At 45.3% G+C, this 57,014-nt stretch carries 61 protein-coding genes, 1 tRNA gene, 3 pseudogenes and 3 riboswitches (1 of these 68 only partly in view); of the genes and pseudogenes, 16 read left to right on the top strand and 49 right to left on the bottom strand.

Features of this window, described 5'->3' with window-relative positions; translation table 11 throughout:
* The 16 genes from G519_RS0106430 to G519_RS0106355 form a co-directional block, all read right to left on the bottom strand.
* A protein-coding gene (locus tag G519_RS0106430; RefSeq protein WP_029193978.1) for a copper amine oxidase N-terminal domain-containing protein crosses the window boundary here: on the bottom strand, positions 1-973 show its 5' portion. It extends 140 nt beyond the left edge of the window; only the first 973 of its 1,113 coding nucleotides appear in the window; the start codon lies at positions 971-973; its stop codon lies beyond the left edge, outside the window.
* A gap of 126 nt (positions 974-1,099) precedes the next feature.
* The gene (locus tag G519_RS0106425) at positions 1,100-2,071 is read right to left on the bottom strand and encodes a COG1470 family protein (RefSeq protein ID WP_029193977.1); all 972 of its coding nucleotides are present in this window, start codon (positions 2,069-2,071) and stop codon (positions 1,100-1,102) included.
* 69 nt (positions 2,072-2,140) lie between these two features.
* On the bottom strand, positions 2,141-3,124 hold the full coding sequence (locus G519_RS0106420) for a hypothetical protein (RefSeq protein WP_029193976.1): 984 nt from the start codon (positions 3,122-3,124) through the stop codon (positions 2,141-2,143).
* Positions 3,111-3,659: a hypothetical protein gene (locus G519_RS0106415; protein ID WP_029193975.1), complete on the bottom strand. Its 549-nt coding sequence runs from the start codon at positions 3,657-3,659 to the stop codon at positions 3,111-3,113. Before G519_RS0106415 ends, G519_RS0106420 begins: the two co-directional genes overlap by 14 nt.
* Positions 3,656-4,048, bottom strand: coding sequence for a hypothetical protein (locus G519_RS0106410; protein WP_029193974.1), 393 nt, complete (start codon positions 4,046-4,048; stop codon positions 3,656-3,658). The genes G519_RS0106415 and G519_RS0106410 overlap by 4 nt, the downstream gene beginning before the upstream one ends.
* 67 nt (positions 4,049-4,115) lie before the next feature.
* The gene (locus G519_RS0106405) at positions 4,116-4,595 is read right to left on the bottom strand and encodes a hypothetical protein (RefSeq protein ID WP_029193973.1); all 480 of its coding nucleotides are present in this window, start codon (positions 4,593-4,595) and stop codon (positions 4,116-4,118) included.
* Positions 4,596-4,668: 73 nt separating this feature from the next.
* Positions 4,669-6,738, bottom strand: coding sequence for a hypothetical protein (locus G519_RS0106400; protein ID WP_029193972.1), 2,070 nt, complete (start codon positions 6,736-6,738; stop codon positions 4,669-4,671).
* Positions 6,735-8,597: a Flp pilus assembly complex ATPase component TadA gene (locus tag G519_RS0106395; RefSeq protein WP_029193971.1), complete on the bottom strand. Its 1,863-nt coding sequence runs from the start codon at positions 8,595-8,597 to the stop codon at positions 6,735-6,737. Before G519_RS0106395 ends, G519_RS0106400 begins: the two co-directional genes overlap by 4 nt.
* Positions 8,594-9,427 (bottom strand): hypothetical protein, encoded by an 834-nt coding sequence (locus G519_RS0106390; protein ID WP_036632208.1) that lies wholly within the window; start codon positions 9,425-9,427, stop codon positions 8,594-8,596. Before G519_RS0106390 ends, G519_RS0106395 begins: the two co-directional genes overlap by 4 nt.
* 14 nt (positions 9,428-9,441) lie before the next feature.
* Positions 9,442-10,149, bottom strand: a complete 708-nt coding sequence (locus tag G519_RS0106385; protein ID WP_029193969.1) for a hypothetical protein — start codon at positions 10,147-10,149, stop codon at positions 9,442-9,444.
* 11 nt (positions 10,150-10,160) lie between these two features.
* On the bottom strand, positions 10,161-11,282 hold the full coding sequence (locus tag G519_RS0106380; protein ID WP_244280034.1) for an SAF domain-containing protein: 1,122 nt from the start codon (positions 11,280-11,282) through the stop codon (positions 10,161-10,163).
* A 44-nt stretch (positions 11,283-11,326) separates the two neighbouring features.
* Complete coding sequence (locus G519_RS0106375; RefSeq protein ID WP_051253157.1) at positions 11,327-11,938, bottom strand: hypothetical protein; 612 nt, start codon at positions 11,936-11,938, stop codon at positions 11,327-11,329.
* A gap of 2 nt (positions 11,939-11,940) precedes the next feature.
* Entirely contained in the window at positions 11,941-12,111 is a 171-nt protein-coding gene (locus tag G519_RS49980) for a hypothetical protein (RefSeq protein WP_154669546.1), read from the bottom strand.
* A gap of 83 nt (positions 12,112-12,194) precedes the next feature.
* On the bottom strand, positions 12,195-13,139 hold the full coding sequence (locus G519_RS0106365; protein WP_029193966.1) for a ParB/RepB/Spo0J family partition protein: 945 nt from the start codon (positions 13,137-13,139) through the stop codon (positions 12,195-12,197).
* Positions 13,087-13,914: a ParA family protein gene (locus tag G519_RS0106360; protein WP_029193965.1), complete on the bottom strand. Its 828-nt coding sequence runs from the start codon at positions 13,912-13,914 to the stop codon at positions 13,087-13,089. Before G519_RS0106360 ends, G519_RS0106365 begins: the two co-directional genes overlap by 53 nt.
* Before the next feature lie 332 nt (positions 13,915-14,246).
* On the bottom strand, positions 14,247-14,813 hold the full coding sequence (locus tag G519_RS0106355; protein ID WP_036632206.1) for a beta-class carbonic anhydrase: 567 nt from the start codon (positions 14,811-14,813) through the stop codon (positions 14,247-14,249).
* Positions 14,814-15,866: 1,053 nt separating this feature from the next.
* On the opposite strand from G519_RS0106355, the gene G519_RS52015 reads away from it, so the two are divergent.
* On the top strand, positions 15,867-16,184 hold the full coding sequence (locus tag G519_RS52015) for a hypothetical protein (RefSeq protein WP_084160047.1): 318 nt from the start codon (positions 15,867-15,869) through the stop codon (positions 16,182-16,184).
* Between the two features lie 118 nt (positions 16,185-16,302).
* The gene (locus G519_RS0106340) at positions 16,303-16,575 is read left to right on the top strand and encodes a hypothetical protein (protein ID WP_029193961.1); all 273 of its coding nucleotides are present in this window, start codon (positions 16,303-16,305) and stop codon (positions 16,573-16,575) included.
* 227 nt (positions 16,576-16,802) lie between these two features.
* Here the strand turns inward: G519_RS0106340 and G519_RS0106335 are convergent, their stop codons facing one another.
* Complete coding sequence (locus G519_RS0106335) at positions 16,803-17,045, bottom strand: helix-turn-helix domain-containing protein (RefSeq protein ID WP_029193960.1); 243 nt, start codon at positions 17,043-17,045, stop codon at positions 16,803-16,805.
* A 218-nt stretch (positions 17,046-17,263) separates the two neighbouring features.
* A riboswitch (cyclic di-GMP riboswitch) is annotated at positions 17,264-17,349 on the top strand.
* 69 nt (positions 17,350-17,418) lie between these two features.
* Here G519_RS0106335 and G519_RS0106330 point away from each other — a divergent pair.
* The 3 genes from G519_RS0106330 to G519_RS42005 all read left to right on the top strand — a co-directional run bounded on the left by G519_RS0106330 (position 17,419) and on the right by G519_RS42005 (position 20,757).
* Positions 17,419-17,784: a response regulator gene (locus tag G519_RS0106330; RefSeq protein WP_029193959.1), complete on the top strand. Its 366-nt coding sequence runs from the start codon at positions 17,419-17,421 to the stop codon at positions 17,782-17,784.
* A 91-nt stretch (positions 17,785-17,875) separates the two neighbouring features.
* Complete coding sequence (locus G519_RS0106325) at positions 17,876-19,741, top strand: DUF342 domain-containing protein (RefSeq protein WP_029193958.1); 1,866 nt, start codon at positions 17,876-17,878, stop codon at positions 19,739-19,741.
* Positions 19,742-19,749: 8 nt separating this feature from the next.
* Entirely contained in the window at positions 19,750-20,757 is a 1,008-nt protein-coding gene (locus tag G519_RS42005) for an HD-GYP domain-containing protein (RefSeq protein ID WP_244280033.1), read from the top strand.
* A gap of 161 nt (positions 20,758-20,918) precedes the next feature.
* Here G519_RS42005 and G519_RS0106315 read toward each other — a convergent pair whose 3' ends face one another.
* The 18 genes from G519_RS0106315 to G519_RS47265 form a co-directional block, all read right to left on the bottom strand.
* Positions 20,919-21,302 (bottom strand): DUF302 domain-containing protein, encoded by a 384-nt coding sequence (locus G519_RS0106315; protein WP_029193957.1) that lies wholly within the window; start codon positions 21,300-21,302, stop codon positions 20,919-20,921.
* Positions 21,303-21,335: 33 nt separating this feature from the next.
* Positions 21,336-21,905: a class I SAM-dependent methyltransferase gene (locus tag G519_RS0106310; RefSeq protein ID WP_029193956.1), complete on the bottom strand. Its 570-nt coding sequence runs from the start codon at positions 21,903-21,905 to the stop codon at positions 21,336-21,338.
* Between the two features lie 139 nt (positions 21,906-22,044).
* A complete protein-coding gene (locus G519_RS0106305; RefSeq protein WP_029193955.1) occupies positions 22,045-22,431 on the bottom strand; it encodes a rhodanese-like domain-containing protein in 387 nt (128 codons plus the stop codon).
* 49 nt (positions 22,432-22,480) lie between these two features.
* Entirely contained in the window at positions 22,481-22,744 is a 264-nt protein-coding gene (locus G519_RS0106300) for a metal-sensitive transcriptional regulator (protein ID WP_029193954.1), read from the bottom strand.
* 35 nt (positions 22,745-22,779) lie between these two features.
* Positions 22,780-23,154: a rhodanese-like domain-containing protein gene (locus G519_RS0106295; protein ID WP_029193953.1), complete on the bottom strand. Its 375-nt coding sequence runs from the start codon at positions 23,152-23,154 to the stop codon at positions 22,780-22,782.
* 76 nt (positions 23,155-23,230) lie between these two features.
* Complete coding sequence (locus G519_RS0106290; protein ID WP_029193952.1) at positions 23,231-23,710, bottom strand: DsrE/DsrF/DrsH-like family protein; 480 nt, start codon at positions 23,708-23,710, stop codon at positions 23,231-23,233.
* A 389-nt stretch (positions 23,711-24,099) separates the two neighbouring features.
* A complete protein-coding gene (locus G519_RS0106285; protein ID WP_029193951.1) occupies positions 24,100-24,327 on the bottom strand; it encodes a sulfurtransferase TusA family protein in 228 nt (75 codons plus the stop codon).
* Between the two features lie 14 nt (positions 24,328-24,341).
* Positions 24,342-25,490 carry an MBL fold metallo-hydrolase gene (locus tag G519_RS0106280; RefSeq protein ID WP_029193950.1) on the bottom strand — a complete coding sequence of 383 codons (1,149 nt, stop codon included), beginning with the start codon at positions 25,488-25,490 and terminating at the stop codon, positions 24,342-24,344.
* 19 nt (positions 25,491-25,509) lie between these two features.
* Positions 25,510-25,905 carry a DsrE/DsrF/DrsH-like family protein gene (locus tag G519_RS0106275; protein ID WP_029193949.1) on the bottom strand — a complete coding sequence of 132 codons (396 nt, stop codon included), beginning with the start codon at positions 25,903-25,905 and terminating at the stop codon, positions 25,510-25,512.
* 30 nt (positions 25,906-25,935) lie between these two features.
* Positions 25,936-26,520 carry a sulfurtransferase TusA family protein gene (locus G519_RS0106270; RefSeq protein WP_029193948.1) on the bottom strand — a complete coding sequence of 195 codons (585 nt, stop codon included), beginning with the start codon at positions 26,518-26,520 and terminating at the stop codon, positions 25,936-25,938.
* Between the two features lie 210 nt (positions 26,521-26,730).
* The gene (locus tag G519_RS0106265) at positions 26,731-27,051 is read right to left on the bottom strand and encodes a rhodanese-like domain-containing protein (RefSeq protein WP_029193947.1); all 321 of its coding nucleotides are present in this window, start codon (positions 27,049-27,051) and stop codon (positions 26,731-26,733) included.
* A 16-nt stretch (positions 27,052-27,067) separates the two neighbouring features.
* Complete coding sequence (locus G519_RS0106260; protein ID WP_029193946.1) at positions 27,068-27,853, bottom strand: sulfite exporter TauE/SafE family protein; 786 nt, start codon at positions 27,851-27,853, stop codon at positions 27,068-27,070.
* 150 nt (positions 27,854-28,003) lie between these two features.
* Positions 28,004-28,132 (bottom strand): thioredoxin family protein, encoded by a 129-nt coding sequence (locus tag G519_RS52010; protein ID WP_244280044.1) that lies wholly within the window; start codon positions 28,130-28,132, stop codon positions 28,004-28,006.
* A 588-nt stretch (positions 28,133-28,720) separates the two neighbouring features.
* Positions 28,721-29,365 carry a hypothetical protein gene (locus G519_RS0106250; RefSeq protein ID WP_029193945.1) on the bottom strand — a complete coding sequence of 215 codons (645 nt, stop codon included), beginning with the start codon at positions 29,363-29,365 and terminating at the stop codon, positions 28,721-28,723.
* A gap of 18 nt (positions 29,366-29,383) precedes the next feature.
* On the bottom strand, positions 29,384-29,938 hold the full coding sequence (locus tag G519_RS0106245) for a TlpA disulfide reductase family protein (RefSeq protein ID WP_029193944.1): 555 nt from the start codon (positions 29,936-29,938) through the stop codon (positions 29,384-29,386).
* Positions 29,939-29,955: 17 nt separating this feature from the next.
* Positions 29,956-30,678 (bottom strand): cytochrome c biogenesis CcdA family protein, encoded by a 723-nt coding sequence (locus G519_RS0106240; RefSeq protein ID WP_029193943.1) that lies wholly within the window; start codon positions 30,676-30,678, stop codon positions 29,956-29,958.
* A gap of 1 nt (position 30,679) precedes the next feature.
* Positions 30,680-31,351: a hypothetical protein gene (locus tag G519_RS0106235; RefSeq protein ID WP_127527758.1), complete on the bottom strand. Its 672-nt coding sequence runs from the start codon at positions 31,349-31,351 to the stop codon at positions 30,680-30,682.
* 129 nt (positions 31,352-31,480) lie between these two features.
* Entirely contained in the window at positions 31,481-31,684 is a 204-nt protein-coding gene (locus G519_RS47265; protein WP_127527756.1) for a hypothetical protein, read from the bottom strand.
* Positions 31,685-31,725: 41 nt separating this feature from the next.
* On the opposite strand from G519_RS47265, the gene G519_RS47260 reads away from it, so the two are divergent.
* Together G519_RS47260 and G519_RS41995 are read left to right on the top strand one after the other, a co-directional pair.
* Positions 31,726-32,040 carry an SH3 domain-containing protein gene (locus G519_RS47260; RefSeq protein ID WP_029193940.1) on the top strand — a complete coding sequence of 105 codons (315 nt, stop codon included), beginning with the start codon at positions 31,726-31,728 and terminating at the stop codon, positions 32,038-32,040.
* A gap of 168 nt (positions 32,041-32,208) precedes the next feature.
* Positions 32,209-33,306 (top strand): bifunctional metallophosphatase/5'-nucleotidase, encoded by a 1,098-nt coding sequence (locus G519_RS41995; RefSeq protein WP_051253155.1) that lies wholly within the window; start codon positions 32,209-32,211, stop codon positions 33,304-33,306.
* Here G519_RS41995 and G519_RS41990 read toward each other — a convergent pair.
* The 8 genes and pseudogenes from G519_RS41990 to G519_RS41980 form a co-directional block, all read right to left on the bottom strand.
* A complete protein-coding gene (locus G519_RS41990; protein WP_051253153.1) occupies positions 33,283-34,419 on the bottom strand; it encodes a sensor histidine kinase in 1,137 nt (378 codons plus the stop codon). The genes G519_RS41995 and G519_RS41990 overlap by 24 nt on opposite strands.
* A complete protein-coding gene (locus tag G519_RS0106205; RefSeq protein ID WP_036632198.1) occupies positions 34,406-35,095 on the bottom strand; it encodes a response regulator transcription factor in 690 nt (229 codons plus the stop codon). The genes G519_RS41990 and G519_RS0106205 overlap by 14 nt, the downstream gene beginning before the upstream one ends.
* 85 nt (positions 35,096-35,180) lie before the next feature.
* Positions 35,181-35,423 (bottom strand): hypothetical protein, encoded by a 243-nt coding sequence (locus G519_RS0106200; protein WP_029193938.1) that lies wholly within the window; start codon positions 35,421-35,423, stop codon positions 35,181-35,183.
* Positions 35,420-35,575 carry a 5'-nucleotidase C-terminal domain-containing protein gene (locus G519_RS53480; protein WP_127527754.1) on the bottom strand — a complete coding sequence of 52 codons (156 nt, stop codon included), beginning with the start codon at positions 35,573-35,575 and terminating at the stop codon, positions 35,420-35,422. Before G519_RS53480 ends, G519_RS0106200 begins: the two co-directional genes overlap by 4 nt.
* Positions 35,576-35,686: 111 nt before the next feature.
* Positions 35,687-36,028 carry a metallophosphoesterase family protein gene (locus G519_RS0106190; RefSeq protein ID WP_127527752.1) on the bottom strand — a complete coding sequence of 114 codons (342 nt, stop codon included), beginning with the start codon at positions 36,026-36,028 and terminating at the stop codon, positions 35,687-35,689.
* A gap of 631 nt (positions 36,029-36,659) precedes the next feature.
* On the bottom strand, positions 36,660-38,609 hold the full coding sequence (locus tag G519_RS41985) for a putative bifunctional diguanylate cyclase/phosphodiesterase (protein WP_051253151.1): 1,950 nt from the start codon (positions 38,607-38,609) through the stop codon (positions 36,660-36,662).
* A gap of 77 nt (positions 38,610-38,686) precedes the next feature.
* Positions 38,687-38,782, bottom strand: a riboswitch (cyclic di-GMP riboswitch).
* 324 nt (positions 38,783-39,106) lie between these two features.
* A pseudogene (locus G519_RS48745) lies at positions 39,107-39,208 on the bottom strand (undecaprenyl-diphosphate phosphatase); the annotation flags it as partial.
* A 130-nt stretch (positions 39,209-39,338) separates the two neighbouring features.
* Positions 39,339-40,598, bottom strand: a complete 1,260-nt coding sequence (locus G519_RS41980) for a voltage-gated chloride channel family protein (protein ID WP_051253184.1) — start codon at positions 40,596-40,598, stop codon at positions 39,339-39,341.
* 155 nt (positions 40,599-40,753) lie between these two features.
* Positions 40,754-40,814, bottom strand: a riboswitch (Fluoride riboswitch).
* Positions 40,815-41,889: 1,075 nt separating this feature from the next.
* Here G519_RS41980 and G519_RS0106165 point away from each other — a divergent pair.
* Together G519_RS0106165 and G519_RS0106160 are read left to right on the top strand one after the other, a co-directional pair.
* Entirely contained in the window at positions 41,890-43,170 is a 1,281-nt protein-coding gene (locus tag G519_RS0106165; RefSeq protein ID WP_029193936.1) for an ArsB/NhaD family transporter, read from the top strand.
* 22 nt (positions 43,171-43,192) lie between these two features.
* Positions 43,193-43,474 (top strand): hypothetical protein, encoded by a 282-nt coding sequence (locus tag G519_RS0106160; RefSeq protein ID WP_029193935.1) that lies wholly within the window; start codon positions 43,193-43,195, stop codon positions 43,472-43,474.
* 249 nt (positions 43,475-43,723) lie between these two features.
* Here the strand turns inward: G519_RS0106160 and G519_RS0106155 are convergent, their stop codons facing one another.
* Both G519_RS0106155 and G519_RS49965 read right to left on the bottom strand, forming a co-directional pair.
* Positions 43,724-43,927 carry a hypothetical protein gene (locus G519_RS0106155; protein WP_161632906.1) on the bottom strand — a complete coding sequence of 68 codons (204 nt, stop codon included), beginning with the start codon at positions 43,925-43,927 and terminating at the stop codon, positions 43,724-43,726.
* Positions 43,928-44,282: 355 nt separating this feature from the next.
* Positions 44,283-44,438, bottom strand: coding sequence for a hypothetical protein (locus G519_RS49965; RefSeq protein ID WP_154669544.1), 156 nt, complete (start codon positions 44,436-44,438; stop codon positions 44,283-44,285).
* Positions 44,439-45,021: 583 nt separating this feature from the next.
* Between G519_RS49965 and G519_RS52005 the strand changes: the two are divergent.
* The 3 genes and pseudogenes from G519_RS52005 to G519_RS41965 all read left to right on the top strand — a co-directional run.
* Positions 45,022-45,099: pseudogene (locus tag G519_RS52005) on the top strand (TetR-like C-terminal domain-containing protein); the annotation flags it as partial.
* A 704-nt stretch (positions 45,100-45,803) separates the two neighbouring features.
* Positions 45,804-46,064: a helix-turn-helix domain-containing protein gene (locus tag G519_RS41970; protein WP_051253145.1), complete on the top strand. Its 261-nt coding sequence runs from the start codon at positions 45,804-45,806 to the stop codon at positions 46,062-46,064.
* 85 nt (positions 46,065-46,149) lie between these two features.
* Positions 46,150-47,415, top strand: coding sequence for a tyrosine-type recombinase/integrase (locus tag G519_RS41965; RefSeq protein WP_051253143.1), 1,266 nt, complete (start codon positions 46,150-46,152; stop codon positions 47,413-47,415).
* 2 nt (positions 47,416-47,417) lie between these two features.
* Here G519_RS41965 and G519_RS0106130 read toward each other — a convergent pair.
* Positions 47,418-47,504 (bottom strand) — tRNA-Leu (locus G519_RS0106130).
* A 995-nt stretch (positions 47,505-48,499) separates the two neighbouring features.
* On the opposite strand from G519_RS0106130, the gene G519_RS41960 reads away from it, so the two are divergent.
* The 3 genes from G519_RS41960 (at position 48,500) to G519_RS0106110 (ending at position 50,793) form a co-directional block, all read left to right on the top strand.
* Complete coding sequence (locus G519_RS41960; protein ID WP_051253141.1) at positions 48,500-48,820, top strand: AAA family ATPase; 321 nt, start codon at positions 48,500-48,502, stop codon at positions 48,818-48,820.
* A 218-nt stretch (positions 48,821-49,038) separates the two neighbouring features.
* Positions 49,039-50,085: a Kiwa anti-phage protein KwaB-like domain-containing protein gene (locus tag G519_RS0106115; RefSeq protein ID WP_029193932.1), complete on the top strand. Its 1,047-nt coding sequence runs from the start codon at positions 49,039-49,041 to the stop codon at positions 50,083-50,085.
* A gap of 42 nt (positions 50,086-50,127) precedes the next feature.
* Positions 50,128-50,793, top strand: a complete 666-nt coding sequence (locus G519_RS0106110; RefSeq protein ID WP_029193931.1) for a hypothetical protein — start codon at positions 50,128-50,130, stop codon at positions 50,791-50,793.
* A gap of 134 nt (positions 50,794-50,927) precedes the next feature.
* Here G519_RS0106110 and G519_RS0106105 read toward each other — a convergent pair whose 3' ends face one another.
* Genes G519_RS0106105 through G519_RS41955 form a run of 3 tightly spaced genes read right to left on the bottom strand, consistent with a single transcriptional unit; the run spans position 50,928 to position 56,626 of the window.
* Positions 50,928-54,089: a type I restriction endonuclease subunit R, EcoR124 family gene (locus G519_RS0106105; RefSeq protein ID WP_029193930.1), complete on the bottom strand. Its 3,162-nt coding sequence runs from the start codon at positions 54,087-54,089 to the stop codon at positions 50,928-50,930.
* 16 nt (positions 54,090-54,105) lie between these two features.
* Positions 54,106-55,335 (bottom strand): restriction endonuclease subunit S, encoded by a 1,230-nt coding sequence (locus G519_RS0106100; RefSeq protein WP_029193929.1) that lies wholly within the window; start codon positions 55,333-55,335, stop codon positions 54,106-54,108.
* A gap of 4 nt (positions 55,336-55,339) precedes the next feature.
* Complete coding sequence (locus tag G519_RS41955; RefSeq protein WP_208860879.1) at positions 55,340-56,626, bottom strand: hypothetical protein; 1,287 nt, start codon at positions 56,624-56,626, stop codon at positions 55,340-55,342.
* Between the two features lie 177 nt (positions 56,627-56,803).
* Between G519_RS41955 and G519_RS53885 the strand changes: the two are divergent.
* Positions 56,804-57,014, top strand: a pseudogene (locus tag G519_RS53885) (IS1380 family transposase); the annotation flags it as partial.

The following is a 57,014-nucleotide window of genomic DNA, read 5'->3' as shown; positions in this document are numbered from 1 at the left end:
CAAACGTTTGTTTTTTCGGGAACCATTCATCGTAGAGCAAGTCATTGCTTGCTTTGTACGAGACGAATTTAATCCTGAACTTGGATCGCACAAAGTTGTTGCCGAACCCGTCTTTATAAATCATAGACGGCTCGGGATCAAGATAGCCCTCAATCTGGATATGGTTCTCTTTGACCCATTCTACGTAGCGGCGAATATATTTCATTTCGGCATAGGAATTTTGCATTTTGGTTGCAAAAACCGCCTGCGCCCACGCATCATCAATCGTGTTGTAATCCACGTTCAGCCAGAGCGCACCGAATGCTTTCAGTCTTTCCATCCAAATATCCACGTTCTTCTTGTTAAATTCCGGCTTGGTCGAGTAGAGGACGGATGAAACCTTACTATCCGTTGGATGTGAAAACGGATAATCCATCTCGTACATCTCATTCGGAACGTCCGCCAGAATGTATGGATAATCACTCGCGTTCTTCGGTAAGTCGGTCGTGCGAATCGAGCGCCCCCATTGGTCGGTCTGCGCCGCGCTATCTTCGCTGGTCTTGATAACCACGGTGTCTGTTGGATCGTCCCAATCTACCATAGCGCCCAACACTTCGCTGACGAAACGGAGCGGCACAAATGTCCGACCGCCGCTCAGGATGGCTTTCGTATCCAAAGTGACCGCTTCGCCATCTACCTGTACAACGTTCTGGTTAATCGTCAGAATGATAGATTGATCGTCTCTCGAAATCGGAACGGTCTGCGTTTTCGACTCCCAACCGACTTTGGCTCCGAGCGATTCGGCGACAAAGCGCACCGGGACGAGCGTTCGCCCGTTCTCATCAATAAATGCCTGCTCGTCGGGAAACCAGATTTTTTTGCCGTCCATGACGACGCTGACAAAGGTTGGCGGTTTACTGGCCGCGCTTGCCGTCAAACTGAATATACTTCCGAAAAGAGCCATAATGAGTAGGGATACTAACCTTCTTTTCAAATGCCTCACTCCCTAAAGAAAATGTTCGGAACTGGAAAAACTTGCTGTTGCCTACATCATAGTGCCGATTCTGTTGCCTGTCCACTGTCCGGCAGTCTGTCCTCTGCAGGAACCAGGAGCCGCTCGTCACTCCGTGCGCGAAGCCCTTCTTCTTATAACTACAACGACGATGACAAGAATCAGCAGCAAGCCCCCGTAGACGAAGGATGGGCGCAATCCAAATGAACCTTCATGATGCGGAGAAATGTCCCCAGTAGCCTGAATCACGGTTCCTGATGGCATAGTCCGGCTGTCCGTTACTTCAAAAGGGAATTCCTTCTGTTCTGTGCGGTCACCCAGCGTTGTCTTCACTTCCGCCATGTAAGAACCTGGAGAAAGCGGCCTGTTTAGCTCCGCCATGTACTGTGCGATCGTGCCTGCATAAATGGAATCAACTGTTGATTTCCTTTCAAACAAAAGCTCGCTGGCATCGTCCTGCCGCTTGATCCGCACCTCGATCTCCGGTTCGGACAAGCTATCGCCTTCATTGACCAGCAAAATCGTCAGGCTCGCTTTTCCGTTCTCCAGCGTATATGCGGCCGCGTGCGGGACAGCCTCAGGAGGCTTCGCTTCGTCCAACTTGTAGTTGAGGACGACCTGCAACCCGATTTTACGCGCCGCCGATTCCCTCATACTTTGATCGTAGACGCCGATGACGGACACGTACTGGCCCGGCTCCACACTTTCAGGTATCTGCATTTCCATTGTAAAGCTTTGCGTCTCGCCAGCCTTGAGGGTTATACTGCGATCCGGCGCCCTGTACCATGCAGCCGAACCGGTATCGGGATCGCTCGGTAAAGTAAAATCCTTACCGCCGCCCAATGCAGGCATGGCATCGGCCGCATAGAGCAGCGCTGTTATTTCCTCATCAGTGGGATTCGTGACGTGAACCTTGTACTCTCGCTTATCGCCGGGTACTATATCCTCGACATAAGCGCCCAACTCCGGATTGATCCGGTCGGAATCCCCACTGATGACCAATTGCTGCCCGTCCATAGGGTTTGTAAATCCGGCGGCTATCCAAAAAACGATTGCCGCCAGCAACAGTCGAATCCACATGATTGATGAACTCCTTTGCTTCTATTCCGCTTGCCATCGCTCACATGAGCGAATAGGCATACGTTCCTGCTAGAAGGCCGAGCCGAGGCAAGGCAGGGGCATATATCCCTTGCGCGCGGCTGCTTGCTCGCTGGCAAACGTTTCTTCGGCCGGGTAGGTGTAACCGCAGGAACTGCGGTAGTACACCTTCATACTGCCTTTCCTGGCCCCGATGATCGTTGGACGTTTCACGATGCGGCTCCCGCCAAGCGCATAGTTGTTGTACACCTTTGCTCCCATCGGGATACCTTGTACAAAAGCCAAAACGCCCACATCATCCACCGTATTGTGCCAGTCCTGATCGGAGATCAGAGGCAGGGTGAACGTGTAGGACAGGCCATTTCGAGAGACCGTTTCGTTATATCGATTGATCCGGTAGGCCAACTCGTCCTGGATCGATCGGACAATCGTGCTTCGTCGTACCTGCTCGAAGAGCGCAGCATCCTGCAAAAGCGGAATCGTCGTTTGCTGCCGGATGTCCTGCCGCAAGCCCTCATGCCAGCTTCGGCTGGCCGCATCGTAAGCGAGTACCTGCTGGTCGAGCGTAAAGGAAAGGCTGTTACCCGCCGAATCGGAATACGCATAAGGCTTCTTCGTTCCCCAAGCTGGTTTCATGACAGTTTTTCCGTCTGTCCCCGTCCATTCTTGCTCGGAATAGACGTAAAAGCCGTCGTACCCGACGATCACGATAGCTGGAATGTAGCGATGCAGGACACCTTGCGACAACGGATCATCCCCAGCGCCGAAGCCTGCGTCCAGCGTCCGGTAGAACGCCGCTAGTGCTTCTTCCTTGTTCAGCGCGACATGCTTGGCCGAGGCATATTGCGCTTCCTCCTGCTGGCTTGCGTTAATGACGAGCAACCTCGCGGCGTCGTCCACCGCGGCATCCAGCGCAGCGTCGTATCTCATCTCCGTCAGCACCGCCCGTCGCAGGGTTTCTGTCTCATTCCGGTTGACTATCGCGAGGGGGAGAAACAACAGCGCGCCGACGATTGCCCATTCAATCCATTTCATTGCGCACCACCCCGCCATACGGAATCACGATTTTTTCATTCGGGCTGATGGTATTATTCAGAAAATCGAAGAGCAGCGTGCCTGCCGTTCGGTTCGTATTGCGCACGATCACCGAGAAGCTGTCACCCGCGCGCATCCGATAACGACGGCTTGGGTCATCCTTTGCTGCCCGATTGTCGGGGAACAGCACCGGCAGGATCTGCGCATTGAAAAACGCATCGTACTGTACCTCGTAGTTGCCCTTAAAGGTTTCGGGCCGTGTCGGATCGTCGTAAACCGGCACATACTTCTTGCTGTCATGTTCCATCTGAACGTCAAAGCTATTGCCGGTCGCCGCAAGCGCGGTTATGAAATCGTTGTACATCGTTGGCGTGATGCCGCCTTTGTCCCGAACCGCATCGACGAAGGCTGTCGTCGCGCGCAAGGCAACCAGTTCCGAAATATCGTCCTGCTGGTCAAAGGCGGCAGAGAGCGGGTAGAGATAGAGCAGCAGAACAGCGATCAATACGGCGAAAATTTTGATCAAACTGTTCATGGCAGGCTCCTTAGTGTCAGGCGCTGCAAGTGACCGGAAACGTCCCGTTCATAGGCGGGCTGATAACGCCCCTTCAGACGTATGCCTGCGGACGAAAGCTGCTCCCGTTCCAGCGGCGGCGCGAATCGAACGCCGTCTACCACCATTTCCGCATCTCCTTCATCTAGGCGAGCGATAGCTTGCAGCACTTCCGCACCGGATACCGAACCGTCGCCCGAGAGCGGTACAACGATTTGCTGCAAGTTGCGATCCTGCGATTGGCCGGTTACATAGGCAAGCGAATTGAGTGAGGCACCGGTCTGAAACAAAATCAGACCGCTGCCTGCGGCCATGAGGAAAACGAGCAATGCTGCGCTCATCTCCAGCATCGTTCTTGGCGCGTAGTTCATGCGTTACACCTCCTTCATGACGAAAGCGTCCAACCTGGGCCGGACGCTTTCGTAAACTCATCCGATCTTATTGCTGCCGGAAGACGATGCCGCGAATGACATTGCTGCTGTCCAGCACCAGCGTGCTGCGGAACTTGCCGCTTGGATTAACGTAGTTGATGTCCGCTTCGTCTACGGTCTGGCTAATCTGGCCGGGTGCGGCTCCGACGATTGCGCCGTAGGTGACGCTATCCAGAGGCACACCGGTATTGACAACCTTGCCGTACCACTGACCGGTCGGGTTTTTGCCGGTAACGATCTGGATGCCAAATTGGTCCTGATCGCGGAACTTGCGAAGCGCGTTGACAACCTGACTGCCCGAAAGCGTCGTATTGTCATACACCGTAAACGCCGTTTGTGAAAGTTCCGTCTGGATATTGCTGAAATTGCTTTGAGCCGCCTTGGTCGAATCCTGGGCGGAAATAAACAGCACGACAGCCAGTGTAATGAGTGCGATGGCAAGGAAGATTCCTGCTGCCATGACAAGTGCCTTCTGCGCATTGGACATGTACAATTCTCTCCTTTGATTAGGGGGATAAAAAAAACGCCTTCCCGCTGATGAAGGAAAGCGTCTGTATGGGTTACTGGATGCGTTGAAGCTGATCGTAGTACACGGTCATCTGATGCAGGCTGACGACGACAAGCGGAATCACCAAATACCCGAATATCAGCGCCATCAAGGGGGCAAACCCGATCCAGCGGCCCCAGCCTGCCTTTTGTTCAATTAACTGTTCATACTCCTGCTTGCGCTGCTCCCGCGCAAACCCCTGCTCTGCTTCGAGATCGTCGAATGCCTGCCGGATCGTCAAATGCTGCGAAGCCATTTCCAGCTTTTCCACGATCCGAACAAAAGGCAGAAACGGTGCATCTTCTTTGAGCTGCGCAAGCGCCTGCTCCTCACCCTGTTCAAAATGAAGAAGGCAGGCTTGCAGTGGCTCCTTGAAGACCTGCGCGAACTGCTCCATCCATAGCAGAAGCTGTTCAACCGACATCCGTTCCATCCCGGCGAGCATGGCAATCACGGCCTGCAACTGATCCACCTCGTGTTTCATTTCCATCTGCCGCATACGCCGCTGGAACAGTCGAATACCAACTGGCAGCGTGTACCCACCCCATGCTGCGGCGAAAGCCAAAAACGCTTCCCACCACGCCAGAAAAGGCTTATTCAGCTTATCCAGCTTGCCCAGGATGCGCCGCGCCGCCTCTCGAAGCTGATCCTCCTTGACCTGTGCAGCCGGGTCCTTGCGCAGCAGGCTGATGACGCTATTTTCGCTTCGCGGCCTCACCTCCTTTAATTGATCGAGCATCCTGCGATCCAGCGCGGCGGCTTCCCGCGCCTTCGTTTCCTCCTCCGGGGACAACTGCCCGAAAAGTGATCCCGGCTTCACCGGTGCATACAGCACCTGATGCCGCTCCGCTGCATGCAAGGACACGAACAAGCCGAGCACCGTCAAAAAGACTGCGAAGCCGGCCACGATCCGCTGCACGTAAAACCATTCGAGACGTAAGGGAGAGGCTGTATCCTTGAGCAGCCGGGTTATCCGTTCCGCTTCACGCGAGCCGGGAACCGGCCCCAGCCGGTGAGCCAGCCAACGCATCCACGGCCAGCCATAGACCCGTTGCTCCCATCTTTTTCGGCTGGTGGGCCTTGCGGTCGCATCCAGCTCCGACAGGTTGCGCAGCAGCACGTAGCATAGCCACACGACGACAAGCAGACAGAGTTTGACGGCCCAACCGAAAGCGCTGGCGTAGAACGTGTCCATTGCCGGAAAAAAGTGGCTGGCCCAGGCTTCAATCGGACGGGTAAACAGCAGTGGCAGCAGCGCGATAACGGTCAGCCCCTGTAATAAGAAACTGAGACGCTCGCGACGCAGCAATTCCAGATTCAGTTCGATGGACAGCTTTTCCAGTCCCTTGAGGTAGACCGAGCCGCTTTCCGTTTGCTGATCGCCATGCTCTTTGATGAGATACGACAATCCCGCAAAGCCCTGCAAATAGCGATTCGGGGCATGCTCCACATATTGCGCCAGTTTATCTTCGGCGTCGCTGTCCGTCAGCATGTCGTACAGCTCTTGCCCGTGCAGCGCCATTTCATACGGCGCGCTGTCAGCCGATTCATAGACGGCTTCATCCACCATCCCGTGACGATGGTAATGATGTCTCACATCCCCAAGAAACAGACGAAGTTGTCGCAGCAGCCGCATTTCGAGCCGATAAACACCCATATCCGAGAGGATGCCGTGGCCGACCCAAAGACCAATGCCGAGCATCGCCAGCGTGTAAGGGTCGCGCACCGCCAAAACAAGCGGAATCGCGGCCAAAAACAAGACAAGCCACATCAAGAGCGCCGATTTCATCACCTCAAGCCGTAGCTTCCATTCGTCCCCGAGCCGCAGGATGACCAATCGCCTGCGAAGGTGCTGCAAGTACATCCTTAAAACCGGCATCTGCTCGCAAACGCTGTATAGCTGCTGCATGAAGCTGTAAACCGCCTGCTTGCGAGGCGCTTGCCCCGGCTTACTCAGCGCTTCGTAGCGCCGGACTGCCGCCACCTCCGAATCACGCCGGGACAGCCACAGGAAGGCCGCGACAGCGGCAAGAAAGAGCACAGTTGCGATGCCGAGCAGAGGGGAGAGCCATTCCCGAATCATGTCTCATCCCCCCAATGGGATGCCAGAAACGCATCAAAGACGGCCTGATCGGGGCCTCTCAAGTATTCCGCTATCTCGCAGCGACTTTGCTCGGATAGGGGATGAACGGCAACGTAACGACCGTCGCGGCATTCGACGAGATTTCGGGCGGTGTACAGCGGGCGATCCGTCGAGCGGCGGAAGTATTCGAGCGTCGTTTCCATAAAGGCTGCCATTCGTTCGTCCTTTGTCATTTTCCCGCGAAAGGCTTCCGGGTACGCCGTCTCCTGCGGCACTGGGACGCATTCCGTAATGCGCTCGATATAGCGCCGTCCGTCCAGGTCGCGGCGGAGGTGAATATCGAAGTTGACGACGCTGACGACCTGCTGCTCCGCCACACGCTCGTTCGTAAACACCTTTGTTTTCAACAAGGAATTGCGCAAAGACAGTACAAGGTCACGGAAGGTTTTGGCGTGGTGCGTGAACAAGGTGAATAATGACGCCACCTGTGCCATCTGAACCATCCAAGCGGCGACCGGATCGGTCGCTACCTCGCCCAAAATATTGACAGAGCCGTCCGTCTTCTTCTGGATGTCCAGCCCCTGTTGACCGGAAATCGTCTCGGTTTCGCGCAGGCTGACGATGTTGCGTTCTGGATAAATTTTGCGCAATTGAAGCTCAAAGCTCATTTCCTGTACCCGGATGGGCAGCACTTCAGGAATATGGCGAACCATCGCCATAAGCAGCGTTGTTTTGCCGCTGCCCTGCGCGCCGGTAATCGCGGTGATCCGCGCACCCGATACCAAGTAACGAATGAGGCCAATCGGCAATTCCGCGCCTTCGTCCTGAATCAACTGCTCCAGCGTCGCGCTTTGCACGTCGAATTTGCGCACAAAAAAAGCCCACGATTCACTGAATCGGGGGCGCAGCACGACGACGCGGGAGCCGTCTGCCATTTCATTGACCTTAAATCCGTTCGCCTCGGACAACTGACCGGGAAAATTGTGCTTGTAGATGATCTGGCAAACGCGTCGCAGTTCCTGCTCGGAGCCGAAGGACAAGAAGCTCAGGTGGATGGACTTCCCTTTGTAAAACAGCCATACGCTGTCATGCGAACGGGGCAGCGACTGAAGCTGTGCGTCCTCCTCCAGCGAGCATTCGCCCTCCCACATGAGCGGCGGCAGACCGGATACGCCCCCAGATACGCCGTCCACACGCATGTCGCGCAGCTCGTCCACAACGCTGAATCCTTTGTAATGCTGATAAATCCGCTGGACGACAAGCTGGAGCTTATCGTCCGTCGTCAAACGCGGCGCTTCACGGGTGAAGACGCTACGAATATCCCCCGCCGTAATCCGGTACGTTTCAAGCTGGCCTTCCTCGTTTCGTCTTTGCCGATCCCATTCATAGGTTTGAACGAGCCGGTCGAGCGCATGAAGCCCGGCTTCCTTTTTATAGGTGTAAAGCAGAATATCAAACTGGTCTTGCGCGGAGAGGGACTCCGGCTGATGAAAAGGCAGCAGGAGGTTCAAATGCGCATCGTCCAGTTCATAGCGTTGCGTGAGCAGGTCGGCAATGATCTCCTTGACGTATTCCTTGTCCCGCAGATCACCGGAGGTGCAGCCCCGCAGCGCCTTTTTCAGCTCCGCCCGTTTGCTTTTTCGGCGGCGGTATTCTTCCTCCGACAAACCGAAGTCGGCCAGGTTGCTGCTGGTTAACTCGTGTAGCGTTGCTTTTACGAAAGTGGTCATCGCTTCTAGCGTATATACCGATGTGTCGTCCGTCCGTTCCGGCAATCGTCGGCTCAGGCGCAAATAAAGGAAGAAGATTGTAAGCAACAAGAGCGCGATCAGGATGAAGGCATTGAGCATAGCTGTCATGGCGTGTCGCCCTCCTTCCCTCCGAAAAGCCTTGCGCCTGCGCTTTCGATCACAGCCTGCGCCAATCGTCGCACCTGCTGCACGAACAGATGGTTCTCATGACCGCTTGCTATCTTCCTGTTGCGAAACCAGAAAGGATTCGCTTCGCCATGCTGTGCCGCATCCATCCAGCCTGTATTATGTGCAACAGGGTACACGGTCGGTCCTATACGGAATTGACGCATGAGATTTTTAGAAGTGAGCGTCGAATAAGGGTCGTACTGGCCGAACACGAGCAGCGTTCTTCGGCCTTGCAGCATCGCTGCTTCTGCCGATTGAAAAAATCGCTCTAGAAGGAGACGGTTTTGCGGCAGGCAGACGACCCATACGTCGGCCTGCTGCCGCAGCATTTCGTCCCAAGCCGACCCGTTGCCGCTCCCCCCATCCAACAGCACTACATCGTAAGCGCGGCGGGCAACCGCAAGCAGCGGTGTGAGCCATTCTTTTGCCGTTTCGATAAAGATATCCTCTTGCTTGATGGAGCCGGGCAAAATATCCAGGCGATCCCGCAGCAACGGATGGGCATAGTCACGCAGCATGACAGGCTCCAGCTTGCGGTTTTTCAGCAGACGCAAGAGCGCATCAATTCCCGTGTCCGGGGTATGCATGTCCTCTCTTCCGGCAGGTCGATAATAGGCTCGTTCGACAGCGACGTAGCTGCTTAGCAAATGCCCAAGCAACAGCAATCGCGCCGAGTATTCCAAACCCATGCATGTCGCCGCGGCGAGTAGATTAGTCGTTGTCCCGGCCTGACCGGATACAGGACTCCAAAATACAACGGTAGCTCCCATAAACGTTCTCCTTTCTACCACACCCGCACCCGTTTACGGGCGATTGCCCAGGCTCGTCGCGCTGTCTTGCGGTCGCAATCGCCAAGCTGCTCCAGCATCGTCAGCAGCATCTCGCGAAACGCCCCGGTCAGCCCGCGAAGGTCGATGCGGCCGTGGTGTTGATTGTTCAAATCGACGGCTGCATCGCGTTCGTCCAAAGGGAAGCGAAACACCGTATCCTCCAACTGGATATGCCGCAACCGCTTTTCGGCTCGCCACGCTGCCAACTTTCCCGGTATGTCAGGGGAGAGCAACTCGAAAAACGAGACAGGCTCTTCCGTGTTCTGTAAGCCGAGACGAAGCATCAGCTCCTCGTTTTTCTCCAGCGATAACCGCCTTCCATCCCAGCACCACACCCGCTTATCAAACTGGGACAGGTTGTGGTGGAAAACAAATTCCGTATGATCCGTGTCCACCAGCATGATGTCGAATGCCGGTGTCGTCCCTGCCTGTGCCAAGCCTCGTTCAAGCTGTTCGGGAGTGAGATAGCCGTAGGCCACATCCATACCTTCATAATCCTGAACGGCGCTATTGGCATAGGCGTTCGGCAGATAACCCCGAATCGACTGAGTGACTGTGGAATCCACCAACAGCACTTTATTCCCCAACGCCACAAGCAAGCGGCCAAGCACCAACAAAGCATGCGTCTTGTCCGCTACGCCGATAAAAACAATTTTTTTCATATCCGCACTCCTCATTGATTGAAGATGTTTTCCCACTTATCTTCGCTTGCCGGAGGCGCTTCGGTTGCAGGAGGCGTACCCGATGGCAGCGACGGCGAAACGGCAGGAGGGGGCGTCTGTTGATTTTTCGGAGATTGAGTAGCTGCTGCACCAGCATCACTCACGCTAGGCTGCGGACCATTCGTCGAAACTGCTGATTCTCCAGACTGCGGTGTGCCTACTGGCTGTGTTCCGCTCATGGCATTGCCCTGCCGCGTCGTCATCCGTTCGTTTTGCAACTGCTGCTGCACGGTTACACTACCGCTGGTGACGCGAAGTTTGTCCGAGTCGCTGACCGCCTTCAAATTGCCATCCAGCGTTTGACGCAGCGCGCGGGCAAGTTCGATTTTTGCGGTTTCGAGCAGATTGGGATCGACCGCCATCAGGTTCAATACCTTCTGATTGGCCGGATAGTTGACCACAGCCGCTTCCTGTAAGCCCGGCTCGATGTACGGGAGGGCATACAGCCGCGCTCCCTGCAAGTACGCATCAATAATTGCGCTGGAAGTTTGGAGGATGTCCATCTCATTCAGTTCCAGCCACACAACCGTACCGGACAGCTCCTGTACCTTCTTTTTAGATAAAAGAACAAAGTCCTCGCCGGTTGGAAAGCCGATGCGAACGTCTATATATTGGTTAGGCTTGAGATTAGAGGGAAGCTGAATGACCTGAAACTCCTGTATGCGCAAATCCTTCGGAATGGGCTGTCCTTCGTACAATAAAGAGGAAAGTAGCGGCATTCCTGATGCAAGCTCGATCTTGGCGTTTTTGCCGATGATGCTTTCCCGGTCGGTGATTACGCCCGGCGGAACCAAACTGACGGGCATCGGAACAGCCTTGAGGTCATCCGCTTTGAGCGAGACGCCTGCCGGTATCGTTTTTGCAGTCGTCCAGACATTTCGGCTGTTTTGCTGCTCCTCCTTTTTCAATTGCTGAATCTGCCGCTCATACTCCTCTTTCATCTGTTGCTGCTTTTGCTGCTGGTCGGTGTGCTGCATCAGCATATACAAGGCCGCTGCTACCAGAAGCGCCACGCTGATCGCAATGGCTCCCATGATGAGCGTCTTGCGGTGTCGATACGTCCATGACATCATTCACGATCTCCTTTCATTTATATAGAAGATACCTTGCGCTTCTCTTAACGCGCTTCGCCTCGCGGACGCGGCTTTGATGGGGCTTGCTCCGCTTGTCGTTGTGCCAGCTTCTCGGCCGCCCATGTGGGCGTATGCTCCGGCTTCAGGAACCCCATCAGGTCTTCCCGGTTATAGCGGTATTCATCGCCGGAATAGAGGGTTTCCGCATAGACCGCCCGCCCACGTGAGTTCCCCGAAGCCCCGAAACCTCCCGTTACCCAAATCAACTGATGGTCTGCCGTGCGAAATTCCGGCCGTAGCCAATCCAGACGGGTAACAACAATTCTGCCGCCGAGATCATCGTCACTTTTGATGGGCAGGCATTGGTCGGGTTGAATGGGAGGCATCGGCTCCGTGATCGTAGCGCGCTCGGTCTGGAGTTTCTCGATTTCCCATTGCAATAGCTTGGTAAATTCCTGCATTGCGACTAGGTAATCCGCATATCCTTCTGCACCGTAATACTGATCGATACCAAACAAATTATTCTGCGAGCAGTAGCAAACCAAATAGGACTTTTCGGTATTCGTGATGTCGATGCCTAAAACAACCTCCACCCTGCCAATGGGCAGCGCTTGATAGACTTCGTAGTCACCGGCCATTCGTTTCTCTTGTTCCATCGTCAGCCCTCCCGGTTCTTTTTGCGGTCACGTTTCTTGTGCAAGCCTTCGGCTTCCTGAGCCTGCTTGCGCAGTTGTGCTTCTTCCTCCTCAGATGGCCTACTACGCGCAAAACCCGGCTTTTCTTTCATCAGACGTTCATACTGACGCCGTTTTCCTTTCGTAAAGTCCATTGATGATCTCCTCCCCGAAAATGGGCATAAAAAAAGCTCTCCGTCAGGGGAGAGGGTGCATGAACAAGGCGGCAACGGGGGAATTACCGTTCGTGCTCCCTCTGCCGCCTTTTGTACCAGCTTTCCAGCAGTTGCACGATCAGGTCTTCCTTTTGTTTTTCCGAGAAGTCTCGTGGGAAGAAGCGGTCGATTCGTTCTCGCTGAATACTCATTTTTTCTTTCTGATTCGGCTTTTCCTCCGTTAGTATGGTGTAAATGACATCTGTATTCAGCCTGCCTTCTTGACTCATCTTTTTCATACGCTGAGCCTGTGCAAGTGAAGGCGTGCAGTCCTCTGCCTGCATGGTATCGAATAGGGCTTGCTGTTCTTTCTCGGCCAAGTAAGATAACTCAACGGCAGGATTAAAGGCAATCCGTTTGTCGTCTACCATTTCGAGAATGTGAGGAGTGAGTTCGGTTAGGCGAACGTATCTAAATATTTGGTTTTTGCTTTCGCCCATCTGTTCTGCCAATATCTCGCTTGATTTCTTTGCAGCAGACTTGTTCCCAACTTGGGAACGAGTTAAATCTGTTCGTTGTCCTTGTCTGTTCATTGCTTCCAATTTCATTTTGTAGGCAAAAGCTTTTTCACTCGGAGAAATATACTCCCGTTGCAGGTTGCTATCCACCATGATGATAGTCGCTTGATCATCATCCAACTCGCGAACGAGACATGGAATTGTCTCCATACCAGCCAATTCACTTGCCTTCTTTCGACGATGGCCAGATACCATCTCATATCCGCCGCCAGCCTTTGGCCGAACCAAACCGGGAACAAGGACACCATACTGCTTGACACTATCCGCCATTTCTAACATCGCTTCATCCGCCCTTACCTTAAAGGGATGACCGGGAAATTCACTAATTTCAGCCAATGGAATATCCATCACCTTTTCCCGTTGCGAATCGTTGCGGCTTGCCTCAGTCGAGAATAAATCATCGACTTTGGTCAGCTTTATGCTGGCGAGCCGATCTTCTTTCGCTGCCAATATCCTGCACCTCCTTCGTAAGTGCAGCGTAGGCTTTAGCAACCTGTCCGTTCGGATCGTGGGCAAAAATGCTCTTGCCCTTGGCGCTAGTTTCTGCCGCGCGGATGGACAGGGGGATTTCTGTATTGAATACACGCAGCTTATCCCCATAATCCCGACGCAACACGAAAGAAATGTCTTTGGCGAAATTGGTTCGGCTGTCTACCATCGTAAGCAACACACCATCCACAGCCAGCTTCGGATTAATTTGGCGCCGAACGCGGGCAACCGTCTGCAAAAGCTGCGTCATGCCTTTGGCGGGCAGATAATGCGCCTGTACCGGGATGATGACGCTATCCGCCGCTGCCAATGCGTTGATCGTCATCATGCCCAAGCTCGGCATGCAGTCGATTAGGATATAATCGTAATCTGCTTTTACAGAGTCGATGTACGAACGCATAATCGTTTCCCTACTCATCGTATTGACGAGCGCCACTTCGACTGCCGATAATTCGATGTTTCCCGGCATCAGGTCGATGCCTTCGTGATGATGCAGAATACCTTCCCTCGGTTCATATGGCTCCTCCGTCATGCCTTTCACCAGCATCGTAGCCAGTGAAACGGATAAACTATCCGGTTCATGGAAGCCTAGCGAATCCGTCAGGTTGCCCTGCGCGTCCGCGTCCAACAGCAGAACCTTCTTGCCTTCCGCCGCCAAGCCAATGCCGAGGTTGACCGCTGTTGTCGTTTTGCCGACGCCACCTTTCTGATTGGCGAGGGCAATCACTTTTGCCATGAAGTTTCTCTCCTTTCATGTAAAAAAGCCGCTTGCCCTAATTTTCAGGGCTAGCGGCTTTTGAAGGGTATCTATATAAAAAGGGAACGCCACGGTTAGCGTCCCCTTGAGTATTCAAATATTAATATTCAATGCTCCGCGAAAATTTATCGATGGTAGGGAGCAGGGCTGATTCTATTGTCGTTCTTCCCAAGTTATCTCAAACGTCTTATTTTTGTCGCTTTTTAATGCTTTTCCGAGATACCGTATGGCAGTTGAAAAACAACAAAACTTCCCGATTTTACTCAGGCGCTCCCTTAACGGTGATGCTAGGGAACCGTTTTTTTGTTCTTCTATTTTGAATTTATATAACCATTTACAACTATATCTAGCTCCCCGGAATCAGGATTAATAACCAGACCGTGAACAGGAGTATCTTTGGGAATCAACGGATGGTTTCTAATTACATCGACGCTTTGGCGAACACTTTCCAAAACTGAATCAAATCCGTGTAGCCAGTCCTTTATTTTAATTCCTGCGTAATCCAACGTTTCGATCGTTTCTTCCGAAATTCCTCGCTCAATCATTTTCTTGGTTGTTGCAGTTGGGTTCACATGAGCCATTCCGCAGTCGTGATGCCCTACAACACAAACCTCGTGAGCGTTTAGCTCATAAATCGCAAAAATGATGCTTCGCATAATGCTGCCGAAGGGATGGGAAACAATCGCACCGGCTGTTTTCAGAATTTTCGCGTCCCCATTCCGCAAATTCATTGCTTTCGGCAGTAGTTCGGTAAGTCTGGTATCCATGCAGGACACAACGACAAGCTTTTTGTTGGGGAGCTTTGATGTTTGATATTTTTCATATTCCTTATTTTCGACGAATTTTTTGTTGTACTCTATCATTTCATTTAACAGCATCTTTGCCACTCCTTTCTATCCATTAAGTATAAATCATTACGTAGGTTGCGAAAAGGTAATAATACAAATACAATCAGCCCCGGAAAGTGCAAAGAATGCTGGAAAACTCCGATTTATGAAAGTACATAGCTTCCAAAAAAAATATGCAATGTTTAGCAAAAACATTTCCTCACTCTGACCAGTGAACAAACTCTTGAGGAGTGTTGCCAAAGAAAACACCCGGAAGGTGTTCTCTTGAACATTTAGTGCATCAACTAAAAATCACTTGATCTATCCACCCATTTCAAATCCAAAACAATAGAAACCCCAATTTTATCGGTAAGTACCTTATTTCTGAAGTCGCGGCCAACAGTCGTAAACGACGTATACTTCGCAGAATACTGATAATTCAGGATTTCTAGGAATCGACCCGACATATTCCTACCACGCACTCCACATGACTGAATTCATATAACATGTCAATCTATTAAAAACTACTACACGGATATGTATCGAACAACTAAATTAAACTCATCCAGCGAACGGCGGTTAACCGTCCTCATAGGCTGTCGCCCCTTCCAGGATCACTGCAAGCCGCCCCCATTGCGATAACTGTGGCTAGGCGGAAGTATCATTATCCCTCCACATGGATTATCGCCTAAATGATACCATCATTTATTTTTTGCATAGGTAATGATCGCTCGCACCCTAAAGGGTAGTCGTGGCGTACCTGCAAAATGGCTTTCCCTTTCAGGCATGCGGGGAATGTACCGGATGAGAGGATATGTTATTGTCAAAGAACGGTCGAGGGTACATCCCTCTACCATCCGTTTCATTTTTGAAGTCAAACCGGACCCTTCTCTCAAAAAAATTTGTGATTATAAAAGCGGCAGCATCAAACTCCTAATAGAGCTTGATGCTGCCGCAATTTATTGTGTAACTGCATCCATTCCGTACGTTTAAAAGACTCTTAAATAAAAGATATGCTCTAACTATCAGCTTCGTTTATCTCGGAAAAAACAGGTGCGTAAATCTCGTTTTGCGCATATCCCTTTCAGCGCCTGGTTCGTATAAGTGGGAATCCATGAAATCCCTTATGGGACATGGGATCGGGGCATTTTCGAAGGGATAAAAAATGGTTCGTATGTCAATCCGGTTATCGCCGCGGAATTGAAACTGTTCAAGGTTCACCCTTCCTTGACTCACACCTTCACGGATGGTCATTTGCAACGGATGCTTGCTCAACCCGATCGTTCGACCTTTAACCGCGTTCCCCATCGTTCCGTACATGGGAGGTATAAAAACCGCATCGCAAAACGCGAAGGCGGCTTTACTTCTTCTCCCTTTATCCATTTGTTCTGGAGTTTCCGATTAGACTGCAGATCCCGCTAATAGCTGGGATACATGGTTGAAGAATTAAACCCTCAGATAGAACCTTGTCATCCTCCCCAACCAGATGTACTATCATACATCGATAATCTTAATTTATTTAGACGGAGGGGACGTATTCATGCAACAATTCGGTCCAGAATGGTTGAAACCAGCTTTTGATCAAAGGTTTAATGACTTGGTAAGGCAAGCGGGGATGCAGCGTGAGATTGATCAATTACAAAACAGGCATCGAGAACTTGAGAATTTGCTAAAAATTGAGTTATCACAAGCTCAGTATGAATTATATCTTGAGATGGAAGAGATCGTAAATTATCGCAATACTCTAATTAATCAGTGGTTATACTTTGCTGGACTAAAGGATGGGGTTCAGTTGTTGAGAGAGTTACGATAATCTCATGAGGCAATTTGATAAAGATCGTTTTGATATTGGATAATCCTAATCATTGCGATCTTAATTTTTGATTCTTCGATTGATGTTGGACTCTGAAATTCAAGTTGAGAATCAGTAAATGCAGAATAGCCAGTCCTCCCCGTTATTCCAGAGAGGGGCTGGCTACAGCAAAACCTACAGCAAAACCTTCCGACCATCCGTTAAAGCTATCGTTCCGCAGAGGATTGTTATTCATTACCATCAACCTCGCCATATTCATTTTCAACAAGTTTGATCATCTCAAAAGGCATAGTGTTAAGAGCCTTCGACAATGCAAATATCGTTGTAAGGGTCGGTTGATAAATACCTCTTTCCAACATAGAAATATATGTCCGGTCAAGGTTACTCTTGAAAGCAAGCTCCTCTTGGGACATTTTTTTGGTAACTCTCAAGGACTTAAGAACTTTGGCGAATGCTAATTCTAAAGCCATAAACACGCCCCCTCAAAAGATTTATCATGATTCAGTATGGGGGCAATATCCACGTAGTATACTCTACAAAAGGGGTTTATTTTATGAAATAATTGTAGTAATATTGAACTATAAATAGTCCAAACGACACAAAACGACACTAACCGTTAGAGTCATTTTCGTATTTAGTTCTATTATTTAGACAATTGCTGAATGATGACATGAACTCCATATTTCTCATATCGAAATGGCAAACCTATTGAAAAATAGGGACGCAAAACTATGGACCTAAGGAAGTTGATTCTATGGTCGCCAAGTTGCCGAAACTGAGGTGAATGTCTCTAAAACATCACTCCTCTTGATGTTTTTTTATTTTTACTCGGGAGGGATAAATATGGCGAGAATTCTGATTGCTGATGACAGCCCTTCAATTCGATTCTTGATCACAACCTTAGTTACCGAAGCAGGCCATGAGGTTGTCTTACAAGCTAAAGATGGACTCGAGGCACTAAACGCATATTACGAAACGAATCCCGATTTATTGATAATAGATTATAAAATGCCGATCATGGATGGAATTACTCTTATTGATGAGATCACAAAAGATGACCCGGATGCCAAATTTTTGATGTGTACTGGTTCGTTTGAAGAGATAGAAAATGTCATCAGGCTTAAAAAGGATGTAAAAGTACTTCAAAAACCATTCGATATCAATGAGTTTTTCGAATCTGTTGCTACAACCCTTGCCAACCATAGTTGATTGGAAAACAGATTCAAGGACTTCTCGCACACAAGACTAATACTAAGTATCTGGAATCAGATATTATCTGGCTAGAAATGAGGTGTCTCCAATGTCAGAAAATATTAGTGAACAAGAAATCATTAATTTATTGAAAAAACTTGACGAAGCTCCTAGTTCTCAACTACGTGAGGGGACTGGATCATTCTCATTAGCTACTCAAGGTGTAGAGGCAAATGATGAGGTCACTGATGGGTATATTAAGGTCGAACAAGGCAAGATTACGGTTGGAAATCCCGCCAATGGGGGTAAGTTTCCGACAATAAAAGCGACTCAACCGGTCAAGTTGCTGGTGGATGGAAAACAGATCAATAAAGAGACGAAGGTTACATCTGAAAGCGTGATCAACTGGGAGATTGAAGAAAAACCTTTATTTGAGATAACCGTATCGGATGACAAAATAGAAGCATATCTGACCATTAATCGGACACAAAGACATGCTTGGATATTAACAGAGAAGTCCCCTTCATTAAATGTGAGTTTAACTGCCGAGGAAGATTTAACTATTGTACTGGAAATGTTGAGTTTACAAGATATTATTACGGCTGTTGAAAATAGGAAGATAAAAATGAATCTTGATGTTGTGGCGATTCAAACGGAGATCCTCCGCCCTTCTTTTCGACCAGTAACCATTGCTAGAGGTAAAGCCCCAGTCCAAGGTCGAGATGCACAACTTGATCTCTATTTCCCTGAAAATATCGAGAACATATTCACTGAGGTCAGGGGTTATATCGACTATAGAAATCATATGAACATTCCTTCCGTCAAGAGCGGAGATGTTATCGCCAAAAAGACCCCTCCTGTCGAAGGCCAGGCGGGGTATGATGTGTTCGGAAATGTGTTGCTTCCAGAACCAGTCAAGGACATTCGTGTTGCAGGAAAGGATAACGTGGAGATAACACCTGATTCCATCGTCATTGCTCTAAAGGAAGGGCGACCCCGAGTTACAGGAAATAAGATCAAATACTTTGATATCAACACGGCATTTATCGTACCAGGAAACGTGGATATTCAGACAGGAAATATTGTGTTCGCGGGTGATGTTATCGTGTATGGCGATGTCACGGACAACATGATCATTGAATCACTTGGAAACATTTATGTGGCTGGCAGTGTTTTCAATGCAACATTAACCGCGACTGGCAGTATCGCAGTCAAGGGAAACGTAATAGGAAGTAATCTTTATTCAGGGTATTTCGGAATGCTTTACAACCGGCTCTATAACAGTTCTAAACAATTGATTGAAATACTTGAAAAAATGATGGAAAGTGCGAAGTTATTGCTTCATGAGTTGGCCAAGAAAAATACGCAGGTACGTTATGGACAAGTCTTAGTGCTGATTACGGAAAACAAATATCAGCAATTCTGGGATGTTGTGAAAGAATTGTTAGGCGTAATTTCCAGTATTCAATCTTACAATAAAAATGATTTTCAGCAGTTGAACTATTACTTGGAGTTGTTTCTGCAACCATCAAAAATGATTGAGGTAATGACAGCACCGAGAATGGAAGATTTCTTGCGTATTCTGAAAGAAGCACATATGAGAGTCGCCTTAAGCCAAGAAACGAACGTGCAAATTGTCATCAATAAGGGGCAAAAATCAATTCTCAAGTCGAATGGAGACATTCTCATTCGTAAAGAAGGAGTGATCCAATGCGATCTCTATTCAGCAGGGAACATCATCTTCTTTTTGGACAATTCCGTATGTAGGGGTTCCAAACTTGAGGCGGGAGATACCATATCAGCAATGTTTGTTGGTGGGACGACTGGAGTATGGACAAGCCTTAAAGCTGCAAAGAAAGTTATTGTGAAGAAAATGTTTGAAGGCAAAATCATTGTGGATCGGTATAGTGTGGATATCTTTGAACCAGTTGAAGAAAAGACGTTTGACCGCAATAGTATCAGACAGATGGCATAAGAAAGCGGGTGATTCCTATCGATAATACATGGTTTATTGGGAGAAGATTAACCAACAATATCTATTCCAAGCAAGGCAGCTTGCTTCTGCCAAAGAACATTATTTTAGAGACTCGCCATCTTGATCTTCTACGTCAACATGGAATCGAGATTATGGCAGAAGATACCGAGTTGGTCATCGAAGTAATCGTTGATGAAGCGATATCTGAAGTTCAGTCGATCTATGAAAAGATACACCATAAATCCAGTCAACTTTCAAATCAAGTTATCCGTCATACTGTTATGCCGAAAATTCAAGAAATGTGTTTCAATAATAACCTTTCAAACGTCATATTGGCCTTAAGCAAGAAAGATCATTACACGTATCGACATTGTATCGGTGTTGCAGTCATCTCCTACTTAATTGGTAAATGGTTGGGGCTGAAAGATGAGGAACTGAATGATCTCGCCGTCGCGGGGTTGCTACATGACCTTGGAAAAACCAAGATCCGTGACTCGATCTTGAAAAAAGAAGATAAACTCAGTTCGGAAGAGTATTTAGAGATGAAACGCCATACTAACTTGGGGTATGAAATGATTAGCAATCTTCCTGGCATGACGGAACAACAAGCCTTAGTTGCTCTTCAGCATCATGAACGGGAAGATGGCAGCGGCTATCCTTTTGGGGTCTGTGGTGATAAGATCACGAACTTTAGCAAAATTGTAGCGGTTGCCGATGTGTTCCATACGATGGTTTCAGAACGGGTGTATAAGAAGCCAGTACCCTTGTACCAAGTGTTTCAAGAAATCTATCAACGTGCTTTCGGATTATTCGATCCGATAATTGTTCAATGTTTTATTACCAACGTCATGAACAGAATGATTGGGGACTCGGTTATCTTGTCAGACGGTCGAGTGGCTCGTATTGTGATGCTGCATCCAGATGACTTGATCAATCCACTGGTTGAGTTTCAAGGGCAATATTATGATCTACGGCAGTCTAACCATAAAATCTTGGGCTTTGCCAGCAACCAGTAACGATGAGGTTGGGATAATTCTGATATTTCGTGTGAAAAATAGTTTGATCTAATATCCTATTGATAAGTTAACGTAAAAATAGCCTGCTGAAGTTTTTCAACAGACTGAGGGCCGGATTTACCCGCCCTTTCACAAATTGTAAGTCATTGGCTTCATCACCCTTAGCGGCTTTTGTCAATCACGGCAATCAGCCGCTTTTCGATATCCTCCGCGATTCCCATCAACGCTTCATTTTCAACGAACCCGATGAGTGCCGTCGGTTTGGGGAGTCCGATTTTAGTCGTTCCCCCTTCGTCATAGACTGCAATTTTACACGGTAAAAAGTAGCCGACCAGCGAATTCTCGCTCAGTACCCGCTTTGCCTCAACCGGATTGCACACTTCGAGAATGTGATACGTCTGATCGAAATCGACGCCCTTCTCATTCAGTTTTTCCTTCATGTCAAGCTGCCACAAAACCCCGAACTTTTCCTCTTTCAGATTTTCCTGCAGAGCGGCGATCGCCTGTTCCGGCGATTTAGCCGTTTCCATCGTATAGTGAAACATACGCTTCATCCTCCCATTATTTTGTTGGACCATTCATTTTTCACAAAGTATGCAGTAGTGCGAATCCGTCGGAAAATGTACGCGTCGTATCCGCAGTCCGTGCTGCACTAACGATTTTTTCATATCTTCGGAGGAAATCCGGTGATGAAGCGGCGGCCCTTGTTCCGACTCTTTCTTTTCCCATTCCAGAATGAAACAAAGTCCGCCCACAGTCATCACCCTTTTTATTTCCGCCAAGCCTTGATCGAGTGTTTCGGCCTCGTGCAGAACGAGCGAAGCGATGACACGATCCGCAGTCCCTGCAGCCAGTGGAACATTTTCCATCGCACCTTGCAAGTAAGTGATGTTCTTCAGCTTCTCCTCTTCCGCCTTCACCTGGATGATCTGCAGCATTTTCGGCTCCACATCAAGTGCGTATATGGTTCCCTCCGTCATTTTTGCGGCCGGAATCGTAAAGTAGCCGCTGCCCGCCCCGATATCGAGAACAGATTTCGCCCCCCTCACGTTCAGTTCGGACATTAAAGGCTGCGGGTCAAACAGCGCGCGACGCTGCGGGTTATCGAGTTTTTCCAGATGCTTCGGGTTAAAACGGCGCTCGTGCATAGTTTCACTCCTGTGCATATGAATGTTGATTCCTTAGGAACTCCGGAAAGGTATTTCTACATCCAATTTATGTTAACCCCGAACCGGTGAGTTTAAACGCTCCTTATGGAAACTGAGCGCAGGACGGTTCCGCTGGACGTCATTTTGTAACCTTGCCGCTCCACGCCCCAATACCGCCCTGCAAATGGGCAAGTTTGCGATATCCGCCCCGGCCAAGTTTCTTCGCGGCACTTTTGCTTCTCATGCCGCTCCTGCAGTACAGGAACACATCCCGGTCTTTCGGAATCTCGTTCATCCTTTGTGACAGCTGGGAGAGAGGGATGTTTTTCGCCCCCGGAATGAATCCGCCTTTGTATTCGTGAGGCTCGCGGACGTCAATCAGCAGGCTGTCCTTGCTTTGCTGCACGGCACTTCGGAAATCGGCGTCGTTCAAATTCCTCAGCCCTTTGACCGGCGCAAAACGCGTGTAAAAAAACAGTCCCGCAAAAACAATAATCACGATGTTGATCATCAACGATGTATCCACGATATCACGCTCCTTTCCTAACTTCTGCTCCTCTCATCGCGGTCAAAAGTTAGCGGCTTTTCACTAGCAATTCAACGGCTTCTTGAACCAGCTTTCCGGTGTCATTTCCTTTTTCTTTTTCCTCTAGAATGCACTGCTCCAAATTAACGGCTACAATGTAGGCCATGGCTTTATCTGCGGCGCTGCGTACAGCTGAGAGCTGTGCAACGACATCCTTGCAGTTTTTGCCTTCTTCCATCATTTTCAGAATACCTCGAACTTGTCCTTCCATTCGTTTTAGCCGCCGAACTGTGTTATCATCATATTTCATCATTCACATTTCCTCCATTCCATACATGTATGGGTATATTATGTCTGAAAAATGCTTATTGGACAATATACCTTGCGTATCGCGTATAGTTCGAGAAAGCCGTTGTTTTTTAATATACGCGCGGCTCTCATGCTTTTTCGGCGGCTATCAGAGAGGATAAGGACAGGCTCATCCGGTGAAAGCTCCTTGTTCCAGACGAACGGTAAACGGCCTAACGATATATTAATTGAACCGGGGAAGTGGCTTTGCCGATAATCAACCGCATCCCGGACATCGAGAATTTTCATTGTTTTCGTTACTTCCGATACACCCTCTAATATCCCTGAATCTACGAAAGCCAATCCGTTTACTGGCAAGAAACTTCGTATGATCCATATAACACCGAGTGAAAGAAGCAGAAATAGAATAGACATTTCGTCTCCTCCTTGCCAAGCATTTTCCGAGCCGCTTTAAACCGCATGCTTCAGGTTGCCACGACTGCCTTAGCCATTAAATAAAGAGGTTCACTTTCGCGTTACAGGCATCTCCCAAATAAGCGGCTACCCCTGCATACTCCAAACCATCAATGAACTCCTCTTGTTTCAAACCAAGAAGATCCATCGTCATCGTGCAAGCGACCAACTTTACACCTTGTTCTTGCGCCAATTCAATAAGTTGCGGTAAGGACAGCGCATTGTGTTTTTTCATGACGTGCTTGATCATTTGAGGACCCATTCCGGCAAAATTCATTTTAGACAGTCCTAATTTATTGGCCCCCCTCGGCATCATCCATCCGAAGGCTTTTTCAAGAAAACCCTTCTTGGTTTTCACAAGTTCATCTTTACGAAGTGTATTCAAACCCCAAAAAGTAAAGAAAATTGTCACTTCGTGGTCATAAGCGGCAGCCCCGTTTGCAATAATGAATGCCGCGATTGCTTTATCCAAATCCCCGCTGAACAACACAATCGTTGTATTTTCCTTGGTTTCCATGTTCAAATCTCCCCTTTATTATTACGTATACCCCTATAGGTATTATATAATTGATGACCTTGAAATGCAAGAACGGATAAAATCCATGAATTTCAATGTGTGACCCTCCTATACGAAACTTGAATAAGAAGGTATAATAAAGCCAAGTAAGTTCATATGAAATGAGGACTTTATGATGCTAATTTTATTGAAAAGGATGTTTGAAAATAAATGTCCAGAGTGTAAGGAAACTTTATCATGTGAGAACGATGTTCTATGTTACATCAAAATCTGTCCACATGGCCATTACAAAGAAGAAACCTATCCTACCCTCGGGGTAAAAATCGTTTATAATCCTTCAAAATAAGCGAACACTTTTATAGGTGTCCGCTTATTTTTTATAAATGCATTTATTGTTTTTTTACATAAAACTTAAAAACACCGTTTTCTTCCTCATGTTTAATAAGTTCGTGCTTGGTTTGTTTGACCCAAGCCTGAAAATCATTAATGGAGCCTTTATCGGTAGAAAGAACCTCCATGATTTGTCCGGTTTGCAAACCATCCAGCGCTTTTTTCGCCTTGACAATCGGCATCGGGCACGCCATTCCTTTGGTATCAACAATAACATCTGCTTGCATTCGATAATTCCTCCTTATTTATCGTGAACCGCGCAACGGTTTGGACCTATTTCCATTTCACGTTGTTCATCGTCAGTCGGTTGAATTTTGCCCATATTGGTTTGACGTATTTCTTGATAAGCGTTGGGCTGCGGCGGTAAATTTTCCGTAACTGTACGTCTAAACTGTGCTTCATCCTGGATGTTTAATCCCGGGTTCTTTTGATACAGGTCTCCTAAACGGGCAGATACTTTCCCGCCGTCACCGAGTTCGGAAACCTTTCCGAAATGAGCGGGAAGCACGATTAAATCGTTCGACAGTTCTTTATATCGGTTATACAATGTGTTGCGCAGATCTCCGACCCAATCCTCCGCTTTACCCGCCAAGTCGGGACGGCCGATGGATTCGATGAATAAAATATCGCCCGTCAGCAAATATTGATCGTCTATAATCAGAGAAGTGCTGCCAATCGTATGACCCGGCGAATATACAGGTTGAATGTTAATTTTCGTATTCCCTACTGTAATGACATGACCTTCATCAAGCTTTGAGTAATTGAAAACGACTTCCTCAGCATCTTTCGGAGGCAGCCAGTAGGTTGCTCCAACTTTCTCGGCTAATGTTCTTCCCCCTGAGATATGGTCCGCATGAAGGTGTGTATCAATGGTGTGTTTGATCTGCAGTTGGTTTTCTTTTGCAAAGTTTTCAAACACTTCGGTCATTCTGAGCGTGTCCACCATGGCCGCTTCACCATTAGAAATGACCATATAGGAGAGGCAGCCTTTACCGATCCGGACAAACTGGTAAATCGAACCGCCGTCTTTTAAATCGCCGATTTTGATGGGTTCCAAATGTTCGCTCCAAGACTTCATGCCTCCTTCCAGATAAAAAACATTGCTCCGTCCTGCTTCCACAATCTGTTCAGCAATAAATTTGGATGAGCCTTCTTTTGCACAAACAACCAGCACTTTTTTACCATTTGAAATTTTATCGAGAGCTGGATCCATTCCGTCCAACAATTCAAAATAAGGGATATTGATGACTTCAATACGTTCCCCTTCAATTTTCCAGTCGTTAAAATCACTTTCATTGCGAACATCAAGAATAAATAGTTCTTCCTTATTTAACACGATTCGTGTTAGTTCTTTTGCAGTCATTACCTGTAAATCAGATCCTGTTGTCATATTTCAAATCCTCCTTAAGTTAGAACGTTAGAGAAACGTTGGCATCTTTTGCAAAATCCAAGAAGGTCACCGCGCCTCCGACTTCGATTCCTTCAATAAAATCTTCTTTCTTCAAGTTCATGACGTCCATGGTCATTTGGCAGGCGATGATTTTGACACCCATTTCTTGCGCCATATGAACCAGTTCGGGAATGGAGGGGATATTTGCGTTTTTAAACCCTTCAACAAAATGTTCTTTTCCCGCAGGCAGCGTCAATTGTTGATACGCCTGTCTATGAATTAAATTCAATCCTTCAAACGTGAAGAATATGGCGACTTCTGCATCGGTTGCGGCGGATGCTGTTGAGATGTTGAATACCTTATAGGCGTCAAACAATCCACCGTTGCTTGCGATAATAGCGACTTTTGTAGACATAAGTGTAATGACCTCCGTTACGTTTTTGGATTATTGATTTTTCTCAGTCGGACCGGTCCAGCCGGACATACCAGGCACTACGTTTCTAACATGTTTAAAGCCTTTTTCAGCTAACAACTGGCATGCCATATCGCTTCGGGTTCCTGTTCGACATACGACTTGAATTTCATGATCAGGATTCAACTCATTCATACGGTTTTCTAAATCACCCAGCGGAATGGAAATGGCTCCCGGTATACGATGAAAAGCATATTCCGCCGGTTCGCGCACATCCAAAACCGTCAATTTTTCATTTGCTTTCAGCTTTTTCTGCAGCTCCTCATTGGTCAAAGTATGAGGAAAATTCACTTCTTTTTTAACTTCATTCGGATTTGATTTACGAAGGTAATGTTTCAACAATTCTCCTTCGTGAATCGTACCTAAATATTGATGACCCGTGTTTTTAGCCCAGCCTTGAATATCTGCCAATGAACCTTTATCTGTAGCTTGAACCTCGATAACTTGCCCGGAATTCAATTGATCCATGGCCTTTTTCGTTTTTACAATGGGCATCGGACAAGCAAGCCCTTTACAATCCAGTGTCAGATCTGCTTGAATCGCTGATGGTGTAGACATTTCCCTTGACCTCCAAGTTCGTTTTTATGTGCCGGCACCTATTTCCATCCCCCAGCATCTCACCAACCATAACCTTCACTATAGTTTATCCCCATCGAGGAAATTTCCTCTCCCACATATACATATACCCCTATTTGTATTAAAGTGGCTAAAATTTTTTCGCTGTTATCAGCCAACTCACAAATCATGTTCAGTAATTTATTCTAATGGTTATTTTCCGAATTCGATGTCCCCGTTCCATTCCGACATGCCGCCAGCCATATTAACGACCTTGTAACCTAAAGATTCCAGATGTTCACAGGCCAGGCCACTTCGATTGCCGCTGCGGCATACAACGATAATTTCTTTCTGAGGATCCAGTTCTTTATGCCTTTCACTGATAAATCCCAAAGGGATGTGCTTTGCACCGTGGATATGGCCGGATTCCCATTCATTATTTTCCCGAACATCCAGAATGTTCAATTTTTCTTCTTGTTCTATTCTTCGTTGTACTTCTACAGGCATGATCTCTTTTGAATATTTACCTGCCACTTTAAACAACTCCTGTTCATGTCAAAATATTCAACCAAATTTTAATTACTGTTGCCGTAATCAACCCGGCAAGTATCCATTGGAGTACTTTTACGTTCATTTTTTGTCCGGCTTTAGCTCCTAGCGGGGAAGCAAGAATGCTTGCTACCACCAAAACTATGGATGGAATTAGAAGCATATGGCCACCCATTACTTTACCTACGGTTGATCCTATTGACGAAATAAACGTAATCGCCAATGAAGAAGCGATGGCTACGCGTGTTGGAATCTTCAATACAACCAACATAATCGGGACAATTATAAAAGCACCGGCAGCACCAATGATACCTGAAAGAATACCTACGATTGCAGCTGAAATGGAAGCAATAACAACATTAAACCGAATATTAGAATAATTCTCGTTATTTACCCCCTTTTTGGGCAAAAACATCATAATTGCCGCAATTAATGCGAGAACAGCATACGTTAGATTAATTGCTGAATCAGGAAAAAACTTGGAGCCGTATGCACCGATGAAACTACCAATAACAATGGGAATCCCCATGTAAAGGACTAGTCTTCTGTTAATCATCTTGCCTTTACGGTAAGCGAAGATTCCAGCCAATGTGGCGAAAAAGACTTGCACGGCACTAATTGCAGAAACTTCTTGCGCTGTAAACGCGACAAATCCTAAGACCGGTGGAATATAAAGCAGCATCGGATAATTGATGATCGAGCCTCCGATCCCAACCATTCCCGAAATAAAGGAACCGAGGAACCCAAGAGCAAACAATGTAATAATCCAGCCGAAATCTAACTCCATAAGTCACTCCTTTCCCTGTAGTATGCTGAAAACATTTCACTTTTACATACTCAGAAGGATATTTTCTTAAAAATTAATCTACATATCTCAAAATAGCCGTTTTGAGCTTGCTATGCGGTTGAATACCAACAACGTTTCCATTTCTTTTCCTCAGTGAAACAACTTCAAAGTCGGTATTCCTTGAATTTGGTACTTCATAGCTCCAAGCGGATTCTTATCAACATTCAGCTTGGCTACAATAACATGATTCCCTAATTCACTTGCTAATTCGTCGAGTATCGGGGCAATAATCCGGCAGGGACCACACCAAGGAGCCTAGAAATCGACCAATACCATCTGATTGCCCTTAAGAACTTGCTCAAGAGAAGCGTCGGTTACTTTTACTGTGGACATCTTTTTCCCCCTCCATTCCGAGATAGACATTATACATATACCCCTATGGGTATCATGATAGTTGATCTTATGACTTTTGTCAACGTTATGAATCGCATCAAAAGTATAAATTTCGTTGTTCTGCCGTAAGCTAACCTCACACACTTTGCTAACGTCTTTTGACGATGTTGTTCGCCAGTTCGCATCTAAGCTTAACGATGGATCGCATTCTACACCATTCGAATCGTCATTTTAGAGCGCAACTGTTGGTTCGCATAAAATGATCTTAATAGTAACCGATAATCTTTAATGTCTTGACCTATGGTATGCCACACTAAATTGGTCTCGCCCATCTTTTCGGATAAGGCCACCTTTGTTACAATTTTATATACATATACGGGTATATGTATATATTACACAGTGTCTCTGCTTATTGTCAACATGTTGGGAATAGAAATAAGATCCCTAAAGATATCCAATTGTTTTTCGTATGTTCTATCTTGTCAACAATATTAATTCCACGTCGACAACACCGAAATGAGATAATGTTTTTTTCAGCAACTCCTTCATTCGATCCTTGTCAAGATGATTTTCCGAACGATCAACCCGAAGAACAATCTCGGCATGCTCATGTTCAAAATGTACCAGTTCCAAAGATGTTGACGAAGGAAAGGGGTTTATATAGCCTTTTATCCGGGTCTGAAGTAATTGCTTAATCGCCGTGATTCTCGGTGCCTTCACCGAGGTTTTATTCAAATAGGAGGTTTCCAGGGGAACCACAGTTTCGTTTTGAACTAAATAAATGACGTAAGTTTCCTCGTTTTCCTGATTCTCTTCCCGTGCCGCATGAATCCGCAACGATTCCTCATTGATTTGTTCCATAATCCGCAGGGTCACTTCCGTCTCCTTCAATCCTTCGAAACGATATAGTTCGTTATCGTGCAGATCCAGGAATAAGGTAGTCGGATTTGTTTTGATCCGATAATGGTTTGTCACGTCCGTATCGACATCCACATGGACAATCTGAAATTCAAGTCCTTCGACGCATCTTCGAACTTCTCCGAGCACACTATTCATCGATCTACCCAACGGACAAGCTGATAGGGTAAAGAGCATGACCTTTCTTACGATTTGATTCATTTGAACGCCTCCATTCATTCACTTGATTTTTGAAACCGCTTGTTTCATCATGTCGTAATTGATGGCCCCTTGAAACTTTTCCCGAATGACGCCATTGGAGTCGAGAAGATACGTGGTTGGGTATGCCACAACCTGGTACGTCTGCATAGTGGTACCTTCCTCGTCCAGCACGACCGGAAACGTTAAACCGTAATCTTTGACGAAGGCAGGAACCGAATCTGCATTTTCTTCCGTTGGGGTTAAATTGACTGCTAGGATGACTACTCCTTGTTTGTTGTAATCTGCATAAAATTTCTGCATATGAGGCATCTCCACACGGCAAGGCGGACACCAGGTGGCCCAAAAATTGATCATTACTTTTTTCCCCTGGAAGTCGGAGAGCTTGACGGTCTGGCCTTGCAAATCTTTCAGCTCAAAGTCCGGCGCCTTTTGTCCCTTTTGAATACCCCTCTGAATGTTTCCCGCTTCTTCCGTTGCCGGTGAAGATTCCGATGTCTTTTTGCCATAATAATCGTAGACGCCGTATAGAACGAGCCCCAACAACATGATAATCGCGAATATGCTTTTTTTCATTTTTCTGTCTCCTGTCGTTAAAAGTTGATATTCCAAAACGTATATTTGGCGAGCCATGCACTTAATTTTTGCAACTGTCCGGAAAACAGAAGCGCTCCCATACCGATCAGAATCCAGCCATTGATTGCGGAGAGAAGGGGCATCCATTTTGTCATCTTTTTGATGACCCCCATGGAGTACGTTAACAGTAAGGAGATAAGCAAAAACGGGACGCCCAATCCCAGTGAATACACAGCCAGCATAGAGATACCGCTCCAAAGCGTCTCCGATGAGCCGGCTAGCAGCAAAATCGATGACAGCGCCAAACCGACACAAGGACTCCATCCTGTTCCAAACGCCAAACCGGTGAAAACCGAATGGATCGTGCCGTTTGTCCAAGTGCTTTTTGATTCCCATGTTTTACCGGTTATCAACAGCCGCAGCTTTAAAAGTCCCGTCATTTGCAAACCAAATACTACTATTAGGAGACCGCTTATTTTTTGCACCAAATCTCGTTCTTCGGCAAAAAAACTTCCAATGAAACTGGCAGAAGCCCCCATCGCGATGAACACGAGACTGAATCCTGCGATAAAGCTGACAGACCGGACAATCAGTATCCCCCGATTAACGACCAGCTTGCCTTCATGAAAGGATGAACCTGTCAAGTGGGACACATAAGCCGGAATTAAGGGGAACACACATGGAGATAGAAAAGAAAGCATGCCTGCGGCAAAAGCAACGAAAACTGTAATATTTTCCATTCTATCCCCCTCTTACTGATTTCACGTCAAACCATGACCATGTAGTAAAACATACGGCAAGAGCAAGAAAAACCAATTGCTGTTCACTGAATGATATGAAAAATAACGGACGTGCGTGATCCATAAACAAGAGCAGGACATTTCCGATGGAAAACCATACTCCGAGTTGAATTGCTCTCGCTGAGCTGCCCGTCTCTTGAAAAGTCAACAACGACAGCAGGAACAAGGCGGTCAAACCCGCGTTTGCCACGTTATACCAAAACGGCCCCTCGCCAAAGGCAAGCAATACGAGCTGACAGGCCAGCCAACCTGCGAGGAAAAAGGTGATCAGAGCAATCATCACCATCTTCACAGAAATGGGCTGTTTTGACGACCGATACCCTACATAGGCTAAGGCGATCAAGCTCGCTATCCATTGGCCGCGCTCTCCTCCGTCAAAAAACAGCAACGACACGGGCTGTTGAATCACTCCAACCGGATCAAAGAAAAGAACGCTCCCTTTCCAAATGACAATCCATAAGAAGAAAGCATTGGACGCCATAGTGAGGATTAGATTTCTCTCTGGCTTATTGCGTAATCGATAACGCAGCGCCAGCCAGCCAGCCGCCCCAAAACACAAGGTAAGCAACATTTGTCCATTGATGATGAAAGGGCCTAACTGCACGGTGCTCAATACAATCACCTCCTCCATTTTTGGCTCTTTATAATCCCGAACAAAGTTCATCTTATCTCATCTTTTTTAAGAAGAGATAAAGCAAATGGAAAAAAGTGCATCCAAGTCTCGTCCAACCCTGTGCTACGCTTAAATTATCCCGCAAGCAATCGTTACCGCTTCGGGAAATTTATAAGTATCACAGGAGGAATTTCGATGCTCCAGAAGAAAATTAGCAATCGCATTATTGGCTCCTGCACTCATCGCCGGAACGATTTCGTTTGGACATGACAGCGCTTTGGCAGCAAGCGGCGGGGACGCTGTCATCATGAAAAGTGTAAGCTTTCGGGACAAGCCCTCTTTGAGCAGCGACCGTATCGGTTACTTAAAAACATGTGGAAATAACGGACCGTGTCAACAGCTATTGGTTCAAGGTCAAGGATGATGCTGGCCGTACCGGATATGTGACAACTCAAAACCAGCATATAAAGGTGGAGGAATCTTCTTCCAATTCAAACGTCCAAAATACCTCAGATAGGGCAAAGAACATCATTGAAAAGGGAATGAAGTATTTAGGGACGCCCTACAAGTTCGGTTCTAGCCGTTCCAATACCGAGACATTCGACTGTTCCGATTTTGTTAGGCAGGCATTTAAGGAAGTGCAGGAATTATTCTCCCGGGGAATTCCAGAACTCAAGCCGAATATGTGAAAAAATCGGCAAAACGACAACCAACTGGCAGCAACTAAAACCGGGAGACATAATGTTCTTTATCTCTTACAAGGGCAATAAAAGCTCCAGTTACTCCGGAATCAACAAAGTAGCGCACCGAATAACAAATAACGGCATCTATTTGGGAAATGGCAAGATTCTGCGCTAGTGCCTGGTAACTGGGATTACGCATACGGTACGGATCAGCTATTTTCCCTATTAAGCCGAGCTTCCATACCTGCCTTAACGATGAACGCGTCTTCAACTTCCGCCAAGCAAATTCCTTTTCAATCTTACATGATGAAGGAGGTAGGGGGGATCAAGGTGGGTCTGACGGGATGGACTTATCCTTTTGTGGATCAAACCATGCCGCCGTTCTTCTCGGAGGGATTGATTTTTACGCTCGATGTGGAAGAAATGAAAGCAGTCATTCAACGATTGCGGGTGGGGCATAAAGCGGATCTTGTCGTAGTGATCAGTCATATGGGGTTGCCTCTAGACGTTAAAGCGGCATCACTCATAGACGGAATCGATATCATTCTAAGCGGCCATAGGCATGACCGGATTGCTAAACCGATACGCCAGAATGGAACCTGGATTATTCAATCTGGGGCGAGCGCTTCCTTCCTCTGTCAACTCGACCTTACCTTTGAATACGGGAAAATCACGAATGTACGGCACCGTCTCATCCCACTGCTCTCCGATCAATTCGAAGAAGATCCCGATCTCTCCCTCCTGATCAAAAAGATCATGCAACCATACGAGACACAATTGAATGAGGTCATTGGCGAATTGAAGACGCCGCTGCATCGCATGACCCTGAACGAAACGCCGATGGATTGTCTCATTACCGACGCTTATTTGCATGCGGCAGAGGCGGACATCGCCTTATCCCACGGATGGAGGTACGGCGCGCCGGGGCGGATGACGGTAAAAGACCTATACCAAATCATTCCGACGAATCCGGAACTGTTTACAGTTGAATTGGATGGTCAGAGTATCTTGAAGGCTTTTGAGGCGAATCTGGAGCAAGTCTTTTCTCCCGATCCTTTTCAACAGAAAGGCGGATATGTGTTGCGCTCATCCGGAATAACGATGGCCTATAAGCCCTATAATCCTAAAGGCAACCGCATTGAACATTTCCTCGTTCGAGGTAATTCGGCCAAGAAAAAATTGGAGCTGCATGCCCATAAAGCGATCAAGCATTTTTTTGCTGATCACAAAATCGTTGAAATCGGGGAGTCACCCCATATTTTTTGTATTTGACTGATCAATTTCTTGAACGGGCTGCGAAACCAAACACCGAGGGATCGTAAACCAAAAGGAATGTTTGTTGCCTTCTGAATAAAGCCCTGACTTTCCTCCAAGCTGTTCGACAATTTCTTTGACAATCGCAAGTCCGAGGCCGCTTCCTTTTGTATTCTCCCCTCGATGCCTTGACGGATCAGCCTGGAAAAACCGCTCAAATACAAGCTCTCGCATATCCTCCTGCAAAGGTTCTCCCAGGTTGCTTACAGTAATTCGATAAAACTGATCGTTGGCTTCCCCAGTCGCCCATACGTTTCGTCCCGTGTTGTATACTAAAGCGTTTTTCAACAGATTGTTCATCACTTGTTTTAGCCCGTCATCGTCCCCTATCACGGTATCTTCCTGGATGGAAACGTGTAGTTCAATGTCTTTGTTCTGATATTCCAATCGAAACGTTTGTATACAACGGTTCGTCAGTTCATGGATATCTATTTTGCTTAAAGCCAATCGAGTCTTTTGCCTGTCTTCCCACACGGTGAGTTGATGCAGTTGTTCAACTAACCGGGTTAAATGCAAGGATTCCTCCAAAAGCGATTGATAAAGCTCCTGATTTCCCTCAAGCACGCCGTTGCTCAATGCCTCCAAGTACCCATTCAAACTGCTTAAAGGCGTCCGCAGATCATGAGAGATGTTGCTCAGCATCCGTTTCCGGTTTTCTTCCGTTCGCTTCAACGTTCGAGTCAATTCATTAAAGTGTCGGGTGAGTTGACCGATCTCATCTTCCGATGAGGGTTGAATGGGTTCCGGGTACGTTCCAGCTGTAAGCTGCCGTGCAGACTGAGTCAGCCGTTTGAGCGGGGCTAATAGCCTTTTGATAAAAAAGAAGTGGATGACCGCGGCAACAATGATGGCCAGAACACTTGCCCTTAACAAGTAAAAGTGCATCGTTTGATTGAAAAACTGGCTTTTTTCTTCTCCGACCAGTTGGTACTGCCCAACCAATATGCAAGCAAAATCTTTAACAGAAACGCCTGCAAACCAAATCACAACGGCAATGACTACAACATTGACCACGATTAATTTCCATTTCAGATGGTTCTTCCAAGCTAGAACATACTTAATAGGCGACAAACCGATACCCCATTCCCCGAATGGTTTCAAAAAACAGAGGGACTTCATTTGATGTCTCGATTTTCTCCCGAAGCTTACCGACATGGACATCCACCGTACGATCGATCACCGTCTTCTCTTCGTTCGGATAAAGCTCCTGAAGGATTTGTTCACGCGTTAAAATCCGATTCGGGTGCCTCATGAAATAATACAGCAATTTAAACTCATGTGTAGTAAGCGGAATGATGCTGCCGTTATATTTAACTTCCCCACGCAGCGGCTTGATGGTTAATCCCTTATAACTGATTTTACTGCAACGGTTAGCTGTTCTTCTAAGTACCGCATCAACCCTCGCGACAACTTCTTGTGGACTGAATGGCTTGATGATATAATCATCTGCTCCCATTTGCAATCCTTTGATTCGATCGGATTCATCCACTTTTGCCGTTAACATAATAATGGGAATATCGCTTTTCAACTCGGTGCGGATCCATTGACATAAGTCTTCCCCGCTTTTTTTCGGCAACATGAGATCCAGTATGACAAAGCACGGGTCCAATTTCATGAAAGTATCCATTCCATCTGCCCCGTCTTGCGCTTCCAATACTTCATATCCTTCTCTTTCCAGATATAATTTAAGGAGGCGTCGAATTTTGGCATCATCTTCTACGATTAAGATCGTTTTTCCTTTCAACATTCTTCCCCCTTTAAACGTTAGAGAATAGGATACAATATTTATTTTAAGATTTGATAAAGAAAAGAAACAATAACATTAAATCCTCTCAGTCAATGAACACCCCTATGCTCAACTCCACATCATGATTTTGGGAAGGTGATTCTGCGGCTGACAACAAATTAATGAAACTCATAGCCGCTTCCTGGAGCGGGGAACGTGAAAGAACAATCGGCGGCAGGTCGGTTGCCACAACCCGGCCTTCGATCTGATAACTAATTGGGGAATGTTTCTTCAAGAATTCCCGAATGGCATCGTATTGGGTTATGGACAGCACTTGCGTATTTTTCACATTTTGATTTTGTACACCATATCCGTTTTCTCCCCTTCTCTTTGGAATGAAACCACGTTGTATTCCCTGTTTAAATCGATCGGCTCGCCATTTACTTCAATCTTGGTAATCCGCAGTCCCTTCGGCTTGCTTGAGACACACTCCACCTTCATATTGTATGTAATAAATTTCCTTTTTTAGGAATAAAATTCAAAATTTCCGCACCTTGTTAACAATCCGATGCATGCTCGGATCTTCCGGATATATGCCCGGGCTGACTTCAATCATCTGGTAGAAATAATCTTTTCCTTTTCCCCGAGGATGAAGTTCACGCCTTCGCACCCCGGGTTGTTCGATAGATCCACTTGTGCCGGCAATCCCAGGTGTGTAAGGGCCAAAACCACATCGCATTTTTCCTGGTTACGATGAATATTCACATACTTGGAAATGCTTTCTTCCGGCATTGTAACCTTTAACCCTCGTGTGAACGACAACGGCTGTCTGACTTTCACAAACGGATCGGCGTAGCCGATAAAGATTTTCAGACCGTTTACTTCCTGCGTATAATAGGGAGCAATTACATCCACACCTGTTTTTTCGTCAATCAAGTTAGCACAAATTGGCATAGAAGTAAGTCTGTTCATCAATATGCGGAATTAATCAGGTCATTCCTGCTCCTCCCAGTTTCTCGGCATGAACACATCATGACGCAGATGTTTCACTCCTAGAAAATAAATCCCAAAAGTCTTCTCAGTTATTTCCATTTGTTTAAAGAGTCATGCATCTCTCCTTTTCCATCCCGCTTGAGGTCTGCCGAGTCACAATTGTTTACAGGCCCAATCTGTGAAAAACACAAAAGGAGCCTGAAAATGACAGGCTCCTCCGAGTCAAACTATTCACATACTCCAATATCAATAATAACGATTTTGTTGATCTTTGTAAATCTTACCTACCAGGTGTCCAAGTACGTAGATGCAAAAAAATGGAGCTATATATTTTCTAGTTAGTACATTTCTGTGTGCATAAGATTGATCAGCGAATTACTAGCTCAATCGATTCGTGGAAAGGTGACTTGAATTTGTGTCCCTTCTGTCGACGAGACAATATCCATTGTACCGCACATGTACACCCCGGGAAAGTGGGCACAAATTCATGTTGTTGGACATGACTGCTGCAGCTAGTATAACCGATAACTAAGATGACATTATTTCTCGGTTCGTTGTACCCCTTTTAAACGACCAACCTGGACGAAACCATTCAAGTATTTTCCGATAGAAAAGAGATGTCGTTATGAGGTGTTAATGTTTTAAGCAGTGATTCCATTTGTTTAGCATACAGCGGCGGACTAAACAGGTATCCCTGCATACCGTCGCACTTTTGTAACTGTAAAAACTCAAACTGTTCCTGTTTTTCGACTCCTTCAGCAATGACCAACAAGTTGAGATTGTGAGCTAAGGCAATGATTGTGGCTACAATACTGGCATCATTTTTATCTACCGAAATATCCCGGATGAATGATTGATCGATTTTCAGTTTGTCAATTGGAAACTTCTTTAGATGAGTTAGAGAACTGTATCCCGTTCCGAAATCGTCCATACTGATCTGAACACCTAAAGCCTTCAAATCTTTCAGAACTAGAACCGTATGATTCACATCCATAGTCATGCTTTCCGTAATTTCAAGTTCAAGATATTGCGGCAATAATCCGGTTTTCTCCAAAATGCGTTGCACGCTGCCAACAATGTTGAATTGTGAGAACTGACATATGGACAAATTTACAGCGATCGGTACTTTTCTGAATCCTGCATCCTGCCAGGCTTTATTCTGTCTACAAGCCTCATAGATAATCCATTCGCCGATTGGAACAATGAGCCCGGTCTCCTCGGCCAATGAAATAAATTGATCTGGCGAGATGATTCCTTTTTCCGGATGCCACCAGCGAATCAACGCTTCCATTCCCATCAATTTACCGGATCTCATATCCGTCTGTGCCTGATAGGCCAGTTCAAATTGATTGCCGGCCATTGCCCTGTAGAGATCGTTCTCCAGCATGACCGCATTCGAAGTATCGTCATACATCGTCGAGTCGTAGAGTTGATATCTACTTCCAGCTTCCTTTCCACGGGATAGAGCAAGGTGGGCGCTTCGAAATAACGACTCCAAATCCTGACCATCATTCGGATACAAAGCTATACCGATTCGGGGCGTGATATAGTATTCGTTATCCTGCACCATGAGAGGTTGTTCGAACTGTTCAATGATGCTCCTTGCCACCTCAATCGCTTCATCAACACCGGAGATGTTCGGCAGAAGAAGCTTGAAATCGCAAACCTCTCCTCTGGACAATACATCATTGCCCCTTCTACATTCCCTTAGTTTTATCGCAATACATTGCAGGAGAAGTTGATTGAATTTCCGTCCTATCGTCTCATGAATCATTTTCCAGCGGTCGATCTCTATATCCAATATACACACCCTATGCCCGTGAATGTTTGCCTCCTGTAGAGCCTCAGAACATGTTTCTTGAAAAAAAGTGAAATTAGGCAGGCTGGTTATCGGATCGTGGTAAGCCAAGTAAGTCATCCGCTCTTCGGTTTGTTTTCGTTCTGTAATATCCCGAGAGATGCACAGAATCACTTTGTTTCCTTCATATTCAAACCATCTTCCGCTGATTTCGACCGGAATTTTTTGACCAATTTCCGACGAAAACTCCCATTCAAATGTCATACTGCCTTGCTTTACAAATTGATCTACCAACTGACTGACTTCCTTCCACTTCGGAAGCTCAATTTGTGAGATCGCTAAGATTTCCTTCCTCGAACAGCCGATTTGCCTACAAAACGTTTCGTTCACTTCCAAAATCTTGCTGATAACTCCGTCATTCTGCAATTCAATTAACGCAATACCATCATTGGCGTGATGAAACAATTCGCGAAATCGATGTTCGCTCGCTCTTGTTTTTTCTTTGGAGAACCATAATTCCAGCATATTCCGTTTCAGAATGACATAAAGTATCCATCCTGTTATCATCGTATACAGCAGCCCTTTGAAGGTTTCCGCCGCGCTGACCTCATGGTGCAACGCTAATCGCAGTAAAATATCCGAACCTATAACCCAAGTGGTGCTTAAGAATATGTAGATTGCTGAAATTCTAATACAAGTTGACTTTTCTCGGGACTGATGAAAGGAACTAAGTAATTTGCTCATACGAAAGTAGCCCCTCCCTCCAAGTATTTTTAAAGTATAAAAAAAACCTCCCGAAAACAGGAGGATTTCCTTCGCATTTCGGTAGCTGGCTGGCATAACGTATATTGATCCTATACGTCGTAACCCCTGTAGCTTTGCGGCCCCATTTTTCAATGGGTGTGCCTTTTCATTACTCTATTATTTTATTTTTCTCTGATACTTTGCGATGATATGGTCCAGTTTAAAAGCTTAAACGATACACATCCAAATCCACAAACGAATTACGAGTTATATAAAATACATACAGCTTCTCCGTAGATGTTCAATCTTTTTTTCAACTGCAGGAGATTCCTCTGCTTTAAGTTCCTTGTTATTGATGGTGAATTTCGTACAATATATGTCGTACAACGTTGTTTATTCGACAAAATCGCACAAAATAGCTCATAAAACTTCAATTTATTTATCTGATCATCCCACTAGCTCAGAATAGGTAATCGTAGGGGTAAATGCACAACAACCAATAATTCACCTGATAGAATTAAATGGCCCGTTGAAGAAATAGGTAAAAATTCCGTTAATCCTTCCACGATTCCCAAAACCACCGCAATGATATAATCCATTCTATTTCCTCCACAGTTCATGATAATTATCCATTAAAAGTTTATGATTTCCTGTTTAAAGCGTTAACACACGGTTTTTCTCCCCGCTGTCGATTCTCCTCACTCATCGGAATCCCATTAAAACTCTTACCTAATTTTTCTTATTTCTAATTGAAGCTAATGTCGCGTTTTTCGGAAATTGATATAATTTCGATTTGGCAATCTCGATTTTTTGCGAGCCGTAAATCCCGGTATGAGCGGAAAAATAATAACTGATCACGCAGGCTATAAACATATAAATGATATTGTCGGCACCGAACAACTCGATTCCCATAATAAAACAAGCGATCGGTGTGTTTGTGGCTCCACTGAAAACAGCGATAAACCCTAATGCCGCCATGAAAGGTATAGATACTTGTAATAGATGGCCCAGCGCACTTCCAAGTGTTGAACCGATAACAAATAAAGGAGTAACCTCCCCACCTTGAAAACCGGCACCTAGCGTAATGGAAGTGAAGATCGTTTTCCACAAAAAAGCAAAGGAAGATGATGTCCCTTGAAATGATTCCGAGATTAAAGGCATGCCCAGCCCCAAATATTCCCTTGTTCCAAACAGATAAACAATCGCTATTAGAATAAGTCCTCCTATAAAACTCTTCAAAACAGAGTTTTTAATATACCTTGCAAATAAGGCTTTTAATCCATGCGTCATTTCACTAAATAATAGGCTTGCCAGCCCGAAAATGATGGAGGCAAAAATCACTTTCCCAATCATGAATGGAGATATCTCGAGTATCGTGCCAACCGAATAGTGAAGATGAAAAATTCCCCACGCCCTTGTGACGATATCTCCAACAAAACTTGCCACAAAACAAGGAAGTAACGCTTCATATCGAATAACACCTATCGTGAGCACTTCCAGCCCAAATATGGCGCCGGAGAGTGGAGTGCCAAACACTGAACCGAATCCGCTACCGATCCCGCACATCAGAATGATTTTGCGATCAAAGGAATCCAAGCGCATCCGGTTTCCCAGCCATTCAGCGAAGCTTCCTCCCATTTGAACCGCAGTCCCTTCTCGTCCGGCAGATCCTCCGAATAAATGTGTCAGAAATGTTCCAAATAGAACGAGTGGCGCCATACGAAAGGGAACAGCTCCATTACCTTCGTGAATTTGCTCCAGTATAAGATTGTTTCCTTTCGATGCTTCCTTGCCATACTTTAGATAGAGATAGCTGACAAGAGCGCCGCCCAGCGGCAGTAGCCAAAAGAGCCTAGGGTGGGTCAGTCGTTCTTTGGTTGCAAAATCCAAACCAGTCAAAAACAAAGCCGATCCTGAACCAGTCATAATCCCAACCAAGCTTCCAATAACCAGCCATTTCATTAGATGACCGAATAAGGCAAGATGCATCACCTTTTCCGCATAGATATACCACTTCTTTTTTTGTTTGACCAGAAAATTCTCCACGTTGTGTTTCTCTCCTCAAGGAATTTAATACATTAAAATGTTTCTTACACCACCTTTCTGCGTATAGGGCAAAAAAATAGACTCCTACCAGTAAAATTTTACTGGTAGGAGTCATTAGCCCAAAGGGCGGTTATGGCGAACTCCATCGCCTATTCAACAGCACTATTTTTCTATAGTAATAGGATAACAACAACATGTCAATGTTTTTTTAGCGCCTTTTTCTACGTCCTCTTTTCCCTTTCCTCGGCCATCATATATCCTTATAATCCGGTAGTGAACTTAGCGATAGTCTGCTCCTTATGCCGATGACCATTAGCACCCGATGAATGTGGAAATCTCCATAAGCATTGTCCTTCATTCATCATGTTTTCGTTAAGCAAATGTCTAAAAACCTGTTCAACCGTTTTGCCCAATGGAACAATAAGCGAATCTTTCATGACGGGATGAAACCGTTTAGCCTTGAGCGATTTTTTAATATTCTTACTTTACAAGGATACCAGTACACTACAAATCACGTGGAGGTGAGTGGGCCGTCCCATTTATGAGGTGTAAGTGTAGATTGCCTTTCCAAGCACAAATAAGTGTCGCTTCGAGCACGCAGACTTATCTTTGATAAACAACTCGTTTATTGCTGGGCAATCAGTCAATGCTGACTATCCCTGTATATCATGGAAAGGAGATCCCCTATGGCTTTAAAAATTGTCTACCCCGTCTGTTGTGGAATTGACGTTCACAAAACCTTTATCGTGGCCTGTTTCGCTTCCACCAACAGCAAAGGCGTCACAACTTACAAACGCCATCGCTTTTCAACCTTTACCAAAGGACTGAATGAGCTGTCACAGTGGCTTTGTGAGAATGGGATAAGGAAAGTGGTTGAGAATGTAATAAAGGTTTTCAGGCGTAAGCTGTCTTGAAAGCTTGTCTAGAATGAAAATCATATGTACCCCTTTCCGGGGCCTGACGAAGTCTGCGTTTTATGTTGCGCGACTTTTATAGGTATGACACCAATTAAAATTGATGGAGTACGAGTCTATTGAGGACGATAGATCGTACCTTTACATTTTTAGAAATATACCTTATAATTTTTTAGAACATCATATGGGAATTATCGGAGGAGCCTGTCATTTGACGGGCTTCTTTTTGCTTTTTTTGCCCATTCAAGTGAGCGTCCCAGGCATAATCTGCATTTTTCTGGGGGATGATGAAAACAATATTTTTGTAACGGGAGGTTCTTATGGAACAACAAGCCATTTGGGCAATCGGTATTTTTCTCGTCATCTATGCGCTCATCATCTCAGAAAAAATTCATCGGACGATCGTGGCCATGATTGGCGGGTTGCTCATGATCATTCTGGGCATCGTTGACCAAGAAACAGCGCTCCATCATATTGACTTTAATACGCTGGGGCTTCTGATCGGCATGATGATCATTGTAAGCACAACTGCTGAAACGGGGGTGTTCAAATATATCGCCGTATTTGCCGCTAAAAAAGCGAAAGGTGAGCCGGTCCGCATTCTGATTTCACTAGCGCTCATCACAGCGGTCGGATCTGCCCTTCTGGACAATGTCACTACCGTACTTCTGATGGTGCCAGTTACTTTCAGCATTACGCGACAGCTCCGTGTGAACCCGGTTCCTTTTCTCATCACGCAGATTATCGCATCCAATGTAGGGGGTACCGCAACGCTTATCGGTGACCCACCGAACATCATGATCGGCAGCGCAGTCAAAGAACTTACGTTTATGGCATTCATCAACAACTTGGCTCCCATTGCTGCTCTAGTTATGGCGGCATATGTACCCATCTTTATTTTCCTGTTCCGCAAGGGAATACGTACAATGGCGGAACTGAAACAAAGTATTATGGAAATGGATGAGAGAGAGCTCATCACTGATCCCAATCTGCTGCGTAAATGTCTGACCGTTCTGGGTTTAACCATGCTAGGATTTTTTACGCACCAGTTGTTTCATCTGGAATCGGCGACGGTCGCGTTGGCCGGCGCGTTCCTACTGCTTCTGCTTACCGGAGAGCATATGATGGAAGAAGCTTTGACAAAAGTGGAATGGATGACGATCTTTTTTTTCGTGGGTCTGTTCGTACTTGTTTCCGGTCTCATTGAAACTGGAGTCATCGCCAAATTAGCCGCGCAAGCTATTGAACTAACCGGAGGGAATCTAGTTGCTACATCCCTGCTGATCTTGTGGCTTAGCGCTATCGCGTCCGCTTTTCTCGACAACATTCCGTTCGTGGCGACGATGATTCCGATGATTCATGAAATGGGCAATATGGGCGTCAGCAATTTGGAGCCTCTGTGGTGGAGTCTTGCGCTCGGAGCATGTCTGGGCGGCAATGGATCGCTTATTGGGGCAAGCGCGAACTTGATTGTCGCCGGTATGTCGGGCAAAGAAGGTCATCCGATTCGATTTATGCAATTTCTGAAATACGGCTTTCCATTAATGCTGCTTTCCATTATTTTGTCGAGCATATACGTATATATTCGCTACTTACTATAACGTACGAAAGAGGTGATAAAAAATGTTGAAATATCAATATGACCAAAATGTGATACGGATAAGCGAAACGGCAAATGAAAATGATATTGAATTCCGTATCCTCATCCTAATTGAAAAACCGTACCTTGACGGAATGAAGCAAGTTCAGAAGGAGTATGAGGATAACCGGATTCATACGGACGTTTTATTTTATATTTACGCCAATCATGAATACCGGGTAATAGTCCGCAAGGACCACTATGAGGATTTCGTGCTTGAACTGATGAAACGTCGGCTGCTGCAAAGTGTAGAGTGGGTAAACTAAATGATCCAAAAAAAATAATATCTCGTCCCGATGAAACAATGTGGAGCGGGATATTATTTATTACTGATCAATTACGCGACCCGTTAGAGAATGAACAAAAATGTTCCTCATCCCATTCTACGAGTTGAGCAGCGTCACAACATAAATAAGTGGAATGCCGGGACGAGTCGGAAGATAGTATGCACGGACTTCAGTTTCTCCCACGAGGCCCCACTCATTCTTTACGAAAGATGAAGCAACTGTAATTGCTTATTTCTCGGAAATCCCGGCATGCATCGGACGGTTAAACGTTTTTTGGGCCAGATCCGGATGCACTTTTCCTTCTACGCGTTCGATGACTCCATGTGGGTTGATTTCAACAACCAGTTCGTCGCCCCATACGGGGATCTTGTAAATTATATGCTGCATTCGAACGTGGATGACAGGCCCGGAACGCTCAGTTATCTCCACCACTCGCATGTCACTGTATGGGTTTTGGAGACCGTATAGCTCCGTCCATTAACACGGTGGCTCTTTTTTATTAACAGTGGCTCTTAACCACATGGCTCTGTGGAAGTGAAATATTCAAGAATTCATCTAGTTAACTGCTCTTGCTTTTGATAAGTACGTCTCTTCGCAGTTTTTAAGTTCTTCCTCATCTCATCTAGTTTGTCAAGCCATTCCGGATTAACTGAGCAGTTGACTCATTGGCTGACTTCCTGGTGGTAGCGAAAGAGCAACCTGCTTCGCGCCACGGCAAATCTTGATCACTTTTCGCCTTTAATTCGAGCTTTTTCATACTGACTTCCCTGACTTTCATCCATCTACATTAGCAGCATCGTCTGCCATTCACGAAATTGTTTAAGCTTATCGCTGTCTCATGTCCGTTATCACAAGTAACCTTAATCGGTGTTCTTCCGTTCATATATCTGGAATCTTGAACTTGATACTCTTCCTTCGCAAATATCCTATTGGCTTCATCCAAGTTGTATTTCTTCCTTCTGGAACAAATACTGTACCTGCGACCAAAGTCGAAATTACTAATATTGGTTGACCACAGATGGCCACTTGAACATAATAAGTTCAAATTGCTTTTTGCATTTTAATATTCCTTGGAAATTAATGTGTAGCCTTCTCTCTTCAAATCTACGACGTACTTCTTCATAAGTAAGCTTATCTCGAATGAATATCATTTGTACCCCTTCCGGGGTCTGACGAAGTCTGCGTTTTATGCCGCGTGACTTTTATAACCGTGCAACCAATGGCACGTTTGATGATATTACGTATTTTAAGCATTAGGCTTGAACTTGACTGATGATTTGACAGGAGTTATGCTCTCATCATCTGCCTCGTATATCTCGTAAAAAACAGGTGCGTATATCTTTTTCCGCGTATTACCTTTAAGCACCTTGTTCGTATATCTTGGCTGAAAAAATCAAAGTTATGCGAGGACAAAGTGACAAAAGCGAAGTGGGAGATCTTTGAAATCCCTTATGTGACAAGGGTTTAAGGCATTTCTGAGGGGATTAAAAAATGGCTCGTATATTACGGTGTTAAACGATAATGATATTTTGCAATATGCCGGAATCGCTTATGTAGGGGTCATTGAATGGTGGATTAAAAATGGAATGCCGTATCCGCCTTAAGTAATGGCCAAACACGTTGGGACTTTGTTGGAGAGAAGTTAATGAGTGCATACTTAGAAGGCATGTTGTAGTTACCGTTTCAAAACTAAGTTTCAGTTTCCCCTACATACCCATGTGGTCAATCTTCTCGAAATAAACCTATCAGATCATGGCGCACCGATCATTCAATTCAAAGCAGCTCCGGTATATATCCAGGGCTGCTTTATTTTTATTTCATTAGTCCCTCCTATTCTTCACAATTTTTTCAAAGTCGGTCCGATTTTGCTTAGTAAATGAAACGGATAATAGAGGGATACTTCAGAGCCTCTATATACATTGACAATTACATACGATTTATTCGGTACTTTCCCCATGTGACCTAATAAGGATAGCCAGAATGCAGACTGCGCCACGACCATTTTTCTTTTCGGAAACGAATGTTCAGCAAAATGCGAGCGATTCCGGTCTTACGCATTAGTGAATGGTAGTACCATTCAAGGCGATGATTTGCATGGAGGGATAATGATACTTCCGCCTTGCCACAGCTAATCGCAGTGGAGGCGGCCTGCAGAGATTCTGGAGGAGGCATAGAGCCTATGAGGACGGTTCACTACCGTTTGCCGAATAAATCATTAGGCGTGCTAAAAACCAAATAGAGGGCTGGGAGACGCATGTAATTGCGTCTCCTTTTCTCAATCGAATTATGTTGAATAAGGAGATCGCCCATGTCACATAACCAAGATCAACCTGTCCTTGAATCTGACCCTTACCAACTTCTTTTTCAGACCTTGCCTGACGTCGTAACTGTCGAACAAATGTGTACTATGTTAGGCGGTATTAGTACCAAAACGGGCCGCAAATTACTCCAATCAGGGCGCATCGCTCACTTTCGCATCGGTCGCTTTTACAGAATCCCTAAGCTGAGCGTCATAAATTATTTACGAGAAATCATGACCCCGGCACACAACAATACTTTCACGCTTTAAAGTATTGATACAGTTTTATTCATCCTGCTATAATTAAAGCGTCGATGGTAGGAAGCCGGGACTGCTATCCTGGGAGGGATAAGAAATGGTAGCAGGCCACCTACAAGAAAAGAAAGGGAATTATTATATCGTTCTGAATTACAAAGATGAAAAGGGCAAGCGAAAAACCAAGTGGATTGCAACAGGGTTACCGACAAAGGGAAATAAAAAGAAAGCGGAAGGTATGCTGCAAGACGCACGAAAGAACTTTGAAATTCCTTCCGAGTCTGCTGCCGAGGAAATTAAACCGAGAGAGGAGGAAGTAACACAAGGGGAAGCTAGTCCAACCGGTATTCTATTTTCCGATTTTATGTTGGAATGGCTTGAAATGATGAAATACCTGGTGGAAGTATCCACGCATGCAGCATATTCTTTTGCCGTGAAGACAAGGATTGTCCCTTACTTTCAGGAGAAAAAGATTTTGCTTACCGAGTTAACACCCAAGCATCTGCATGATTTCTACCAGTATTGTCTGAAAGAACACAAAGTCACGACGAACACGGTGCAGCACTACCATGCCAATATTCGTCAGGCTCTGCAACATGCCTTTAAGATGGACATGATTCGCTCCAATCCAGCAGACAAGGTTGACAGACCGAAAAAAAATCAATTCATCGGAAGCTACTACACAAACGAGGAACTTAATCAGCTATTTGAAGTGCTGAAGGACGATCCTGTGGAACTGGCCGTGTGTTTGGCCGCGTTCTATGGCCTTAGACGAAGCGAAATTGTCGGATTGAAATGGAACGCTATCAACTTTCAGCGTCAAACCATTACCATTCGCCACACCGTCACCTCCATATCGTATGAAGGGAAACAAATCATTGTGGAGAAAGATCGTGCAAAAAATAAATCAAGCTATCGTACTTTGCCGCTCGTGCCTGTCTTTTTTGAACTTCTGCTCCGACTTTGGGAAGAACAACAAAAAAATCGTGCCTTGTTCAAAGATTCCTATCAATACAAATATGAGGAGTACATTTACGTAGACAAGCTGGGAGATCGGATCAAGCCAGGGTATATAACGCAACATTTCCCGCTTGTTCTCCAAAAGCACGGTATGCGTCGGATTCGTTTCCACGATCTTCGCCACAGTTGTGCGAGCTTGTTACTTGCAAATGGTGTAAGCCTGAAAGAAATTCAAGAATGGCTGGGGCATAGCCATTATTCCACGACGGCTAACATTTATGCTCATCTGGACTACAGTTCAAAGATTTCGTCGGCACAGGTCATGAACAACAATTTACAAATCCCAATCATGCAAAAAGCTCCTGAATCGTCACAAGGACAACTTCAAGAGCCAGTTCTTTGTTAGGATGGTGCGGTCGAGAGGACTCGAACCTCCACGGTATTGCTACCACTGGCACCTGAAGCCAGCGCGTCTGCCAATTCCGCCACGACCGCACATTTTGCCCTCATCCTGTACATCAGAAAATGGAGAGAACTACAGGAGAGAACTTGAAACTATAACACCGATAAAACCGCATAACCACAAGCGTTTGGGGGAATTATGAGCGGCTTTCGCACCGGAACCTGAAACTTACGCGCTAAAGGGAAGCAAGCGGAAACTATGTCCCTTTAGGGGAACCAAAAAACCGCAAAAATCCTTATAGAATCAAGGATTTCGGCGTTTTCCATCGCCTTTTCCTAGTGCCACAAGGCGCCTCGGGAAATCATAAAAAAGCGACCAAAATTGAACGTTTGAGAGAACTCGGAGAGAACGACAATCGAATCAGTCCTGCTCCACTACCATCGACAGATTTTAGCGGAGCAAATTAATTAAAAGGCAGAATCCACAGCTGCACGCCTCAATCTTTCCAACTCTCTTCAAAGTCCATTACATACAAATAAAATCTTGCCCTCGTCTGAGCCGTATAAAGGGCAGCACGGACACTATCAGTTCTTGGCTCGTTCTTGTATGTATGGTTTATATAAATGATGACATACGATTCAAGTCCATTGAACCCTTGAACTGTTCTATAGGCTATTGAATTAGCATCCGGCATTTTCCGTCCATCGCTGAGACAGTGTCCACCAACTGTAGCAGTTTCACATAAGATTGAGTTTTCCTTTTTTCGATTACTCAAAATGACAATCTTCTGTGGCGTGACTCCTTCCTTATTAACCAGTTTGTTTATGATAGAGTCAATAAACGCTATGGCTTGAGCCTTTCTTGTGAATTTTCGGCAATCAGGTTCAACTCCCTCAATCTGATTGGCGATGGTGTCTAGTCCTAAGTTTGTCTGCTCTTGAGCACATCTGTAGATATTAGCGGTGTCTATCAAGAAGGTCAATAAGTGAAAAAGTGAAAGGGATGTAATGTGAAGAATCCAACACCGGCTTAATGTCGAGCGATGCGATCTGCCGGAATCAGTGTTAACGGGCCTGAGGGCTACATCGTGTGTTACGAGCTTGCGAAACAAAATTTGCGTTTAAATCTCGATGTGATAGCAGATACGGTCAATCCTATAACCATTACGCGCCAAGCTTGGCGAAACGTGGCGGAATCTCTTGAAATTCCGTTTGACGAACATGAACACAGGCATCGTATTCATACACGTTTAACGGACATTCCCGGCTTTACTCTTCCATCTTGGGATGAAGTTAAAAATAGAAAATACGAGGTTTGGGATCGGGAACGCCTCATTATCGACACGGCTCATCAAAAGGTAGACGAAAGTTTGAGGTTGTTAATCGAACTGCTTGGCCTGAAGAGATAAATCGTTAGTATTCAAACGAAATCAAACGAAATGAAATCGATGATAAACATTTTGTTCTCAAGCGTATTTGACATTTACGTTGTTTCCAGTTCTGTGCCCTTATGCTTTCTGTATTCTGCGTCATCCTTATCACATTTCAGCATGATTCGGCAAATATAATGGAGGGAATCCTTTCCTTTTGTCGAATTATTGAATACGGGGGGGGGAGGCGATATAGGATGGATATAAACCACAATGATAATATCATTTATAGACTCAGCAATTTGGCGTTGACTGACGAAGCTTTGAATGAGGTAGATCTATCTTTTCACCTTGTAAGAGTGCAAAAGGAAGCTGATTCTTTCTATCAATCCTCAGGTATTCAACTTGCGCCAGATGTTATAAAGTGGGTCAAGAAAAGTATCATTAAAACCTTGCAGGGGTTGAAGGAAGTTGACGATACCGAAAGTAAGGTTTTTCTAGTCGGGAACTATAACCATGAAATCAAGATAAATGACCGTATTGCAAGGTTCGAGCTATCTGAGAATCAGGGTCTTTTAGATAAAGTTAGAAAGTTGACCACAGCATTACGCACTCCTGATCCTGAGTATCCTGAAAAGCATACCAGCTTTCAAATGGTAAAGCTAACTCTAGGTGAGCAAGATGCGTATTTTTGTTATTACCGAGGGGTTAAGAAAAACAGCATGCGTTCATCAAAGAAATTGATGGTCTTCAAGAATGCTAATCAATTCGTCTTTGCCGAGGATACCATAGTCGATATAGGGGGTAACATCGACTTCTTTATTGTCGGAGATTTTATCTTCATTATAAATGTCCGGAATTTCGAGTTCGCTTTTGATTACCGAGATCATATTAATGAACAGCGAGATCGGAACTTGACTGAGATTATTTCAATGCCGTTCTTTGATGGTGAGGATTCGAACAAGGGGAAATTCGAGGAGTCCTGTAAAAAGTATATCCACTCACGGGGGCTAGCTCAAATTAAACGCGACACCCTAACGGCTATTCAGACCAATTTTGAGGCTAGATGTACTGAACTGTCACAAATCAAAGCGAACCTTCCTGCGAATCAAGCTGAGCAGGAACGGTATAAGAAGAAGTACAGCACCATTTGGGAATTGTTCGAATACATTGATCTGGATAACCGTAAGATTATCTTTAAAGAGGATGCTTCCCCCAGGGCTTTATTACATTTCTTTGCTGATAAGATCGTAAAGTCATTCGTAACCGAAGACTTCAAGGTGGCGGTTGCTTACGAAGAATAATTCTTAGGGGGTATGTAAGTCCTCTTTGGGAGGGAGAGAAATATGTGGGGCAAGCGTGAACAGGTCATTTTATGGGCGACAGCCTACCTTCCCTTAGTCCTTATTATGATCTACAGATTTATCGACAGTAACGACTTCTTCAAGCAAACGAATTGGGCAACATGGTTGGCTAAGCATATGGATAAAACGATCTTTGACGTAATTGTTATAGCGGGGATAATCTTTATATCACTGCTCATCTACCGCTTGGTTGCCATGTGGCTTTTCAGCGGTTATGATCGTCAATTACGGGCTAGGGAAATAGGTATGAATGTGTCAGTCAGAAAATATGAACGTTTAAGTGTGAATGACTATTCATTTTTCTTAATGACATTACTGCTACCCTTAGTCTCCATAGATCAAGCATCGGGAATAAACCTAATGGTCACCATTGCAATTGTACTGATCGTCATTGCGATTTACGTGAAGACGGACTTTATTAGTGTATGTCCGGTGTTCTTCGTGTCTGGTCGACAAGTATATAAGGCAATTATTTCGAATCAAAGTAGAGAAGCGGAAATCGCTGATCCGTCAATCCGCCAAGAGGTTATTGTTATAACTTGTGAGAAGTCCATGAATTTAAACAACAAGTTTCGGACTGTTAAACTAATCAACAATATTTTTTATTTATCCATTAATAATAACGACGAAGATCCAGATGAATGGTAATTCCCTTTAGGGGCTCCCATTCATCTGGATCTTAGTAAAGGTATAGGCAATGGCTACATAACAATACCAATGCTTATTATATATTTCGAATGACTTGCTCTGTCACGAAGGTGTTGCCTCCAAAGAGTTGGTCGTCACTCAGTTTTAATCTCCCGCTCTTCAATATCAAACCCACCTTTAAGAATGAACTCCTGGAGCAAATTGTGTACTTTTATGTTGATCTTAAAGATTGGTATTTTTGCGTTTTCTAATTTCTCAAAATAATCCTTTGCCTTAGCTTTTTCTACGGAAGCCTTCAAATCATCAAAACGACCGAACTCATTGATGCTTGCCTCAGTTACATTGGCAGCCATCAGATTACGTAGCTTCCTTTCATCCAACCCTAAGAATCGTGAAATACGCCGGATTTGGTCATTCTTTGCTCTGAATTGATATTCAGTGACGTATTCCCTGAAAGTTTTACCACTTTCAAACTTGGCATTTCCGCTTTCTACGTCGTGAAGAAAGATATTTGCATACTTTTGTTCTTCCTGCGTCAATGTAGCGAATGACTTGTGCAGATCATCAAGTGTCTTCCGCATCTCTGCTTCATCTACATTATCTTGAGTAAGAATTCTCTGAAACTTTTCAAAACGCGAGTTCATATAATCTGAGTCGATTCTCCCGGTATCAATCTCCGTCAGGTAACCAACGATCTCGAAAGGAACATCGTCGCCGCCACCGCCGCCGCCGCCGCCGAACAGTTCTTTATACCGCATAGCCAGAATCAAATAAGTATTTTCATCCAGTCTCATTTCGACTCGAGTCTTTGGCTTACCACTGCCATGGCTGAAGTTGTACTGTGACTGATTCCACTTAAAGCCTTGAATTTTTGCAGCTTCCAGATAGTCATTGAATGAATTGAAGAGAGAGGCAAATTTACCGCGCTCCGAAAGATCATCCGGAAGCTTTTCAAAGTTCAGAATCCCAGAACGAGCGAACAGTTCGCTGATATCATCAAAAATTGAATTCAGCTTATTTAAGTTATACTCAAGCCGTTCTACAAATAATCCAATAGGCTTGTCGCCAGAATAGAGCTTCACAGCTTTTTCTATGTTTTGCTCCATTGTATGCGGATACCTGTAGTATCGTATCGTTCCAAAAGGCTTTTCCGGGCCGAACAAACGATTGGTACGTGAAAATGCCTGAATGATATTTTCGTACCGAAGCACCTTATCCATATAAAGCGTGTTAATCCACTTGGAATCGAAGCCTGTAAGCATCTGGTCGACTACAATCAGAAGATCGAGTTGCATTTCAGGTGTTCTTTCAATAAATTGATATGGCTTTTTGTGAGCAAGTCGCGTAGCAATGTCCTTTTTCAGCTTGTCGTATCTCTTCAGACTAAATTCCTGTTTGTATCTGGCGTTATAATCCTCAATTATTTCAACAAGACCATCCTCTTTAAAAGCTACTCCGCCGTTATTGTCGATGCTTGGGTCAAACAAGCAGGTAGCCTTTAGTGTAGGTATGGCTTGTTTTATTATTCGATAATAACGGATCGCCTCCGGAATGCTGCTTGTAGCAAAGATTGCATGAAACTTGCTATTATGGCTTAATGTCACCCAGTTATCTGCAATGTCACGAATAACCGTACTCCGATGTTCTTCCCTTTGATATTGGGTGTTAGACAAATAGTCCTCAATACCCTTCACATACTTTCCATCATCACCTATATAGCCCGCCATTTTTATTTGAGAGGAATTCATATATTTATAAAAGACTTCGCTCTTATCAGGATCAGCTAGAGCTTCTTCAACGGTAGACAATTTTGCCCGCTCCAAAGCAACAGCCTGCCGAATATCCCTATCTCTGTAGGTCAACACTTTATAAGGATCAAATCCAAGAACATTCTTATCACGAATACCGTCGGCAATGCTGTACCTGTGCAACTCGTTACCGAAGATGGTCGAGGTAGTGTTCATTTTTTTCTGGTTTTCATCCTGAATCGGCGTTCCTGTAAATCCAAAGAAAACGGCAGACGGGAAAGAATCCTTTATATTTTGGAGCATATCTCCGAAGGTAGTGCGATGCGCCTCATCGACAATAATAACGATTCTCTTGGAACTCATTATCTCAATATCATGAGCATTTAATCCGCCTTCTTCGTCCTTGATATTACTCATTTTCTGAATAGATGTGACGATAAGCGTGTTGGCCGGGTTGTCACTTTTTAGTTTTGAAATTAATACAATCGTGTCTTCCGTTGCCTGAACGGACTCATTTTCATCTGCAAAACCGCGATACTCTTTCAAGGACTGAGTTCCGAGTTCTATTCTGTCCATCAGGAAGATGACCTTATTGGCATCTTTGGAGTTTGCAATCAGTTGCGCCGACTTAAAGCTTGTCATCGTCTTGCCGGAGCCTGTGGTATGCCAAACATATCCGCCAAGTCTATCTCGACCATCCCAGTTGGTTTTGGAAACACGGTCAGAAATCGCATTTGCTGCATAGTATTGATAACTACGCATGACTTTCAACACGCCATCTGTGTCATCGGCGACAGTGTAAAATCCGATAAGCCGGTGTGCCATCGGAATGGAAAGCAGTGAAGAAGCGATCGTTTTCCAATCTTTAATAGGCTCGTTATTAAAATCTGCCCAGCGAAAATAAAAATCTTTGTTAAACTTTCCGTCCATTCCGGGATTGGCGAAATAAACGGTTTCTGCCGGTTCCATAGCAACAAATATTTGAATCAGCGTAAATATTCCGGTGAAAATCCCTTCATCGGAGTACTTTTCAATTTGGTTATAGGCCTGGCTGACCGAAACGCCGCTGCGCTTAAGCTCGATATGAATAACCGGCATACCGTTGATCAAGAGCATCAAGTCGCCGCGGCGATCATTTAATATTTTGGACTTACTCTTATATTTTGGCTGTTGTGCGATCTGATAGCGGCTTTGTCCGGCAGCGATTTCACGGCGGTCGTAAACTTTAAGGCTGACTTCTTTTTCGAAGTGCAGCGTGTCATCGGGATTATCACGAATAATGGCTACAGTTCTTCCATTGATAAATCCGTTTAATTTTAAAGGCGTACGCAGTGTTGTGATCTGCTCCATAATCTGTTGCATCTCGCCTCTTGTCAGAGGATAATTATTCAAACGGTCAATCCCTCTGTTGTTTTCAAAGAGAATATCCGCCCAGTTTTTTATCAAATCTTCTTCAGAGGGATTCTTTAAAACCTTAGATTCCCAGCCTTTATGCGACAGCACCTCAATCAAGGCTTCCTCAAAATCAGATTCTTTGTTAAAGACCATTGCGCGTTCACACCTCCTACACAAACATTTTTTCGAGCATAGCTTTTTTTATATTTTTCAATTTTTCTAGCTTACTCCGATGAAGGGTGATGAGGTTGTCGAGTCGTTTGAAAAACCCTCCGATTTGGGCTTGTTCTTCGATGTTTGGAATCGGTATATCAATTCCCATCAGCTTGTTTTTGGATATGTTGTAACGAGATATACCTTGGGCCAAGAATGTTATCTTTCCCCTTACACAAGAAGAACGCAACATATATGCAAGATAGTAATGGTCTAATTTTTCTATTGGCCTATATCCGAAACAAAAACTGTTTAAGTACGTATTATTGCTATTTTCAAGCCAAACCGAAGACATTCCAACTTCTTCTGGTATTTCAGAAGATGTAGTAAAAAATACATCACCAAACCTAACTTCATTTTGTTTGCTATCAACTTCAATCGGCTCTGTTAAACTTAGTTTTGCGATAGGGTTAGAGTAAACATTCATATAAGTAACGAATTTCCCGTTTCCATGTCCAAAATCATCTTTTGTTTTCCCTGATAATCCTGTATATGTTTCGCCAAGTTCTCCCAACTCACGCTGTTCCCAATCATCGGTAAATCCAGAAAAGCGAATTTCCGGAACATTGGCTCCATCCTTAGGGAACATTTTTTCGAGCATGGATTTTTTGACGATCACCAGCTTGTCATACTTACGCTGATGAAGGGTAATAAGCTTGTCAAGGTTGGTTATGAAGGCCGTAATCCTCTCCTGCTCAGGTACAGAAGGTATGCGACACATTACGTTAATAAACGAGTCCCAGTAAAGCCTTTTTCTGAAGTCGGTCACTCCATAAGAGAGATTATTCATCTGAATAATCGTTTCATCTCGGCGCAAACAATAATCCATAAACAGAGGGTAAAGCTGAGTACTGGGAATAGCAGTAATATATGCAGGACTTACCATCCCTTCTGACTTCACGACTCCGATTGCCCCTTGCCACGCACGCATCATGTTTAGAACAAGATCACCGAAATACACATGTTTATATAGGGTCTTATCTTCGCTTCTGCGCACCTTTTTCCCTAAAGTATTGCTGTCTAATTCTTCGTTTGAAATACCATGATGAATGGAAACAGAAAGGATCTGTAATGAATCGTCTCCTCGTTCGTTCCGCTCCGTGTATATTTCTCCCAACTTCCGCTGTTCCCAGGCATCGGTAAATCCACTGAAACGAATATCTGGTTTTCCATCTTTTCCGGCCATAATATTATTCACCCTTCAGTAGCTTTTGGAGCTCGCTGAGACCTTTCATATCATACTCATTGCCGACGAGTTCATCAATGAGTACCGAGAGAATAGACTCCGTTTCTCTAATCTCCGTTTCAACCGCAAAGTAAGTGACAGCGTATTTTTCAGAAAGAGCTTTGAGGTTGTCTATCAGAACAGAAATTACTGCATAGGGAAGCTTCTTAATACTCTCCGTAAATGGAACAATCCATTTTTGTTCAAGCAGTTCAAGCGCCTGCTCGTCGGACAGCGATTCAATGGTTTCCTTGGTTTTCATATGCAAGGCTGCCGCATCCGCTTTTACCTGTGCTTTTACTTCCTTTTCTTCGGCCATCAGCTTATCTACTTTTATAATTTTTGCTTCAAAGGATTCTTCCGGGAATTTAAAAACAGATTTCAGCACTGCTAAATAAGCATTTACTGCTTTTTTAGCATAGGTACCATCATGGCTTGCCTCCATATTGAACCATATGACATCGTCGTGTGCGCTGATAAAGGCAAGTTTGTCGGCTTTCCTGGAAAGTGCGGCATAGGCGTTAAGATCCTTAATTTCCTGGGTATCGACATCAGCATAGATTTCTTTAAGTTTTTCGCTGACTTCTTTTGCGACGAACGCGTCACTGGACTCGGTTGTTACGCTTGAATCCTTTTCTTCTTCGGAAAGTGAGTCGAGTATTTCATCATATTCAGAGGAGATTTCGGCAAGGCGACCCTCTTTTTGCATAACCGCTTCATATTCATCCGAAAGAAGTGTCCGCTGTACAAGTTCAAACGGAATAACATGACCGATCCAACCATCCTGTACTTCTTCTTCTTTACCGTCTTTCTTCTTGATGACCATATTGGGATCAACCTTCTTAACAGCGTTGAAGCCCTCTGTCTGAATGACTTCAAGATCAACTGATGTTTTTGCCCACTCATCAGCAAGAAATTGATAGGCATCATATTTGTTAATAAGCGGAATGGAGGCAAGTCGGGCAAAAATTTCAGCACTCAATACGGCCTCTTGCTTTGAGATATTCAGGCTCGCCATATTGGTTATAAGCTCGTTTTTCATGAAACCTTCAAAGTCTCCGAAAGCATCAATGAAATTAGAAATAAAAGCTTTTACAGCGGGATGCTCGTTAACAGTCTGTGCAATATTGCCAACTGTCAATTCAGCGTAAGGACCAGCACCGTGTGCAAATAATGCCTCCTTTAATCCCGGAAGGGCACTCCAGTACACGTCGAGTTTAGCAGTTTCGCTCATAGGAATGCCGCCGAACATTGAAGCATAGAGATCCCATTTCTCTGGTCCTTCGGAAGAATCAACATATCTCGGAATATTCAAATTATCCTGAATTTCGAAAGTAACGCTCTTTGAAAATATGAAAAAGTGCCCAAATCTTTGGTAGAATGGTGTTTGACGAGAACAACATCACCCAAAGAGAGGAGCACCCATAAGGTGAAGTCTACCAGAGAAATTTCAAAAATCAAGACCGAATTTTCGTTACAAAATGGAACAAGTGTGGCAGGAGGCAAAGCGTTCCTAGAATACTTAGAGCGAATCCGCCTGACTGAGGCTTTCGCGAAGCTATCTGGCCTCAAGCAGTCCAATTCCGTCTTCTCATTACCCCGGATCCTTCTCTATTTCATCATCGGCTGGATGCTCGGTT

This window comes from Paenibacillus alginolyticus DSM 5050 = NBRC 15375, assembly GCF_000422905.1.
In the GTDB taxonomy this organism is placed as follows: Bacteria; Bacillota; Bacilli; order Paenibacillales; family NBRC-103111; genus Paenibacillus_E; species Paenibacillus_E alginolyticus.
The sequence above is the reverse complement of the archived record's forward strand: the minus strand, read 5'-3'. Positions and strand labels throughout refer to the sequence as shown.

What these genes read in the sequence shown, in the direction of transcription:
- G519_RS0106425 (WP_029193977.1), bottom strand. Translation starts at nt 2,071, where the DNA reads ATGTGGATTCGACTGTTGCTGGCGGCAATCGTTTTTTGGATAGCCGCC.
- G519_RS0106420 (WP_029193976.1), bottom strand. Translation starts at nt 3,124, where the DNA reads ATGAAATGGATTGAATGGGCAATCGTCGGCGCGCTGTTGTTTCTCCCC.
- G519_RS0106415 (WP_029193975.1), bottom strand. Translation starts at nt 3,659, where the DNA reads ATGAACAGTTTGATCAAAATTTTCGCCGTATTGATCGCTGTTCTGCTG.
- G519_RS0106410 (WP_029193974.1), bottom strand. Translation starts at nt 4,048, where the DNA reads ATGAACTACGCGCCAAGAACGATGCTGGAGATGAGCGCAGCATTGCTC.
- G519_RS0106405 (WP_029193973.1), bottom strand. Translation starts at nt 4,595, where the DNA reads ATGTCCAATGCGCAGAAGGCACTTGTCATGGCAGCAGGAATCTTCCTT.
- G519_RS0106400 (WP_029193972.1), bottom strand. Translation starts at nt 6,738, where the DNA reads ATGATTCGGGAATGGCTCTCCCCTCTGCTCGGCATCGCAACTGTGCTC.
- G519_RS0106395 (WP_029193971.1), bottom strand. Translation starts at nt 8,597, where the DNA reads ATGACAGCTATGCTCAATGCCTTCATCCTGATCGCGCTCTTGTTGCTT.
- G519_RS0106390 (WP_036632208.1), bottom strand. Translation starts at nt 9,427, where the DNA reads ATGGGAGCTACCGTTGTATTTTGGAGTCCTGTATCCGGTCAGGCCGGG.
- G519_RS0106385 (WP_029193969.1), bottom strand. Translation starts at nt 10,149, where the DNA reads ATGAAAAAAATTGTTTTTATCGGCGTAGCGGACAAGACGCATGCTTTG.
- G519_RS0106380 (WP_244280034.1), bottom strand. Translation starts at nt 11,282, where the DNA reads ATGATGTCATGGACGTATCGACACCGCAAGACGCTCATCATGGGAGCC.
- G519_RS0106375 (WP_051253157.1), bottom strand. Translation starts at nt 11,938, where the DNA reads ATGGAACAAGAGAAACGAATGGCCGGTGACTACGAAGTCTATCAAGCG.
- G519_RS49980 (WP_154669546.1), bottom strand. Translation starts at nt 12,111, where the DNA reads ATGGACTTTACGAAAGGAAAACGGCGTCAGTATGAACGTCTGATGAAA.
- G519_RS0106360 (WP_029193965.1), bottom strand. Translation starts at nt 13,914, where the DNA reads ATGGCAAAAGTGATTGCCCTCGCCAATCAGAAAGGTGGCGTCGGCAAA.
- G519_RS0106355 (WP_036632206.1), bottom strand. Translation starts at nt 14,813, where the DNA reads ATGCTGTTAAATGAAATGATAGAGTACAACAAAAAATTCGTCGAAAAT.
- G519_RS0106340 (WP_029193961.1), top strand. Translation starts at nt 16,303, where the DNA reads ATGCAACAATTCGGTCCAGAATGGTTGAAACCAGCTTTTGATCAAAGG.
- G519_RS0106335 (WP_029193960.1), bottom strand. Translation starts at nt 17,045, where the DNA reads ATGGCTTTAGAATTAGCATTCGCCAAAGTTCTTAAGTCCTTGAGAGTT.
- G519_RS0106330 (WP_029193959.1), top strand. Translation starts at nt 17,419, where the DNA reads ATGGCGAGAATTCTGATTGCTGATGACAGCCCTTCAATTCGATTCTTG.
- G519_RS0106325 (WP_029193958.1), top strand. Translation starts at nt 17,876, where the DNA reads ATGTCAGAAAATATTAGTGAACAAGAAATCATTAATTTATTGAAAAAA.
- G519_RS0106315 (WP_029193957.1), bottom strand. Translation starts at nt 21,302, where the DNA reads ATGTTTCACTATACGATGGAAACGGCTAAATCGCCGGAACAGGCGATC.
- G519_RS0106310 (WP_029193956.1), bottom strand. Translation starts at nt 21,905, where the DNA reads ATGCACGAGCGCCGTTTTAACCCGAAGCATCTGGAAAAACTCGATAAC.
- G519_RS0106300 (WP_029193954.1), bottom strand. Translation starts at nt 22,744, where the DNA reads ATGATGAAATATGATGATAACACAGTTCGGCGGCTAAAACGAATGGAA.
- G519_RS0106295 (WP_029193953.1), bottom strand. Translation starts at nt 23,154, where the DNA reads ATGTCTATTCTATTTCTGCTTCTTTCACTCGGTGTTATATGGATCATA.
- G519_RS0106290 (WP_029193952.1), bottom strand. Translation starts at nt 23,710, where the DNA reads ATGGAAACCAAGGAAAATACAACGATTGTGTTGTTCAGCGGGGATTTG.
- G519_RS0106285 (WP_029193951.1), bottom strand. Translation starts at nt 24,327, where the DNA reads ATGCAAGCAGATGTTATTGTTGATACCAAAGGAATGGCGTGCCCGATG.
- G519_RS0106280 (WP_029193950.1), bottom strand. Translation starts at nt 25,490, where the DNA reads ATGACAACAGGATCTGATTTACAGGTAATGACTGCAAAAGAACTAACA.
- G519_RS0106275 (WP_029193949.1), bottom strand. Translation starts at nt 25,905, where the DNA reads ATGTCTACAAAAGTCGCTATTATCGCAAGCAACGGTGGATTGTTTGAC.
- G519_RS0106270 (WP_029193948.1), bottom strand. Translation starts at nt 26,520, where the DNA reads ATGTCTACACCATCAGCGATTCAAGCAGATCTGACACTGGATTGTAAA.
- G519_RS0106260 (WP_029193946.1), bottom strand. Translation starts at nt 27,853, where the DNA reads ATGGAGTTAGATTTCGGCTGGATTATTACATTGTTTGCTCTTGGGTTC.
- G519_RS0106250 (WP_029193945.1), bottom strand. Translation starts at nt 29,365, where the DNA reads ATGAATCAAATCGTAAGAAAGGTCATGCTCTTTACCCTATCAGCTTGT.
- G519_RS0106245 (WP_029193944.1), bottom strand. Translation starts at nt 29,938, where the DNA reads ATGAAAAAAAGCATATTCGCGATTATCATGTTGTTGGGGCTCGTTCTA.
- G519_RS0106240 (WP_029193943.1), bottom strand. Translation starts at nt 30,678, where the DNA reads ATGGAAAATATTACAGTTTTCGTTGCTTTTGCCGCAGGCATGCTTTCT.
- G519_RS0106205 (WP_036632198.1), bottom strand. Translation starts at nt 35,095, where the DNA reads ATGTTGAAAGGAAAAACGATCTTAATCGTAGAAGATGATGCCAAAATT.
- G519_RS53480 (WP_127527754.1), bottom strand. Translation starts at nt 35,575, where the DNA reads ATGAAGGTGGAGTGTGTCTCAAGCAAGCCGAAGGGACTGCGGATTACC.
- G519_RS0106190 (WP_127527752.1), bottom strand. Translation starts at nt 36,028, where the DNA reads ATGCCAATTTGTGCTAACTTGATTGACGAAAAAACAGGTGTGGATGTA.
- G519_RS41985 (WP_051253151.1), bottom strand. Translation starts at nt 38,609, where the DNA reads ATGAGCAAATTACTTAGTTCCTTTCATCAGTCCCGAGAAAAGTCAACT.
- G519_RS41980 (WP_051253184.1), bottom strand. Translation starts at nt 40,598, where the DNA reads ATGCATCTTGCCTTATTCGGTCATCTAATGAAATGGCTGGTTATTGGA.
- G519_RS0106165 (WP_029193936.1), top strand. Translation starts at nt 41,890, where the DNA reads ATGGAACAACAAGCCATTTGGGCAATCGGTATTTTTCTCGTCATCTAT.
- G519_RS0106160 (WP_029193935.1), top strand. Translation starts at nt 43,193, where the DNA reads ATGTTGAAATATCAATATGACCAAAATGTGATACGGATAAGCGAAACG.
- G519_RS41970 (WP_051253145.1), top strand. Translation starts at nt 45,804, where the DNA reads ATGTCACATAACCAAGATCAACCTGTCCTTGAATCTGACCCTTACCAA.
- G519_RS41965 (WP_051253143.1), top strand. Translation starts at nt 46,150, where the DNA reads ATGGTAGCAGGCCACCTACAAGAAAAGAAAGGGAATTATTATATCGTT.
- G519_RS0106115 (WP_029193932.1), top strand. Translation starts at nt 49,039, where the DNA reads ATGGATATAAACCACAATGATAATATCATTTATAGACTCAGCAATTTG.
- G519_RS0106110 (WP_029193931.1), top strand. Translation starts at nt 50,128, where the DNA reads ATGTGGGGCAAGCGTGAACAGGTCATTTTATGGGCGACAGCCTACCTT.
- G519_RS0106105 (WP_029193930.1), bottom strand. Translation starts at nt 54,089, where the DNA reads ATGGTCTTTAACAAAGAATCTGATTTTGAGGAAGCCTTGATTGAGGTG.
- G519_RS0106100 (WP_029193929.1), bottom strand. Translation starts at nt 55,335, where the DNA reads ATGGCCGGAAAAGATGGAAAACCAGATATTCGTTTCAGTGGATTTACC.
- G519_RS41955 (WP_208860879.1), bottom strand. Translation starts at nt 56,626, where the DNA reads ATGTTCGGCGGCATTCCTATGAGCGAAACTGCTAAACTCGACGTGTAC.